This is a genomic window from Rothia sp. HMSC066G02 (assembly GCF_001813145.1).
Classification (GTDB): domain Bacteria; phylum Actinomycetota; class Actinomycetes; order Actinomycetales; family Micrococcaceae; genus Rothia.
This window is the reverse complement of record NZ_KV811572.1, coordinates 57,672-115,342: the sequence shown is the minus strand read 5'-3', so window position 1 is coordinate 115,342 and position 57,671 is coordinate 57,672. Positions and strand designations below refer to the sequence as shown.

Below are 57,671 nucleotides of genomic sequence, written 5' to 3'. Positions count from 1 at the left end.
GCCGAGGGCAAGTGGCGCGTGACCAGCCGCGAGTACTTTGTGTCGGAGTACAGCGACCGATTCCGCAAGGTCTTTGAGGGCCCCTCCTCATCGGCTTCGGCAAGCAAGTCCAGCGGTGGCGGCTCCGGCAGCTCCGGTGGCTCTAGCTCCGGTAGCAGCAACGATTTCAAGATCTAGGCACTGAGATTCTAAGCTCCAAGATTAGGATTTGAGCGCAGCGCCCCTGATGAAAGCGGGGCGGGTATCAACTGATACCCGCCCCGCTTTCGTATGTTTTTGTGCCACGGTGTTCCGGCGCGGCAATATAACCCGGCACAGCAACAGCCCCGCTCCTTGGCAACTAGGAAAACCAAGGATGCGGGGCTGCGCAATACTATCTGGCGCACCGCCTCTAGGAGGTGGAACGCTCACGCAGACGCTCGTGAACCTCGCTCACAAAGCGGTTCTGATTATCGCGAGCATAATGCACGACCTCACCGATGACGGTAATAGCCGGCGCCTTAACCGATGCGCAATCTACCTGAGCGTTCTCAAGGGTCGTGACAGTCACGCGCTCCTTCTCAGAGAAACCGTTCTCAATGGTTGCCAGCGGCGTGTCAGCCTCAATCCCACGAGAGAGCAGAGACGCCACCGTATCGGGCAGGGTACGAACGCCCATCAGCAGCACCACGGTGCCCTGGGCACGCAGGGTCGCCTCAACCGCCGACACTTCGGTCTCCGACAGGCCGGAGTGACCAGAAATGACGGTGAAAATCGAGGATACCTTACGCAGGGTCACCGGAATCGCAGCACGCGCAGGAACCGCAATGGCGCTGGTAATGCCGGGGATAACCTCAGCCTCCAGGCCGGCGGCGATGCACGCATCCAGCTCTTCAGCGCCGCGACCGTACACGTACGGGTCGCCGCCCTTCAAACGCACCACGGTCTTACCCGAGAGCGCGTAATCAATCATGAGCTGCTGAATGCGGGACTGCGGAACAGCGTGCTTACCGGGAACCTTGCCCACATCAACGATGAGGGCGTTCGGTGCGTACTCGCCGTACTCCTGCGGGGCGAGGTGATCCAGAAGGACCACGTCCGCCTCGCTCAGGGCACGTGCCGCACGCAGGGTCAGCAGGTCAGCGGCACCGGGGCCGCCACCCACAATGTAGACCTTGCCGGGGTTCTCAGCAGGCTCGCCGGGCAGAAGAATGCCGCGTTCCGTCACGCTATCGTCCAGGCTGTGCCCGGGCGCCCCGCCCGCGAGTACTTCGTCGATAGTGGCGAACTCGCGGGGCGGGAACGGAGGAATCTTCGGGCACATACTATGCTGCCGGGACCGGGTTGAGGTCACTGGGCTTACCCACGGGAATCTTGGTACCGGTCAGCAGGACGGTGTCGGACTCGCCAGCTTCTGCCGCCGCAATTTCCTCGGGGGTTGCGGGGCGAATCTGCTCGCGCTCCAGCACGTACAGGTGCGAACCCTCGTCGCTGCCGTTGGGCTCGTTGATGAAGGCACGGAAGCGGCGCAGGCGGCGCTCGTCACGCAGGGTTGCTGCCCACTCGTCCTCGTAAGAGTCAACGTGACGCTGCATGTCGCGCTCCAGGTCCTCGCACACGCCCAGGGAGTCCTCAATGAGGACGGACTGCAGGTGTGCCAGACCGTCGCCGTGCTCCTCATCCAGGTCCTCAAGCCAGCGAGCGGTACGCTGCAGCTTGTCTGCGGTACGGATGTAGTACATCAGGTAGCGGTCGATGTAGCGGATGATGTCCTCGCTGGAGGCGTCCTTGACGAAGAGGCGACCGTGAGCGGGGTTTGCACCACCGTTACCGCCCAGGTACAGGTTCCAGCCGTTGGTGGTTGCGATCAGACCAACGTCCTTGCCCTGTGCCTCAGCACATTCACGGTTACAACCGGAAACGCCGAACTTGAACTTGTGCGGGGAACGCAGACCGCGGTAACGGTTCTCCAGCTGGATTGCCATGCCGGTAGAGTCCTGAACACCGAAGCGGCACCAGGTCGAACCCATGCAGGACTTCACGTTACGCAGGGACTTACCGTATGCCTGACCGGACTCGAAGCCGGCATCCACCAGGCGCTCCCAAATGTAGGGCAGCTGCTCCAGGCGAGCACCGAACATACCGATACGCTGCGCACCGGTGATCTTCACGTACAGACCGAACTCTTCAGCGACCTCTGCGATGACGCCCAGCTTCTTAGCGGGAATCTCACCTGCGGGAATACGCGGAACGACGGAGTAGGTACCGTTCTTCTGCATGTTTGCCAGCGCACGGTCGTTGGTCTCCTGAATACCACCGCGGCCAGCGTCCAGGACGTAGGAGTTGCGGAAGGAGGAGAGAATCGACGCAACGGTCGGCTTACAGATTGCACAGCCGTCGCCACCGCGGCCGAAGCGTGCCAGCACGGAGTCGAAGTCGTCCAGGTTGGTCAGACGCACAGCCTCAGCCAGCTCTGCACGGGAGAAGTCGAAGTGCTCACACAGTGCCTTGGAGACGGTCAGACCCATCTTCTTCATCTGCTGTTCCAGAGTCTTCTGTAGCATCGGAACACAGGAACCGCACTGGGTACCCGCGGTGGTGCAGGACTTCAGGGATGCAACATCGTGGTTGCCGTCAACGATTGCCTCGCGGACAGCACCGAAGCTGATGTTGTTGCAGGAACACAGGATTGCGTCGTCGGGCAGTTCGGTGTCGGGGATGCCGTCGCCGCCGCCAGCTGCGGTCAGGTAAACGTTCGGTTCAGCGGGCAGTTCGCGGCCGAGCAGGGGCTTGAGGGAGTCGAAGGGAGCGGTGTCACCGACGAACACGCCACCGAGCAGGGTCTTTGCGTCGCCGCTGGTCACGATCTTCTGGTACATACCGCGTGCGGGGTCTGCGAACAGAACCTCGAGGCAGCCCTCGGTGGTGCCGCGGCGGTCACCGAAGCCAGCCACCTGAACGCCGGAGAACTTCAGCTTGGTTGCGATGTCGAACTCTTCAACCTGAGCTTCTTCGTTGTCGTTGAGCAGGTTAGCTGCCACAGCATCAGCCATAGCGTTAGCCGGTGCGACCAGACCCCAGGTGCGGCCCAGCACGCAGGCGACCTCACCGATAGCCCAAATGTGCTCGTCGGAGGAGTGGCATGCGTCGTTGACGAGAATACCGCCGCGCTCGCCCAGTGCCAGGTCGGCGTCGCGTGCCAGCTCGTCGTTGGGGCGAATACCGGCACCGAAGACCACCATGTCGGCGGGCAGGGTGCGGATTTCTGCATCCTCAGAGGGAGAATCTGCGATGGAGACGGAGACGACGTTGCCGTCAGCATCCTTGTTGATGCCGGAGATGTACACGCCGGTCTCAATGTCAATGCCGGTTGCCTTGATCTGGGCGTTCACGGCGTAACCGCCGCCCTGGTCAACCTCAACGGAGAGCAGCCAGGGTGCCACGTCCAGGATGGTGGGCTCTGCGCCCAGGTCCTTCAGACCCTCAGCTGCTTCGAGGCCGAGCAGACCGCCACCGACGACGACACCGCGGGGTGCGCGGCCCAGGGTGGACTGCAGACGGTTGACCTCGGAGACCATGTTCTTCACGTCGTCAATGGTGCGGAAGACGTGTGCGGCGTCCGAGTTAAGAATGGGGATACGAACCGCGCGGGAACCGGTTGCGAAGACCAGTACGTCGTAGGGGTACTCGTTGCCCTCGGTGTCGGTGACGACGCGGCGGGTGCGGTCAAGCTTCTCTGCGTGGCAGTTGTTGACCAGGTTGATGTTCTCTGCATTCCACAGTTCGGGGTCACCGAGGGTCAGGTCCTTCTCGGTGTCCTTGAAAATCTTCTCGATAGCAACGCGGTCGTAGGGGATGTAGGGCTCATCGTTGAGGACGGTGATGGTGTCCGCTGCGCGACCGGCAGCTTCAGCGCCTTCGTGGTACGCGCGTACAAAACGCCACGCAGCGGGGCCTGCGCCGACAACGAGAATGTTGCGGGGGGTGTGCGACATGGATTTTCCTTCCTAGTTGTAATGCAGGTAGTTCATGGCACTTGTCTACTCTCAGTACGCGGCTGTGGCGTGCCTGGCGTTGGAACTCCTAGTTTCCGTACCGTTGGGCTCGTACCTGATGCGTACCGAGTAGTTGGAGCGCCCGCTTCTTTAGAATGCATCTGAAAATTACGAAACATTTTTGTGTGGGATTATGTTGTTTTCTTCAGGCAGTCAAAAGGCGTTTTAAACTACGACTTTTATCGTACACTCTAGCGCGGGGTCGAAGTATCGAAAATCCGTATTTTTTGGGAAAATTTTCCAAAAAATCCGCGGAATACCGGGCTGAAATAGGGTATTCTTACCTTACCTAAACTTAATTTAGGTAAGGCTAATCTATGAAATTTGAGATTGTCTTTTTAGGGTAAAAATAACCTTTAGCACCCTCCGCGTGCCCCATTTCCAAATGTGGGTTTCATAAGGTAAACTCCAAACAAAGAACACACGAACCGTTATTGTGTCCTGCACCCGCGCGGCGCAGACCACCGCTTCGAAAGGAAACCCCCATGGCTGAGAACTGGGTACGCATCTGCGCCGAATCTGACCTCGAAGAAAACTGGGGTGAAGTCGCCCTGGTCGACGGCTACCAGTACGCGATCTACAAGACCAAGCACGGCATCTTCGCCAGCGACCACCTCGACCCGCACAGCCAGGCACTGGTCCTCGCACGCGGCATCGTCGGCGAGAAGAACGGCAACCCCACCATCACCTCCCCCCTCTATAAGGAGGTCTACGACCTGACCACCGGCGAGTGCGTCTCTGACCCCTCCTACTCCATCAAGGTCTACCCCGTAGAGGTCCGCGACGGCGACGTCTACCTCAAGACCGCCTAAACGCTCAACACTTCTCTCTCAAAGACAGCAACACAAAAACCTCGGGACGTAACAGTCCCGAGGTTTTTTGTATAAACATTTTCAGCCTTGCGAGCGCCTCTACACGCACCGCAAACCTGATTCGCTAGGCGGCATCCAGCTGCGCAATAGCCGCATCCATGCGGTCAATAAAGCACTCCGCCACCACGGCAGCAGAAGCGCCGCCCTGCGCGTTCACCAGCGGTGCGGCAACCTTCACCGGCACACCGGTCGACTCAGCGTCACGGCGCATCTTACCGGAGAAGAAACCCTCCGCCAGCAGGTAGGTCGCAGCAAACTTAGGCTGATGCTCGGCAACCACCTCGTGGAACTTCGGATCAATCGCGGCAACGAAACCGTGATGCACCGGAACGTGCAGCTCCTCAGCCAGCATCTCAGCCGCACGGCTCATATCCGCGCGACCATCAGCACGAGAAGAACCCGCAGCACCCTGAACGACAGGGCCATCGCCGGGAGTCCAACCAGCCTCTTCCAGGCGGGCGCGGGTCAGTGCGGCAAGGCGCGCATCCGGGCCCAGAGACTCGCCAATACTAATACGCTCAATACCGCTATTGCGTGCGGCACGACGCAAATCCACCTGAGTGTGGAAACCGGTCGACAGCAGAATCGGCACGATCACGCAGGGCTCATCATTGGGCAGGGAGGCTGCGGCATCATCAACGCTGGGAGATTCCACATCCACATATGCGGCGTGGATACGGTACTCCACGCCGTCGTTACGCTGCGCGAGCAGGAACTTGATCTGCTCACGAATCAGCGTAATAGCCTCGCGACCGGCGACCGAGTCGGTGCCGTGCGAGGTTGCGATTACATTCAGAATAGTCATATTTCCATTGTATGAAAGGAACACCCCGCTTCCCCACTCATGAACACGAGTGACGAAACGGGGTGTTGCACGAAGGCTAAATTTTAGCTCTTGCGGCGGCGTGCCACGACCAGTGCGGTACCTGCAGCCAGGGTGATAGCACCAGCTGCTGCTGCGAACATAGCGCCGGATGCGCCGGTCTGTGCCAGCTTCGAGGAGGAGCTACCGGAGGTCGAGGAACCACCTGCGGAAGAACCACCGTTAGAGGAACCGCCGTTGGAGCCGCTCACACCCAAGTTGTCGGAGGCGCCGGAACCTGCGTCAGAACCGCCGTTGGAGCCACCCTTGTGGCCGGCTGCGTTCTGGTCAGCGGTGCTGCTCTCAGAAGCAGAAGCGCTCGCGGATGCAGACTCACTTGCGGAAGCGCTCGCGGACGCGGATGCACTCGCAGATGCAGACTCGCTAGCCGATGCGGTCACCGATGCGCTGCTGGAGCTGCTTGCGGAGCTCGATGCGCTCGCAGAAGCGCTCGAAGAAGCAGACGCGCTAGCGGATGCAGACGCGCTCACCGAGGGGGTCACAGCGGGAACGCTCGGAACCGCGGTCGGGGAAGCGCTCACCGATGCGCTCGGAGTTGCAGAAGCACTCGGGGCTACAGAAGGAGCCACGGATGCGGTCGGCAGAGACGGCGAGGTGGGCTCTTCCGAAGGTGCTGCGGTGGGTTCTGCGGTCACGCTGGGCTCAGCGGTTGCAGAGGGTTCCACGGTCGGCTCAGCAGTCGGTTCTGCGGTGACAGAAGGTTCTGCAGTAGCAGAAGGCTCCGCAGTCGGCTCAGCGGTGGGAGCAACGGTCGGCTCAGCAGAGGGTGCCTCGGTGGGCGCAACAGTCGGCTCAGCAGACTTAGTGGGCTCTGCGGTCGGCGCCTCGGTCGGAGCAACAGTCGGCTCCGCAGTCACGGTAGGCTCAGCAGAAGGCTCAGCAGAAGGCGCGACGGTCGGCTCAGCAGTCGGTGCCACGGTAGGCTCAGCAGACTTAGTCGGCTCAGGTGCCTTAGTCGGCTCAGGTGCCTTAGTCGGTTCAGGTGCCTTGGTCGGCTCGGGTGCCGGGGTCGGTGCCGAGTTCGCTGCCAGGCGGTTCAGCCACAGCTGATCCTCATAGGTGTTCGGGTTCTCGAAGCTGGTTGGGTAGATAATATCGCCGTTGGGCAGCTCGAGAGCGTTGTAGCCGCCGCTCTTGTCGGTCTTGCGCATCGAGGAGAGCACCACCTCGTTCACCTTGTTCAGGTTGTCATCCATGAACACCAGGCGGGAGCCGGAAGCATCCACCACAACCACGTTGCCCGCGCGGGTCAGGAACATGGTGGCAACCTCGGTCTTCTCGAAGCCCTCAAGAGTTGCGGACTCGCGGACCACGCTGAAAGTGCCGTTCTCGTACTTGAGGATCTGCACCTTACCGCCGTACCAGTTGTTCCAACGGTAAATGTAGCCCTTGGGGCTGACCAGGGTCGAGGGCAGGGCGGTGTCGTAGCCTGCGGGTGAAGAGTTCGGAACCAGGGACACGCCGTTGCTGCTCATGTGCAGCAGGTGACCCTTCTGAACCGCCTTTTCGCCGGCCGCATCGTAGATGGAAGTCGACGGCGCGTACACGAAGCTGCCGTCGGGCAGCGGTGCGAGGGTCACGGTGTTGTTGGAGAACGAGTCGCCGTAGTACTCGTCGAGCGAGTATGCGTTCACAACCTGCGGGTCGATAGAGTCGGGCTTCGGCAGAGCCTGCGAGGTTGCCTTGCCGGATGCGTCAATGATGGTGAGCTTGCCGCCGCCCTGGCCGTCAATGCTGACGATACCCCAGGTGTTGTTGGCGGGGTTGTAGCCGATTGCCTTGACGGTGGTGGTGCCGAGGTCTGCGTTGGAGTAGGTGCCGGAGGAGACGAGCTTACCTTCAGCGGTTACGGTGTACAGCTCGGGCTTGTTGGTCTCGCTGTTGATGACGAGCATGCGGTTGCCGTCAGCATCCACGGCGAAAACGCCCTTGTTGGCCTTCAGTACGCCGGTGTCGGTCATCTTCAGGTTGGAGCTGGTCAGCACGGTGTAGGTGGTGTCGCCGCCGAAGCTCGGGGGTGCCACGTGCACGATGTGGTTCTGGCCCAGACGTGCGGTGTTCTGGGGCAGGTTCACGCCCGCACCGGTGTTGTAGGACTCAGCGACGCTGTAGGCGCTCTTGGGGGTGTTAGCTGCGCTACCGTTGTAGGAGATGCTCAGCGGGTCGAGGCTGGCGCCTTCGTTGTAGAAGTCGGAGAAGGCGTGGTTACCGTCGGCGGTCAGGTTCGCGGAGATGCCGCTGATGCTGACCACACCGTCCTTCTCGCTCTGCTTGGCGGTGCCGGTGCTCAGGGTCGCCATCTTGACTTCCATGGGGCCCTCGAACTTGCCGGAGGCGTAGTTTTTGGTGCGCACGGTCATGTAGAGGGAGCCGGTGCCGTCAGCAAGGTTCAGTTCCACGCGGGGGTTGGAGAAGGTGAGGTTCAGGGCGCAACCAGTTTCGGGGTCTTGACCTTCGGCGCAGTGGCCGGTGAACCAGAGGCGGCCGGCAGCCTGCAGGGTGACCTGCTTGCCGTCTTCAGAGACGGTGGTGGAGGTCGGGGTGAAGGTGAACTGCTTTGCGGTTGCGTCCCAGGCTGCGCCGTCGGTCATTTCGCGGGGCATACCGTTGTAGGACAGGAAGGAGGCGCGCACGCCCCAGCCGAAGGACGCGCCTGCAGTTGCCTGGTCGCCTGCAGCGACGTTCTGTGCGGCAACGTTCTGGGCAGCGATATTAATGTTCTCGGCGAGAACGGGTGCCAGGGGCAGGGCGACAGCGCCAGCGACAGCGAGGGCGCAGGCTCCCTTGGAGAGGCGGGTGCCAGATGTGAAAATCTTCATTGGTGTGTATCCATACTATCGACACTGTTAGGACAGGCTTACTATATCGATAGCGTGAGTATTTCTCAACATCAGGTTCCAAGAAACCGTTTTGTGACAAACCACCCCACAGCACACCGACAGGGCAATACCCCCTCAACAGGCAACAGGGGCCGCTACTCCCCCACCCCCTACGCGACTAATCCTTCTTCGAGGTATGCATGCGTGACATGCCCAGAGCACCAAGAATCAGGCCACCGCCCAGGGTCACCAAAATCGGCAGAAGAGGCGAACTCTTATCCATGTTGCGGGTAATCTGCGCCTCCATTGCCTTCACGCCATCCGGCGACCCGTGCTCAGTACGAACCTGAGAGGAAGAACCATTCAGAATCGCGGCACGGCGAGACTGCGCCGCCGAGTCAATACCCGAAGGCAGATTAGAGTCGGGGGTCGGCACCTGAACAGGCTGCGTCTCCTCAGTGCGGTACCCCAGAGCCGAGGAAGACTCGGTAACAGAACCACCCGAGGGGCGCGGAACAGAAATCGTGGCGTCCTTAGTGCCCGGAGCCATGGCGGTATCAGCCTGAATACCGCGGGTCTTAGACCTAGATCCTGCGGCGGGTGTGCTCGCGCCAGATGCACCTGCAGAATCAGTGGTAATCGTAGGATTCGCAGAAGGTTCCGCAGTCGATTCGCTCTCGTTCTTAGAGGAAGAATCAGACGACGAGCCACTATTCTCAACAGAAGCCTGAGTCACCGTAAAACGAACCGTATTCAGCTGAAGGTTGCCGTCATTGGCGGCGTCAAATGCTGCCACCAGGTACGTCTTGCCGACCTGCAAGGACGCGCCGGGCACGCCAATCACCGCCTCGAAAGCACCCGCAGAAATAGATTCTGGACCAACGTGTACAATGGCGAGCGCATCACCCACAGTGTTGCCGTTGGAGTCGATTTCCATGACGATCAGGTCGTAACCCTTCTCGTTCTGAGGGAAGTTCGTGGCACGGACCGTGACGGGCTTTGTGTCATCCTGAGAGTTACCCTGCGAGTCCTGAATGGACATGTGCGCCTTACCCTCGCGCTGATTCATCGGGTCATGCATACTGGTGTCTTCGGAGATACCATACTGACCAGAATCTTTGTTCTGCGGGTTGTCTACGGTACGGCGAACCGCGTCACCGTTCGCATCGGTGGATGACGTAGCGGTCGGCGAAGGCAGGTTTACCGCCTCGGGACTTGGGGTAACAGTTGCGTCAGCGGTTTCTGCTTCTTCACGCTCAATATCGACCGGAGGTTCGGTGGGCTTTGCTTTGCCGTTGCGCGGGTCAGCAGCCTCTACCAGGCGGTTCCCCCGCTCGGTCACAAAAAATTCGTAGGAGACACCGTGCGCGGTATCCTCCAGAACGATTACGTACACGACATTAGAGTCCGTCGCCGGGCTCATCAGGAGGCGAAACTCCCCCTCCTTGGTCCCCTCAGTTAGGGCGGGGCTTTCCAGGACGGAGCCGCCGTACTCACCGGAAGGGGTGTAGAAGTTCACGTCAACCAGAACGCTGGAGGCCTCCAGATCTTTAGGGAAGCCCGTCCAACGTAGAAGATAGCCGCCATCCTTGAGCTGCGCCTTCATGGTGATGGTGGAGGCGGCGCCCTGTGCCTCCTGATTATCTTCAGCCTGGTTCGCGTTCAAGGTCGCGGTTTTTTGCACGGCAGAGTGCGTCGTGACGGGTGCTTCCGTTGCGACAGAGGGTACAACAAGCCCGCACTGAAGCCCCGCAACCAAAACGGTTGCGGTGACAATACGGTGCTTCGCTGAATAAATACTCATGCAATGCGTCTTTTCATGGTGGAAATGTGCGTGCTACTGCCCGTTCCTCATGTGCCGCGCGGACCCCCGAGTGCGCCATACACCCGGATTCGTCGTACCATACTCCGCTTCATATTTCAGGTGAAGAAGACCTGACAATAGCTCGCATCTATTTATCGGTTATTTCAACCCTATCACGAACCTTAAGGTTTATTCACGCGAGGGTAGAGTTTTTTTGAACACCCTGAACGCACGACTCACCCCCGCGATCTGCGCCAACAGATAGCGGGGGCGAGCATTCCTCATGAAACAACGAACATACTATGCGATGCCGTCAAAAAGCACGGATTAGGGGCGTTAGCCGCCGAGGACTCCCCTGCGGTGAGCCATCCACGCGGCACCAACCACCAGCGCCAAACCGGCGCCTCCAAGAGCCCAGAAAGCTACACCGTGCTGCGCAACCTCTTCACTAGCAGGAGACGCCGCCGAAGCTACAGCTTTCACGCCATCCTGACGATCAGCATTCGCGGTGGAGTGCACCTGAGTGGTATTCGAGTTCACCGTAGCTGAACGATTATTAGACTCCGAATGAACCACGGGGGTGAAACCCTTATTTCCGTTACCAGAAGCTACCGACGCTGCCTTTTCTTCATCCGTCAAAGCATCCAGCTTCGCGGTAGCAGCGATAGATGCCGGATCAGAACCCGAACTGTACGCCGAAATCTGATTGGTGCGGGTCGGTTCAAAAGCCGAACGCGGAGCGATCGTACGTGCCTGAGCCAAAGCCTGCAGAGCCTGACGCTGACGCTCAGCCTTCGCTTCCTTTGCCTTGGACATGGCGCTCACCGCATCCAGAGTGGAGCGGGGTGCGCTCGCGGCAGACTGACCCGAGCCCGACTGGGTGTCATCAGAACGAGTCGAGACGGCGTTAGTAGCAGCGGAGGGGCTACCCTGAGTGGCGCCGGTCGCCTCGGCTGTATTGGCGCTGGGCGTAAGCGATGCGTTTGCATCCTGGCGGGGCGACTCATCCTTCGTCAAGGAGGTTGAGTTGCCGGTCGCCTCGCCACTGACCTTGAATCGCACCGAGACAACTTCTTCCGCATACTCAGTATCGTCCGCACGCACCAGGTAGGCGGTGTACACCGAGCCGGTCTTCAGCAGAGAGCCGGGCATGCCAACCTCTTCCTTGAACGCGCCATTCACGATGCGATCAGAGCTGATGTGTGTAATGGACAGCGCATCACCCTTATGGTTGCCACTCATATCGGTTTCAACCACGATTAGGTCGTAGCCAGCCGCATTCGCGGGCAGACGCGCTGCACTGATAGTCACCGGCTTGGTTTCCTTATCAGAGCGAACCTCAGCATAGGCGACCTTCAGTTCCGCAACACTCAGGGTCTGAGTATCGCGAGAAGAGGTCGATCCGCCGGGGACCTGCTCTAGCTTCTGCGTGTGGGTTTCGAGGTTCAGGTTTTCAGCAGATTCGGAAGGCACCTCAGTCTTAACCTTATCCTTGCTACCCTTCTGATCTGCATCCTGCTGGTTCTTCTGCTCCTCTTCACGGAGCTTTTCCATCGTCTTCAGCTCGTCAATGGTCGGCACCTGGTGGGCGTTTTCCTTCTTGTCCACCATCACCTCGTCAGAGTCATCCCCAATCGGGATAGCGTGCGGAACGAGGGAACCCTCAGAAATCATGAATTCGCCATAGCCCTCGTCAGAGGTCGTCAGGTCCATGACGCTCATGGAGTAGTAGCCCTCCTGGGGCATCTGCGGCATCTCAAAGGTGACAAGCATCGAGCCGTCGTCCGCACGCTCAACCTGCATTGCGGAGGGCTCGTAGGTGTCAGACCCAAGCAACGTGCCAGTGGCGTCGTAGTACTGCATTACCAGGTACACCCTAGAGGCATCGCCCACGTAGCCGCCCTCATAGAGGGGCGCGAGCTTAATGGTTGCCTGACCGTCCTTGATGGACTGAATCTGAATCTCAATGGTATCGACCTCAATTTCGAGGTCTTCGTAGGGGCAGCTTGAATTAAATTCGCTATTAACCAGAGCCGCCAGGCAATCATTCACGTTAATTGCTTCAGCCTCTACTGCGGAGGCGCCAGGAAGCACAAAAGCGCTTGCACCTAAAGCGGTTGCAAGCGAAAGAGCATGAATGCGTTTCGGAAGTCGAGTGATAGTCATGTGTGCCATTTCGATCGATGTAGGCGCAAAGCGTGGACTAGGGGCGGCTCACCACAAGCCCGGTTTTTCTATCCAAGTATTTGCGCACCAGTACGTCGGTTACACCCTAGCCTAACACGGATATTGCACTAAATGTTGCATTGCATTCATGTGCTAAAACTTTATGTCGCAATAATTGCCGAAATAAAAGGGAATTAAATACTTTACTGAGATATAAATAACGTAAAATTCGAATGTCATAAAATATTCCCAGCAGTGCACTAAAAAGAAATTTTTACACCGCCCCAAGGCGCGACAGAACCACTGTATAACAGGGCCACTGTATAACAGGGCCACTATAGAACTGAGCCGCTGTATAACAGAGCCAACACTCGGGCACACAGAAGGCGCCCCACCAAACACGCACCCACACGGCACGCACTCGGCAGAGCGCCTCCCTCTCAACAGCTCCCCTACAGAGAGCCACGCTTCACAGCGCGAAGAAATGGATGCACTGATTTACTCAGCACCCAGCTCCTCAGCACCCTCAAGGCGACGACGATACACATTCACCGCCACAGCAGTACCCACAAAGGCAACCGAACCCAGCAGAGCAATACTCAGCGGCAAGGTGCCCTCCGGCAGTGGGCCGTTATCCTGAGCACTCGCCTCCAGCTTCGAACCGGAAGAATCACCTCGCGACTTCGAGCTACGCGTATAGAAACTACCCGAACCGGCAGCACCCACATTCTCCTGCGGCGAAGCAACAGTCACCGTCTCCCCCTCAGGAGACTGGTAACCCAGCAGGTTCACCACGGTACGCCCCGGCAACATCACCGCATAACCAGACATCACCATCGTCGAAGGAACCACCGCAGTCTCAGCCACAGAACTACGAGCCTGCGCGGTAATCGCACGCGCAGACTGCTGCGCCTGCACAATGTAGCCCAGAGCGCTATCCACCGACGGGATCTTAGCAACAGAATCAATCACCAAACCCTGAGCGTCCGCAAAGGTATCTGAAGAGCCCACGCGACCCGAAGGGGCCGAAGGGCTCACACGCTGATTCGCATCAGAAATCATCGGGACCTGCGGGTGAACAACAGTATTCGTAGGCTTCGGAGCCCGATCAACAGAAACCGCACGCTGAATCACGCTCACACCAAAAGCACTGGTCGCCATGAGCTGCAGCTCCTCAGTGGAGTTACCACCCACCACAACCACACGGTAGCGCTTACCCGCATTCAAAGAGGTACCGGGAACCTTCAAATCAGCAGAGAAAGAAGCATCAGTCACTTGCTGAGGGCTCACATGCGTGGTCGCCAGCGGCGAACCCACGGCACCGCCGTCAGCAGGCATTTCAAAGACCATCACGTCATAGCCCAGGCCACTCTCCGCAACGTTCCTAGCGCGCACGCTAATCGGCTGCAGCTCATCCGATCCGCGCAGCTCTGCGGTAGAAATCTCCAGGGTCGCCTCGCGAGTCTCCGCGGGAGCCTGATCGGAACGGGAATGCACCAGCAGACGATCCTCGGTCACCTCAGCGGGCGCCGCATCAGCAGCAGACGCGCTCGCCGAGGCATTCGCCGACGCACTAGCGGATGCGCTCGCGGATGCGCTCGCGGAAGGACGCGCCGAAACGCTCTGCGATGCAGACGGTGCCACAGAGGGCGCCGGGGCGACCGTCGGGCGCGGGCTATCCTTCGCGGCGCTCGGGGATGCGCTGGGGCTCAACGACACCTCGGGAGTGGGGTTCGCCTCCGCACGGTTAGTACGGGGAACACCGGGGGTGTCGGGGAAGAAAATGTTCTGACGGCTCGCCAGGATCTCGTCAACGGTCACACCATGCTCAGGCATGAACTCCACCGAAACGGTGTCATTAGTGCGCAGGTTCAGCACCTCAACCATGTACGGCTGCTCAACGTTGAGGCGCTGGTGGATGCTCAGCTCAATATTGCCTTCTTCATTCTTTGAGGCAGTCATCTGGGCTGCGGGTACGGTCATGGTCGCCACAACGCCATCTTCAACGGAGATGGCGGACAGGCGAACCTTCACCTGGTCCAGGGAATTTACACCGCCGATTTGCAGAAGAGTGTAGTCGCCAGTCTGAGCCAGTAAAACCAAGGAGATACTGTGCTGAACCACATCAGTGGCAACGGCGATGGGAAGTTCAGGCTTTTCAGGCTGCTGAGTCTGAGCGTAGGCAACAGGCGCGAAAGTTGCGGGAGCAAGAGTTGCAGGCGCGAGAGCACCCCCCAAACCGAGGGTTGCGGACGCTACTAGCGCCGCGCCGCGAGCAGTTCGCTGCGTGGAAAACATGGTCACCTATTTTCGTGAGTGAGTGTGATGAATCGTCGTGTGACTCCTGCGCCCAAAGGTCGGAAGTAGGCGCAGAATAACGGTTCTCTGATATCGGTGACCGGAGGCGCTTCACAGCGACTCCTCACCTCGGGTGAACGAGGTGGTAAAGAGTGATAGTACCGTCTATGACAGCACTCTAAATTATAGGTATAACCTTAGAAAAAGTTAAAGATGTAGGGACGCCCGAATCTTGCATTTCGGACATCCCTACATCTATATGCGTATTTTGCCTAGTGGGGCAATAATTGCTCCGTTTTAGCGGCGAGAACTGAGCCGCATCTCACTACGGCGACGGCGGCTCAAACGCATACCGGCAAGCAGTGACAGCGATCCAGCTGCGCTAATGACCAACATATTGGAGGCGCCGGTAGCCGCCAACTGCTCGCGCTTCTGCTGGGCACCGGAGGCAACCTTCTGGGAGCCAGATGCCTGTGCTTCGGCCTTCTGCGCGTTGCCCTTCTGCGCTTCAACCTTCTGTGCAGAGGCGTTCTGTGCAGGGACATTCTGCGCGGGAGCACCCTGATCGCTAGCCGGAGCGTCATTCTTCTGCTCAGCGCCGCTCTCCCCCGCTTTCTGCTCGGTAGCAGAAGCCTGATCAGCCGCAGGCTCAGTAGGCACCGAAGCATCGACCGCGGGAGTCTCGACCGCGGGAGTGTCGGCTGCGGGAGCCTCGACAGTGGGCGCATCCTGCTCAGGGGTAGTGGGCAGGGGGGCTGCGGGCTGGCTATCCACGCCATCGCGTTCGACAGTAAAGCCGCCATTGACCATGCGCACAGTACCCTGCTCATCCTCCGCCACAGCACTCACACGGTAGGTAGTGCCGGGCTTGAGTGCCGAGCCAGGAATCTGCACCTGGGCAGTGAAAGCACCGGAGGCATCAATCTCAGAGACATCAGCCGAAGCAATCACGCCGCCGATTGCCACACCGTATTCGTCGACAGCACTAACCATCAGGTGTACCGAGCTGACACCGGTGAAGCCCTCGCCACGCAGGGTCAGGGTCTTAGCTGAGTCGTTTTCAGGAACTACGGTTTCTTCTACGTGCAGGCGGGCGGTCATCACGGGGTTAGAGGTGTTGTTCTGTTCTTTAGTGGTGTCGTGGACGCGGTCAAAGACGGTATTGCGCGGCAGGCTGTAGTGGCGGCGCAGGTCATCCTCGGGCAATACGTGGTCGAACTTCTCGGCGAGGCTCACGGCAACTACCTGCTCAGAATCAGCCTGGGCGTTCTGCGCGGGCTGCGCTTCCTCTGCAGGCTGCTTCTTCTCGAACTGTGCCTGCTCCGCCATTGCACGCTCAGCGGTAGCAACCGGAGCGGAGCCATTCTGTGCATTCCAACCATTCATGAAGGGAACCTCAACTTCCTGGGCGGTGTAACCATTAGCGGCAGAGGGCGCAACCTCAATGCTCAGCACGTAGCGCAGGTCTTCGTGAACAGCCTGCACTTCTTCCAGCCTGGATCCGGGCACTTCAATGCCGTCCAGGAGGGTGCCGTTCATAACGTCGGCACGCGCGGGAGAGGCAGCGAGCAGGATGCGGTTACCCTGGCTATCCAGGGCGTAGGTGTAGGTCATGACTTCAAAAGCCTGCGCCTCACCCAGACCGGTGACCTTGTAGACGACAAGGTTCTTATCCTGCGGGATTTCCAGCTGCCCCGAAAGAATCTGAGCATTGAGCGGCTCATCCTGAGTATTTGCGGGCAGCAGCTCCAGCGGTGCGGAGGAGTTGTAGGAGGGGTCCTCGGTTGCATAACCCTTACCGGGGTCGACCACGGCAGTTGCGACGACGTACTGCTGGTTGGGGTCGAGGGTACCTGCGGGCAGGGTCACCTGGGTACTGAAGCGGCCACCGTCCACATCGAGTTCGGGCACGAGGGTCATCGTCACTGCGGAGCCGCGACCCAGTGCGTAGAGGGGGTACTGGCGGTATTCGCTCACGTACACCGCCACACCGTAACGTTCAACGGCACCGCCGGTGAAGCCTTCACCGGTGACGGTGATGCTCTGGGAACGTGCCGGGTTAATGACGACACCCTGCTCGACGTACACCTGCGGGGAGGTTTGGGTGGCAACGTTTTCGATGGGGGTTGCGTTTGTTGCGGAGGGGGGATTGTCGGGTTCTACCGCAGTCGATGAAGCAATTCCGCCATTATTTTGCACCTGCACATCTGCGTGCGCAGCACCAACACCGGTAACGGACAGGACGGATGCAGCAATAGCGGCTGTTGCACGGGTTTTTGAGTGAGCGGGTTCGGGCATGGAACACACCTTTTCTGTGAGTGTGAACGATACCCTCCGGAGGGTGCCACGGAGTGAAGATGGTTGGATACCTCTTCAGGAATGAACACTATAACGCACGGACTAGTCATAACGTTCATGTAATAGTGGAAGTTACCACGAAGGGAATCGCTCTATTTATCGGTAATTCCACACTAACAATACTTTTTAGATTATTGCTGTAAATACGCTTTACGTCCTGACTATTTTCTTGTGCAATAACCCACATGGAATATTTTTTACTCTCCAGAACAGCATCAAGAGCACTCAAATTGCATGGACTAGGCGAAATTTTTCAACTCTCCATTGAGGCTCAAGGTTTTATTGCATGTATATGCATTTTTAATGGATTTGAGATAAAAATATTCTGCACATTCATGCATTTAATTTATTTCTTTTGAGTGAAAAAATTGCAGGTCACAGCGCTTTTCCCCGCACATTGATTAAAAGCGTGCGTACCAATAACCACGCACAAAATAAGTCGACAAAATCATTCCGTTACGCCAGCCTGCACCCCCAATACGGAAGAGCTACCCCTCTCACCCCGCTTGCCACACACAACTACCCCCCCCAGATCCAAAGAACAGCTCAACAAAAACTGCTGGCACGCAAAAAACTGCTGGCATGCAAAAGTGCCGCCAATACCCTTTCAGAGTATTGGCGGCACTTGAATCACTCACCTTACGGCGAGTATCAGATATTCAGAGCCTAGCCTATAGAGGCTGAGCTATTAGAGGCTGCGGCGGCGCAGGAGCATCAGTGCGGCACCAGCAATCAGAGCTGCGGCGCCAACGCCTGCGATACCTGCAACACCCTCAGCACCGGTGTGTGCCAGCTGCTGCTTCGAGGAGGAGGAAGCCTGAGCCGAGCCCTTGGTGCCGGAGACGCCTACAGTGTGGCCCTTGGAGCTAGAGGAGGTAGCAGCGGATGCGTTACCAACCTTAGCCTTGGGTGCCTGAGAAGAGGGCATGCGGGTCTCGGTTACGACAACCGAACCGTCTTCGCGCATTTCAGCGGTGAAGACGCTGGTGGTGCCGTCGCCGTTATCGCGAACGGTGGTGCTCTCGTCCTCGGTAGCTGCCGGCAGGGTCGGTGCGGGGTTGTTCGCATCGCTCACGGTGGCGGTGGTGACTGCAACCTGGTGTACCGGGCCGTTGGGGTCGCTGGTTGCCACCATTGCGTAGGCGTAACCGGGCTGCAGCAGTTCAGCAAGAACGCTGACCTTGACGCGGAAGGTGCCGTTCACGATTTCAGAAGCGGGTACGTCGTGGGTTGCCAGAGCGTCGCCGGTGATGTTGCCGTTTGCATCCAGGCGGAAGATAGCGATCTGCACACCGTTAGCGACGGACTCGTGGGTGAAGCCGGAGCCGTTGAAGGTCAGGACGTTGTACTGATCGTTCGGGTTCAGGGAAGCGTCCTCGGTGGTGAGGGTTGCGTTCTCGGGTGCTGCGGGAGCCTCCGGAGCGGGGGTCTCGTCAGCCTTGGGGGTCTCAGTCTTAGGTGCTTCCGGAGCAGGAGTTTCTTCCTTGGGGACCTCAGTCTTGGGAGCCTCGGGTGCCGGGGTTACGGGAGCGGGAGTCTCGTCAGCCTTGGGATTCTCAGGCTTGGGAGCTTCAGGGGCGGGGGTCTCTTCGGTCTTCGGAGCTTCGGGAGAAGCGGAATCGGTGACCTTGAAGGAGGAGAGAGCTACGAGCTTCTGATCGGGCTGACCCTGCGGGTTGCTGACAGCAACCAGAGCGTAGGATGCGCCTGCGGGCAGCTTGCTTGCCTCAACGGTGAACGCGGTCTTGAAGGAGCCGTCCTGAATCTGGTCTGCAGACACGGAAACGGTAGCGATAGCATCGCCGGTGACCTGCTTGTTCGCATCCAGTGCGTAGATGCTGACCTGAACGCCGGGACCAACCTTCTCACCGTAGAAGCCGGTGCCAACAACGTTCACGGTGTTGAACTGTGCATCACCGGGGAAGTGAGCATTCTCAATAACGACGGAGGGATCAGCCTGCTTTGCCTCGGGAGCCGGGGTGGAGGGGGTGGTCGGCTCAGGGGTTGCAGGAGCAGTGGGGGCAGGAGTCTCTGCCTTGGGGGTTTCAGCCTTGGGAGCCTCGGTTGCCTCAGCCTTGGGGGTCTCAGCCTTGGGGGTCTCGGTTGCGTCAGCCTTAGGAGCCTCGGTTGCCTCAGCCTTAGGAGCTTCGGTCTTGAGTGCTTCAGCCTTAGGTGCCTCGGTTGCAGGAGCGGTGGGGGCAGGGGTCTCAGCCTTGGGTGCTTCGGTCTTCGGAGCCTCAGCCTTGGGAGCTTCGGTTGCCGGAGCAGTGGGGGTAGGAGTCTCTGCCTTAGGTGCCTGGGTTGCCTCAGCCTTAGGAGCCTCAGCCTTGGGGGTCTCGGTTGCGTTGCCACCAGGCAGGGAAGAAGTCTGAGCAGTTGCCTTCTGGTCGACAACCTGCTGCTGCTGGTCAGCGGGTGCTTCTGCCGCAAAAGTTGCCGGGATTGCTGCCACGGAACCGGCAGTAAAGGCTGCCGCTGCTGCGATCTTGTAAACGCGACGGGTAGTCTTCGACATTTTTCCTCGATCTCTGATTATCGGTGTTGAGCCTACCGTGGTTCGCCCCCGTCTTTGAAGGTGCAGTAGACCCATACATGGGTGTGACTGCTAAAAGGCTAGCATTTGCCCCTGGATGTTTAGCATGCTTACCGTCATCTTTGCCCAACTGTAACGAAATCGTTATAAAACCACCCCTAAAGTTGAGAGTTAATACAGACCAATTATGGTGTTTTGTGGTCATGTACTGACATATGAACGCCGGCAACCCTACATTTTGATTGCATTTGAAGAAAATATAATACTTTCCATAGATGATTTCACCCCAACTATTTCACCATGGTGAACCTTAAAGTCTCACGTACCACTTTATAGTTCCATCAAGTACTCCTTGATACCTCTCCCCCACCTATTCCCGCCCCGCTTGGCACCCGGATCAAAGCTCCACACAAGCCACAGACCTCCCCGCGTACAAACAAAAAGCCTCGCCCGCATCCTAAGAATCAGGAATGCAGGCGAGGCAAGTTACCCCCGCATCAGCGGACGCAAGAGCACAAAGCTTAGCTCTCCTTGCGAATCACCTTGAACTGGCTCGGCTGCGCCACCGGGCGAATCGTAATGCGGTCAAGGTTCACGTGGTGCGGAACGTTCAACGCAAAGGTCACGGTCTGCGCCACGTCCTCTGCGGTCAGCGGCTTCTCAACACCCGCATAGACGCGCTCGGCGGCTTCCTTGGAACCCAGACGATTTAGGGAGAACTCCTCGGTGTGCACCATGCCCGGGCAAATCTCAATCACGCGAACGTTATGTTCCGCTTCTTCCAGGCGGAGCGCCTCGGTCAGGCCGCGAGCGCCGAACTTCGCCGCGTTGTATCCGGCGCCGCCCTCGTAGCCGTGCTCGGCAGCGGTGGAGGTCAGGTTCAGGATCGTGCCGTGACCGTTCAGGCGCAACGCCTCCGCGAAGGCACGCACCATGTGCAGAATACCGAGCACATTCATCTGGTACATCTTCAAATAATCGGTAGGCTTGCCGTCGGCAACCTTATCCACGCCAATAGCACCACCGGCAATATTGACCAGGGCGTCAATGGTGCCCTGCTCCTCCAGGATCTGCTCGGCAATAAAGCGGACGGAATGCTCATCGGTCACGTCGCAGGTCACCGGGTGAGCGCCGGTTTCCGCGTAGAGAGTGTAGAGGCGGTCGGTGCGACGAGCCAGAGCATAAACGGTCCAGCCGCTTGCTACCAGCTGCTGTACGGTGGCTCGACCAATACCGCTGGATGCGCCGGTCACCACGGCAACTTTGCCGTCGCCGGTATGGGGCAGGAAAGGAGATGCAGGAATGTGGGTGTTCTCAGTCATACTTTAATCCTAGTAGAGTGATGCCCGCGGGTGCTCTGTTCGAGCAGACTCGCGGGCATATATTTTGAAATTTTCGATAGTGAGATAGATGCCGACAATGCCACCATTCAGGACGAACGGTACAGGCGCTGTCACACCTACTACTTGCGGCGACGAGGCAAACCCCAACGACTCCTGCCGCCGTCACGGAACCCGAGGCGGTGCTCAAAATACACGGGCGAGCTACTACCGGTCTTGATGGTGTCCGGAGGGACCGTGCCTTCACGCGCCGACATCAGATAAAGAATCGCGGCACCGGGCATGAACGCAATCAGAGGCAGTACGAAACGCATACGCGCCTCACCGTAACCGCTACGCACCGTCAAATGCCAGACGCACAACGCAACCAGCACCAGGTGCAGTATCAGCAGAACGGTTTCAGACGTGCCCAAACCAAAAATACTCAGAGAACTCATTGGCAACTCCTCAAAGGTCGTGTATCTTCAGTCTACGCCGCGCCCGCTCTGCTGAGAAGGATTCGTGGGCATTGATACTGCAGATTTTCGCGCATACACTGCAGGTAATCAGGGGCAGCAATATTAGGGGGTCTCTCCCCCATTACCGTTTCCACCGAGTTTGTCACTGAATCGCCAATTACTCCTCATATAGGGAGCCTCCACATGACAGCAACACCGCACCAGCACATCACCGACCTTAAAGAGCAGCGCCGCACCCTCCAGCAGCGGGCGCGCAGCATCCGTGCCACCACCGGACTCCCCTACAGTTCCGAAGTTCACCTACTGCTCGGGCAGAGCTACCTCGACCCCGCCAGCTGGCAGGATCTCACCGCCTCCGGCGGGGTACGCGCCGCAGTGCGCAGGGCACAATTTGTGAGCCGGTACCGGCACCTCCTGGCGCGCCTAGAAGCCGCCATCGAGCGGTACGAACAGCACGGTGCGGCGCAGAATTCCCCTGGAGCTGAGAGAATGCCGTGAATATGAGAAAATAGCCGTTATGGCTGAAAACATTTTGGGCTCAGACTCGCCCGTACAGATTAACGTTCCCGACCGCCCCGCCCTCGAAGGCCTCGAAGAGAAGCTCTCGCAGCGCTGGGCCGACGAGAAGACCTACGCATTCGACGAGAACACCACTCGCGAACAGGTCTACTCCATTGACACCCCGCCGCCGACCGCATCCGGCTCCCTGCACGTGGGTCACATGTTCTCCTACACCCAGACCGACGTCATTGCACGCTACCAGCGCATGACCGGCAAGAACGTGTTCTACCCCCTCGGCTGGGATGACAACGGCCTGCCCACCGAACGCCGCGTTCAGAACTACTACGGCGTTCTCTGCGACCCCTCCGTGGCAGACAACGACTCCTTCCGTGACCTGATCACCTGGAAGGCAGACGGCACCCCCAAGCCCGACCGCAGCCAGGCAAAGTGGCCGCGTATCTCCCGCAACAACTTCATTGAACTCTGTGAAGAGCTCGCGGTTGAAGACGAGAAGGTCTTCGAAAACCTCTTCACCACCCTGGGTCTGTCCGTTGACTGGTCGCGCACCTACCGCACCATCGACGCGCACTCCCGCAAGGTCTCCCAGCTCGCCTTCCTGAAGGACCTGGAAGCAGGCAACGCCTACATGGCTGAAGCACCGACCATGTGGGACGTCACTTTCCGCACCGCAGTGGCACAGGCTGAGCTGGAAGACAAGGAACGCCCCGGCGCGTACCACCGCATCAGCTTCCACCGCCCCAACGGCGAGAAGGTCTGGATTGAGACCACCCGCCCCGAGCTGTTGCCCTCCTGTGTGGCTCTCGTGGCGCACCCGGACGACGAGCGTTACAAGCCGCTGTTCGGCACCACCGTCACCTCCCCGCTGTTCGGCGTTGAGGTCGAAATTAAGGCGCACCCGCTGGCACAGCCCGACAAGGGTGCCGGTATCGCCATGATCTGTACCTTCGGTGACACCACCGACGTCACCTGGTGGCGTGAACTGCAGCTGGACACCCGCGCCCTCATCGGTCGCGACGGCCGTTTCTCCCGCGAAACCCCCGAGTGGATCACCTCCGCTGAGGGCCGCGAGCGCTACGAGCGTATGGCTGGCACCACCGTCTTCACCGCACAGAAGACCGTCGTGGAAATGCTGGTTGAGGCTGGCGAAATGGACGGCGACCCCAAGCCGATTACCCACCCCGTGAAGTTCTACGAGAAGGGTGACAAGCCCCTCGAAATCGTTGCTTCCCGTCAGTGGTACATCCGCAACGGTGGCCGTGACGCTGCACGCCGCGAGAAGCTCATCGAGCGCGGCCGTGAGATGAACTGGTACCCCTCCTTCATGCGTAGCCGCTACGAGAACTGGGTTGAGGGTCTGAATGGCGACTGGCTGATTTCTCGCCAGCGCTTCTTCGGCGTTCCCTTCCCCGTCTGGTACCCGCTGGACGCTGAGGGCGAGCCGGACTACGAGAACCCGATTCTGCCCACCGAAGAGATGCTGCCGGTTGACCCCGCATCTCAGGCTGCTCCCGGTTACACCGAGGATCAGCGCGGCGTAGCGGGCGGCTTCATCGCTGACCCGGACGTTCTGGACACCTGGGCTACCTCCTCTCTGACCCCGCAGATTGCGACCGGCTGGGGTGTGAACCCGGACCTGCACGCGAAGACCTTCCCCATGGATCTGCGCCCGCAGGGTCACGACATTATCCGTACCTGGCTGTTCTCCACCGCTGTTCGCGCGGAGACCCTGGCGTCCTCCGTGCCGTGGTACAACACCGCGCTCTCCGGCTGGATTCTCGACCCGGACCGCAAGAAGATGTCCAAGTCCAAGGGCAATGTTGTGGTCCCGAACGAGGTTCTGGAGAAGTACGGTTCGGACGCTGTGCGCTACTGGGCTGCTTCCGCTCGCCTGGGTGCTGACACCGCCTACGACGAAGGCCAGATGAAGATTGGCCGCCGCCTTGCCATCAAGCTGCTGAACGCATCCAAGTTCGTGCTGAACCTGGGCGCTACCGAGAAGTCTGTCATTACTTCTCAGGCTCAGGGCCGCGTGCTCATCAACGCCCTGGACCGCTCCCTGCTGGCTCGCCTGGCGTACCTGATTGAAGAGGCAACCGCAGCGTTTGAGAAGTACGAGTACGCTCGGGCCCTGCAGATTTGCGAGAGCTTCTTCTGGTCCTTCACCGACGACTTCGTTGAGCTGATTAAGGACCGTGCGTACGGTGCTCGCGGCGAAGAGGAGCAGGCTTCTGTTCTTGCCGCACTGGCAACCACCCTGGATGCTCTGCTGCGTCTGTTCGCTCCCTTCCTGCCGTTCGTGACCGAAGAGATTTGGTCCTGGTGGCGTGCAGGTAGCGTACACCGCGCCGAGTGGCCGCAGGCACTGCCCATCCTGGAGGGCACCCTGCTGGCTGAGTACTCCGCACAGAACCCGACTGCTGGCATTTCTGCTCAGTGGGTCCTGGCGGACGCTGACCCGGCTCAGATTGAGTCGCTCAAGCAGATCCTGCCGGATGTTGCTGAGGCTCTGGGTGGTCTGCGTAAGGCTAAGAGCGACGCGAAGGTCAAGCAGCGCACCGAGGTTGAGTCCGCTACTATTGCGGCTCCTCAGGCTCAGCTGGATTGCATTGCCGCTGGCTTGGCTGACCTGAAGGCTGCCGGTAACGCTCGTGAGCTGTCCCTGGTGGCAGCTGAGGGCGAGCTGGAGGTTCGCGACGTTGTACTCGTTGTGGAAGAAGCAGCTGAGTAATCGAATCTAACGTTCATTGCTTAGTGACATAACACCGAGTTGGTGTTGAGGACGGGGCGGTACCGATTGACGGTACCGCCCCGTTTTCTGTGTCTGCGGTTCGTTGGTTTCTGCCGGCAAGATATTCGGAAAGCATGATGCTCGGCTGCGGGCGGTGCTTTGCAGGGTGCCTTTACGACTCTGACTAGAGGCTTTACACATTCGGTACCCGCGGGTGCCCGTACCCATCCCTAGCACCTTCACAACCTCCTCCCCCAATAATGTGGGTTTTAGTCTGCTGTTCTGTAGGGATTATGTGGGATTTTCAATCCCTTTTTCTGTTCATCAATGTGCAAAGAGCATAATCAACCTTATGAGATTGACTGTCACTTATGTATGATTGTTGATGCGAGGGTTTTACCATTAGGAACAACCCTCTATTCAACTTCAGCAACAGACAAATCACCGGTACGAGCAAGACATACCCCGACCAACCGCACGACAATAAACCACCCGTCAGGCGCAGCGATGCGTCCTGACTCTGACCCGCGCCAAAGTAGGCGCACCCCATATCCTCATGAATTCATACTCATCCTCTTCCGGATTACCGAACAAACCCCAGGCGAGGCAGAGCTCAACCCCGAGCTCACCGCCAGGAGCGCAAGCAAACATTTCCCCCGATCAGCTTCAGCACTACCACGCAAGCCTGAACGAATACATCAGCCAGGCACGCGAACACGCCCGGGCACTACGTGACAGCTACACCAACGAAGTGTACGACCTGTGGCATCAGCACATTTCCACCAGCGCCGCCACCGATGAGGCGAGCATCGCCTCCGGTTCGTTGACCGCTCAGCAACTTGAGGAACTGACCCGCAAGTGGGTGCGCCTCATGCGTGAAAGCCGCGACATGCTGCACCACGAAAGCTCCATTGCCGCCGCACGCGCCGCTGTGGAGGCTAAGCCCCTCCCCGAGTAGGGTCACCCTTTATTTCTTTCGCGCGGCAACGCCAGCACTCCGCGTTGTACCGCGTTTTTCTGCGGCGGGGCTATCGAGCCAAGCGATTAAGCCCTGCCCGGAATGCGTACTTCACATAACCTGCCCCTTGCTATAGTTATGGATATTCAAAGACCCTAACTATGTTGCAGAAAGGGCGGGAATGTCCCACCAAAAACGCGTCCTGCGGCCTATACGTAGCGATGTTGCTCCCCCAGTTACCTCGCCACCGGTTTACCGTGGCGATATTGACACGCGCGGTGCGGCGCAAGACCTCGTGCCGCGTAGCTTGTGGGTTGATTTCTGGGACACTCTCTTCTTTATCTTCGCCGGCGTCGCCGCCCTCGTGCTGACCTTCATGATTCTGGCGAATACGGTCGGCCACTCTTTTTGGGGCGTGCCCATCGCCTTTATCTTCTGGGCGGTCACCGCGTACCTGACGCTACCGCGTTTTCACGCCATCATGACCCGCATCTACGTGCCCGATTACTTCATTGGGCGCACCCGCACCCCGGACGGCCTGCTCGGCGACCCGGTCAATATCGGCCTGATTGGTACCGAGGAGCAGATTCACCAGGTCATGCAGGATGCAGGCTGGACCCGTGCTGACGACGTCACCCTCGTCTCCTCGTGGAAGATTATTATCTCCACCATCACCCGCCGTTCCTACGCGGAGGCGCCCGTCTCCCCGCTGAAAATTTTTGGTAAGACGCAGGCTTTCGCCTACCAGAAGGAAGTGGACGGCAACCCCGAGAAGCGCCACCACGTGCGCTTCTGGAAAACCCCGGACGGCTGGCTTCTGCCGGGCGGTCACCAGGTGGATTGGTTGGCGGCGGGCACGTACGACTCCGGTGTGGGTTTCAGTTTCTTCACTCTGCAGGTCACGCACCGCATTGACGCTGAAACCGACTTTGAACGCGACTACATTGTGGAGTCCATTCAGTACGCCCACCCGGAAACTCACGTTGAGATTCTGCACGATTTTTCCTCCGGCTACCATGCCCGTAACGGCGGCGGTGACGCGATCCGCACGGACGGCGCGCTCCCGGTCATCGTGCTGAACAATGAGGGCCTGGAGCCGCAGGAGCAGGAAGAAATTCACCTCTCCAGCGCGCACGACCTGGCGTACCGCATGCCGCTGAGTCTGCTGGTTGGTTCGGGTATGCTCATCGCCGTGACCCTCGCCGATATTGTCAACAGCGTCATTCTGGCGCTCAGCCGCCCGGCTCTGCGAGCCAAGCTGCTGGAGGAAGGATCCGGCGACGATCTTGATTTGCTGAGCCTATTCGATCAGGTGGATAGCGACGTGCTGCTGACCATCACCAGCGCGGTGTTGGTGGGCTTCGTAGCCGTCTATTCTGCGGCCCACCTCTTCCTGCTGTGGAGCACGCTGCGCGGCTCCTCCAAGGCTCGCCGTCTGGCCCTGCTACTGACGGCGCTAAACTTCATGGCGATTACCGGCGGCGTGCTGTGGGGACACCACTCCCTGCCGCTGTCCACGATTTTCTTCCAGCTGGGCGTTGCGGTGTTCGCAATGTTGGCGTTCACCTCGGACGAGGCGGTCCAGTACACCGCGACCCGCACCTTCCACATGCGCGACACGAAGATTGTGCAGCGCGCGACGCACCCGAAGGTTCTGGAGCGCAGGGCTCAGCGCAAGGCGCAGAAAGCACGAAAGACGGTTTCTGAAAACCGAAGCCGCCAAGTCTGACCCGCATCCGGCAATTCGGCACCGTTAGACAGAAATTACCGCCCGGTCAGTGTGACCGGGCGGTACTTTTATGCTCTGTTGAGGCTCTATCGCCGAGGGGCTCTGCCGAGCTCGGGGTTTTCGAGTCTTGGGGCTTCAGTCCCCGGCGTTTCGAGCCTCAGTTCCCGCTGTGTTTAGGCTTCGCCGTCCTCGCCGTGGAAAATCGGGCCCACGGTGCGGGGGCGCTTGAGCTCAAAGAAGCCGGGGTAGGAAGCCAGCGCCAGGGCGCCGTCGAAGAGCTTACCGGCCTCTTCACCGGCAGGGCTCGGGGAGATGACCGGGCCGAAGAAGGCGGTGCCGTTAATGGAAATCAGCGGAACACCCACATCGGTGCCGCCCACGGTCTTCAGGGCGAGGTCCAGAGAAGCGCGCATCTGCTCGTCGTACTTGTCGGTGAAGGCCACATCCGCCAGCTCTGCGGGCAGGTTGACCTCTTCCAGCGCCTTGACGATTGCGTCGCGGTAGGAATCTGCCTTGTTGTCGTTGTGGTGAATCTGCTCGCCCAGAGCGTCGTAGAGGGGCTTGATGACCTCGTTGCCGTGCAGCTCGCGCACAGCGGTAATGAGGCGGGTCGGCGCCCAGGACCGGTCCATCGCTGCCTGGTAGTCGGCGGGCAGGTCGCGGCCCTGGTTGTGCATGGACAGGGAGAAGGGACGCCAGGTCACCTCAATATTGCGGACCTTCTGCACCTCGCCAATCCAGCGGGAGGTAATCCAGCACCAGGGGCAAATCGGATCGAACCAGAAATCAACCTGTGCGGGGGCGTTCTCAGCCATGGGTGTTCCTCTCTTGTACGGATGCGCGTACCGCCCGTGCAGCCCGGCACCCTGTGTTCACCTTTAATATCTGCACCAGCCAAGCCCGCGGTTTCTGAGCGCGGCACCTGCTAGTGAGCCGTCACCCCGTATAACCGGGGCGACGGCTTCTTTATTCCCTGGCCTCTTCGGCCGGAAGTATTCGATTAGGCCACCTTGCGCCCGGCCTTCGCGGCCTTCAGGGAGGCGGTCTTCGCCTCCCCCTTCACGGTGCGGGTGGTCTCGGGGTCCGGTGCCTGCAGCACGTAGCGGGGTTCTGCCCCGTTGAGCACGGTGTCCTCACCGATGACGATAGACACCACGTCGGTGCGGTCCGGGATGTCGAACATAATCGGCTGCAGAATCTGCTCCATCATGGAGCGCAGGCCGCGGGCACCGGTACCACGTTCGGCGGCGAGGCGCGCAATAGCCGCGACTGCTGCGTCGTCGATGATGAGTTCCACGCCGTCCAGGGCGAAGAGGTGACGGTACTGCTTGAGCAGCGCGTTCTTCGGTTCGGTCAGCACGCGAGCCAGCTCTTCTTCGTTGAGCTCGCTCAGGGTCGAGATGACCGGCAGGCGACCAATCAGCTCGGGGATAATGCCGTAATGCGCCAGGTCCTCGGGCATGATCTGATCCAGCGGGTTCTTTACGGAACCGCCCAGCTCGGCACCGAAACCGATGCCACCGGCACCCACGCGGGCTGCAATGCGGTCGTCAATATTGTCGAAGGCACCAGCCACGATGAAGAGAATGTTCGAGGTATCAATCTCAATGTTCGCGTGCGCCGGGTGCTTGCGGCCGCCCTCCGGGGGTACGGTCGCCACGGTGCCCTCGATAATCTTCAGCAGCGCCTGCTGCACGCCCTCACCGGACACGTCACGGGTGATGGAGAGGTTCTCGCCACCCTTGCGGGCAATCTTGTCGATTTCGTCAATGTAGATGATGCCGCGCTGAGCCTTGGCAATATCGCCGTCAGCGGCGTTAATGAGGCGCAACAGAATGTTCTCCACGTCGTCACCCACGTAACCCGCCTCGGTGAGGGTGGTTGCGTCAACCAGGGCGAAAGGCACATCCAGCTTCTTCGCCAGGGTTGCCGCCAGGTAGGTTTTACCGCAGCCGGTCGGGCCGAGCATCAGAATATTCGACTTGCCCAGCTCCACTTGCTCCCCCGCGGTCGCCGAAAGAATGCGGGAGGTCAACACCGGGTTATCAATATCGTGGATGCGCTTGTAGTGGTTGTACACCGCCACCGCCAGGGTGCGCTTCGCCGCGTCCTGACCGATGACGTAGTCGTTGAGGTAGCTGTAAATTTCGCGCGGAGTAGCCAGCTGAGGCGCGGGCGCAGCGGCGGGGGCCTTCACCTTCAGACGCTCTTCAGCGAGGATCTCTTCGCACAGCTCCACGCATTCGTCGCAGATAGAAACATTCGGGCCGAGCACAATCTTAAAAACCTGCGCGCGAGTCTTCTTGCAGAAGGAGCATCGCATGCTGGCGTTGGGCTGTTCGGGAGGCACAATGACGTCTGTGGCCACGAAAATTCCCTTTCGATCGGCGTGGTGAAATCGGCGCAGAAGGGTCAGTGACCTGATGTCTGCGGTGATTTCTCAGGAGGAGCACCGGCGGGTGGTGGGCGCCCTAGTTTGAGTGAGAAAACGGTATGAAATACTCGAATTTTCTCCTTTTCTAAGGCTACCGGAGTTCACCCCGGAACCAAGAATTACGCACCGCAAATGAACGGACTTACCGGGCATATGACAAAGCGCGTCTTTTATGACGGCGGCAGGAACTTCCACACCCCGATATGACGGTGATTCACAAGGGTAAAGTGCAGGTCAGAGTCACCTACTGAAGCACCACACGGAGACCCACCAAATACACCCACGGTGCACAAAAAGAAGCGGCACCGCACCGCGCACCAGCCCGAAGGCTCGCACACGGGGCAATGCCGCCCCTCCCCCGAAAAATACTCGGGGATATTCCTCAAAACTAAAGTTTAGGTGTGGGAAATAGCGGTGTTGGTCGCAGGCTTACGCAACTTACGAGACTCCAGCACCTTATCGACCAGGCCGTACTCCAGAGCAGCAGCCGCAGTCAGAATGTTGTCACGCTCAATGGAGCGGTCAACTTCCTCGTAGGTCTTGCCCGAGTGCAGCGCCAGGGTCTGTGCAGTCCACTCACGCATACGCATAACCTCGTTCGCGTGAATCTCAATGTCAGATGCCTGACCGCCCTGCTGGCCGCTCAGAGCGGGCTGGTGAATCAGCACGCGAGCGTTCGGCAGTGCCAGACGCTTGCCGGGGGTACCGGCAGCCAGCAGAACCGCCGCAGCGGATGCCGCCTGACCCAGGCACACGGTCTGGATCTCGGGGCGGATGAACTGCATGGTGTCGTAGATAGCGGTCATTGCGGTGAAGGAGCCGCCGGGCGAGTTGATGTACAGGGTGATGTCACGCTCGGGGTCCTGTGCCTCCAGCACCAGCAGCTGAGCCATGATGTCGTCAGCGGATGCGTCGTCCACCTGGGTGCCCAGGAAGATGATGCGGTCCTCGAACAGCTTTGCGTACGGGTCCTGACGCTTGTAACCGTAGGGGGTGCGCTCCTCGAAGCTGGGGAGCACGTAGCGGTTGCTCGGCATAGCCGGCGCCGAGGTGGTGATATCGTTCGGCAGGTAGTTCATGTGCATCTCCCTTATGCGTTCTTCGATTCGGGCAGCTTACCGGCGGTGGTGGCAATGTGGTCGAAGAAGCCGTATTCCAGGCCTTCTTCCGCGTTGAACCAGTTGTCGCGGTCGTTATCCTTCAGGATGGTCTCGAGGCTCTTGCCGGTGCGCTCAGCGGTAATCTCTGCCAGGCGCTTCTTCATGTCCAGAATCAGCTCAGCCTGAGTGCGGATATCCGATGCGGTACCGCCAATACCGCCGAGGGGCTGGTGCATGAGGATGCGGGCGTTCGGGGTTGCGTAGCGCTTGCCGATGGTGCCTGCGGTGAGCAGGAACTGACCCATGGATGCTGCCATACCGGTCACCACGGTCACCACGTCGTTCGGGATGAGCTGCATGGTGTCGTAGATAGCCATGCCGGCGGTGACGGAGCCGCCGGGAGAGTTGATGTACAGGTAGATGTCTGCCTCGGGGTCTTCAGCCGAGAGCAGCAGCATCTGGGAGCAGATGAGGTTGGCGTTGGAGTCGCGCACCTCGGAACCGAGCCAGATAATGCGCTCCTTCAGGAGGCTGTTGTAGACGTAATCTTCCTGGGCACCAACGATGGGGGTTGCCATAGACGGCGCGGGCGCCACGCCGGCTGCCTGGGAGGCGCCGATGGGCAGAGGCATGTAGCTGGACATTCTTCCTCTTCTTCTCTAATGGGTCTTCGCTGCATCTTTGCGCGATTTACGCGCCGGAGCGCACGCGAAAAGTTTCGTTGCTACTACCTTACCGATAGTTGCTCTCCCCCGCTTCCCTTCGGGTTGTTCGTTCGCCAGGGGGTGAAGCAGAGGCGAAAACCTCGGTACGGAATAACTTGAGGGCGGAATAGTTTGGGGTGAAAAGAGCCTCAGCGGGCACCCAACCGGTAATTCGGTGGATGCCCGCTGAGGCTACACGTTTCAAGCAATCAGCTCACGCCCTCTAGCGGGGTGGCTTTTTGCAGACCGTGGCGGGGATTTAGGCAGCTGCCTCTTCGCCCTCGCCCAGGTACTTGGACAGGTCAACAACGTTGCCCTTGGTGTCCTTGACCACTGCGGTCTTCAGCACTGCTGCCAGAGCCTTGGAGCGGCGAACCTCGCCGACCAGTGCGCCAGCCTGGCCGGAGCCGTCCAGCATCTGTGCGAACTGGTTGGGGTCCATGCCGTACTGGGAGCTCATGGTGATGATGTAGTTGATCATCTCAGCCTGGTCAACGGTCACTTCTTCCTTGTCCGCAACAGCGTCGAGAACCATCTCGTTCTTGAACGCGGTCTCGGTGTTCTCGCGAACCTCGGCGCGGTGCTCCTCGGTATCGTGGCCTGCTTCAGCGTTGGGGTTGTTGAAGTGCTGCTCGAGCTGGTCCTCGATAACCTTCTCGGGGACGGGAATCTCGACGAGCTCAACGAGCTTTGCGAGGACCTTGTCGCGTGCCTGGGTACCCTGCTCGGCAACCTTAGCTTCTGCAACCTGCTTCTTGATGTCTTCCTTCAGCTCGTCGATGGTGTCGAACTCGGAAGCCAGCTGTGCGAACTCGTCGTCAGCTGCGGGCAGCTCACGCTCCTTAACTGCGGAAAGCTTGACCTTGATGACTGCCTGCTCGCCTGCGTGCTCGCCGCCGGAGAGCTTGGTCTCGAAGGTTGCGTCCTCGCCAGCAGACAGGCCGGTCAGAGCCTCGTCAATGCCGTCGAGCATGGTGCCGGAACCGATCTGGTAGGACAGGTCGTTTGCTGCGTCTACCTGCTCGCCGTCGATTTCTGCGGCGATGTCGATGGTCACGAAGTCCTTGTCAGCTGCGGGGCGCTCAACGGTCTTCAGGGTGCCGAAGCGCTCACGCAGAGCGTCCAGTGCCTGAACCTCGTCCTCAGCGGTGACCTCTACCTCGTCAACCTCAACCTCGAGACCCTCGTAGTTGGGCAGCTCGATTTCGGGGCGGACGGTGACGGTGATGGTCAGCTTGACGTCTGCCTCACGGTTCTCGGTGGAGGGCTGGGACTGAACGTCCAGCTCGGGCTGTGCCAGGGGGGAGAGTTCGTTCTCGCCCAGTGCCTGTGCGTAGTAGTCGTTCAGAGCGTCGTTCAGGGATGCCTCGACGATGTAGTCGAAGCCCGCACGCTGCTCGATGAGCTGCTTGGGCAGCTTACCCTTGCGGAAGCCGGGAACGCTGATCTGACCCGAGAGGTTCTTGTAGGTGCGGTCCAGGTAGGGCTTGAATTCTGCGAAGGGAACCTCGACCTCAATCTTTGCGAGGGTCGGGTTGAGCTTCTCGACGGCGGTCTTCACGTCCGTGATCTCCTCATATAGTTTCGGTGCGGCACGAATCGTGTGTGCCGCGGTTGCTTAGTGGAAAGAGCGCCACGACCCTGTAGCGTCGCGGCAACCGTTTCACGTCGGGGCGACAGGATTCGAACCTGCGATCTCCTGCTCCCAAAGCAGGCGCGTTAGCCAAGCTACGCCACGCCCCGTGAAACCGACCGTGTTGCGCACTTGCGTGTTTAACACAGTCAGTGCCCTAGTTTACCTGTTTTCCCGCTAAATGCCCAACACAGCGGCTCGTGCGCGGTTTATTTCCACTGAGCGCGTACTCCCCTATCTCCCTTGGTTTTGTAGGGTGTTTTGTGTGGATGCGAGGTGGAGGGGATGACGAGCTGGAGCATGCGGATTCCGAGCGCGCGAGGAAACAAATCCGCATGCGGAAGGGATTCCCGTCATCCCCTCGAGGGAAAAAGAAAGGGCCTCGACGCGAAAGCGTCGAGACCCTAAATCTCGAGGGGATGACGGGAATCGAACCCGCGTAATCAGTTTGGAAGACTGAGGCTTTACCATTAAGCTACATCCCCGGAATGGAACTTGACTATAGTAGCGAGGTTCCATCTGGGCTGTCAAATATTTGAGTAGTTTTTAGACCTGTTTTCAGACCTGGCAGCCGGGGCACCAGTAGAGTTTACGGCCGGCAATTTCTTCCATGCGGATGGTGGTTCCGCAGCGGCGGCAGGGCTCGCCGTGGTGCATGTACACGTAGTTGGCATGGTCGGGCCACGCTTCGGTTTCGGGTACGCCGGGGCGGTCTTCGGGTTCGGTGGTGATAATGCGCCCCACGCGCACGCCAATGACCAGCAGGTGTTTATTGTCTTCCCAGAGTCGCTCCAGTTCCTCGTCACTGAGGCTCTTGCCGGGGCGTAGCGGGTCAATTTCCTGGCGGTACAGCGACTCGGCGCGGAAGATATTGCCCACGCCGGAGATTGCCGCCTGGTCCATCAAAATCACACCAATCGGGCGGGAGCTCTTGCGTGCCGCGCGGTAGAACTGTTCGGGGTCGGCGTCCGGGTTGAGCGGGTCGGGGCCGAGCTTGGAGCGGACGGTGCGCACCTCCTCCGGGGTGAGGGTGCGGCAGATAGTCGGGCCCACCAGATCCGCCCAGCCGTGCTCCGAAACAATACGGCAACGCACCGTACTCTTCGGTTCGGGAGGACCGGCGTAGGGCTGCTCCTCCCCCGCCGCATATTCCTTCTCACCAATCTTGCGGGGCGCGCCAATGCTCGAAGCACCCGTGAACGTCTCGTCCCCGCCGAAGCTCCAGTTACCGTAAATACCCAGGTGCACGTTCAGGGTCAGGTCGTTTTCGAAGGTCACGAACAGGTGCTTACCGTGCGCGTATGCCCCGGTGATGGTGTGACCGTCCAGCAGGGCGGCACCCTCAGTGTAGCGGCCCTGCGGGGAGGAAACCTGCACGCGCTCGCCGGTGAAGACGTCGCTGATTTGGCGGGCGATACGGTGGATGGAGTGGCCTTCGGGCACGGGTTCTCCTCGAAAACTTGTGGGCTGGAAATAGCGCGGCTAGAAATAGTGCGGATTATATGGGGCGCAGAGACGACTGAGGCGCATAGCCTGCACTATGCGCCTCAGATTTTAGAGCTTAGGCAGCGTCAATCTGCTTGCCGGCAATGTCGCCGGTCTGCTCGTACTCAGCCAGCTGGCCGATACGGCGTGCGTGACGCTCCTCGTTGGTCCAGGGGGTAGCCAGGAAGACCTTGATGATTTCCAGTGCTTCTTCCTTGCTGTGCTGGCGGCCGCCCACAGCTACAACCTGTGCGTTGTTGTGCTCGCGAGCCAGTGCCGCGGTGTCGTGGTTCCATGCCAGAGCTGCGCGGATACCATCAACCTTGTTCGCCGCCATCTGCTCGCCGTTACCGCTACCGCCCAGCACAATACCCAGGGAGTCCAGGCCAGCCTCGCGGTCACGCTTCACACCAAGGGCTGCATTAATGCAGAACGAGGGGTAGTCGTCCAGCGGGTCGTAGTCGGCGGGGCCGTGGTCAATCATTTCGTAGCCCGCAGCGGTGAGGGACTCAATCAGGTAGTGGCTCAGCTCGAGGCCAGCGTGGTCGGTTGCGATGTGTACGCGCAAGGTACTCTCCTGGTGATTTGGTGTGACGTGCGTTTGTGCGTTCGTGGGAGGCGCCGGGTCTCAGTTCTGAGCGCCGTTGCTAGAGTGCGCCGCGCATCCATCAGGTGGGATACGCTTCCCCGTTTGGGTTTTTTCTGTCTTAACTGTATCGAATTCGCGCGGGTTCGGGTAATGCGAAGCCTTCTATACCCCCACCTATACGGTAGACTGTGGGATATGGCACTTTTTGGTGTCCCGATTCGCCGCGCCCAAGCTTGAAGGCCTCCAGCGCTACGTATGCAGCGTCGCAGGAGCCGCGCACCTCGGGAACCAGCGCACCATGACAGGGCGTGTCAACACGGCACGCTATTCACATCTAAGGAGAGGGAGCTGTATGCCCGGCCTGAACCTAACCCGCAATGAGGCAATCGAACGCGCATCCATTATTAAGCGCGTGCACTCGTACCGTATTGAACTCGACCTTCCGAAGGACAAAGACGTCTTCTCCTCGAAGGTTGAAATTCGCTTCGACGCTCAGGAAGGTGCCTCCACCTTCATTGACGCCATCACCTCCTCGGTCAAGTCCATTAACCTCAACGGCGAAGAGCTGAGCACCGACCTGGCGGACGGCGAGCGCATCCAGCTGCCGAACCTTGCTGCTGAGAACACCCTGGTCATTGACGCAGAGATGTTCTACACCAACACCGGTGAGGGTCTGCACCGTTTCGTGGACCCCGCCGACGGCGAAGTGTACCTGTACTCCCAGTTTGAAGTGCCGGACTCCCGCCGCGTGTTCCCCGTCTTTGAGCAGCCCGACCTGAAGGCTGAATTCGAGTTTATTGTGCGCGTTCCCTCGCACTGGGTGGTTGTGTCTAACCAGCCCGAGGTGAAGGTTGAGGAGAAGGAGTGCGGTTGCGGCCGTGCGAAGACCTGGTTCTTCAAGCCGACCCCGCGCATGTCTTCGTACATTACCGCGATTGTGGCTGGCCCCTACGAGAAGGTCACCAGCGAGCTGACTAACTCTGAAGGTCGAGTGATTCCGCTGGGCGTGTACGCTCGTAAGTCCCTCATGCCGTTTGTGGATGCTGAGGACATGTTTGAGCTGACCCGTCAGGGCTTCGAGTTCTACGAGGAGCAGTTCAAGACCCCGTACCCGTTCGAGAAGTACGATCAGCTGTTCGTGCCCGAGTTCAACGCCGGTGCGATGGAGAACGCTGGCTGCGTAACCTACCTGGAGACTTACGTCTTCCGCTCCAAGGTTGCGGAGGCTCTGCGTGAGCGCCGCGCTATCACCGTTCTGCACGAGCTGGCTCACATGTGGTTCGGTGACCTGGTCACCATGAAGTGGTGGAACGACCTGTGGCTGAACGAGTCCTTCGCTGAGTTCATGTCGACCCTGGCTGCTGCGGAGAACACCCGCTACGCGAAGGAGGCGTGGGCCACCTTCGCCGCGTCGGAGAAGACCTGGGCGTACCGTCAGGATCAGCTGTCTTCGACTCACCCGATTGTGGCTGAGATCCGTGACCTTGCCGATGTTCAGGTGAACTTCGACGGCATTACGTACGCGAAGGGCGCTTCGGTGCTGCGTCAGATGGTGGCGTGGGTTGGCCAGGAGAACTTCATGGCTGCTCTGAAGGTGTACTTCGATAAGCACAGCTGGGGCAACACCGTTCTTGACGACCTGCTGGTTGAGCTGGAGCGCACCTCCGGCCGTGACGTGCGTGCGTGGAGCGCTAAGTGGCTTGAGACCGCTGGTGTGAACACTCTCGCCGTTGAGATTGAGAACGACGAGGCTGGCAACATTTCGAACCTGGGTATCCGCCAGTCCTACGCTGAGGGCTTCGAGACTCTGCGCCCGCACCGTGCGGTAATTGGTTTCTACAACCTGGTGGACGGTAAGCTGACCCGCACCGACCGCATCGAGCTGGACATTGACGGCGAGCTGACCGTGGTTGAGGAGGCTATCGGCAAGAAGCGCCCCGACCTGCTGCTGCTGAACGATGAGGACCTGGCGTACGCTAAGATTCGCCTGGATGAGCGTTCCATCGAGACCGCTATCAAGCACCTGGGCGACATTGATTCGTCCGTGGCTCGCGGCGTGGTCTGGGGTTCGCTCTGGGATACTGTGCGTGACGCTCAGATGCCGGCACGTAAGTACGTTGACCTGGTGCTGAACAACATCGGTAAGGAGACCAACTCCACCGCTCTGCGCACCCAGATCAACAACCTGTCCGCTACTCTGCACTCCTTCGTAGCTCCTGAAGCTCGCGAGGAGACCCGCCACCGTGCCGCTGACCGTCTGTGGGAGCTGGCATGCGTTGCAGAGCCCGACTCGGATGCTCAGCTGCAGCTGCTGCAGGCGTTCATCAACCAGACCCGCACCGAGGAGCAGTACGACAACGTGCAGCGCCTCTTCGAGGGTGAGCTGACCCTTGAGGGACTGGACATTGACGCTGACCTGCGTTGGAACCTGGTGTGCCGCCTGGCTACCGGTGGCCGTTTCTCCGCCGAGCAGATTGCTGCGGAGCTGGAGAACGACAACACCGCAAACGGTCAGCAGTACGCCGCTCAGGCATACGCGTCGATTCCGACCGCGGAGGCTAAGGCTGAGTACTGGAACAAGATCATGGTGACCGGCGAGCTGTCGAACATGATTCAGCGTTACGCTATTTCCGGTTTCAAGTCCGGCAAGCCCGAGCTGATTGCCCAGTACGATGAGCCGTACTTCGAGCAGATTGAGGGTATTTGGCGTTCGCGTTCGCACGAGATTTCCATGCAGATTATTGGTGGCATGTACCCGAGCGAGCCGACCGCTGAGCTGCTGGAGCGTACCGAGGCGTACCTGGCATCTCTGCCTGAGGATGCTGCGGCTCTGTACCGTCAGATTGCGGAGGCACGCGACGGCGTGGCTCGTGCGCTGAAGGTTCAGGCGGCTGACATTTAACAATGCTTGTGAGCTGAGGCGGGTTCGCCACCTGCTCTCATGGGTTTTTGCTCATAGGTTTTTATTCGTCCCCTTCTACCCCGATTCGGGGTGGGAGGGGACGTTTCTATATGGGGGTTTATGCCGGTTCTATTTTGAGTTGTGCCCCAAGTTGCACACCGGTTTGCGCACCGAGTCTAATTCTTGTCACTGCGGTGCATATTTTTTGTTATTTTCATTTGAATATCCCTCAAAAGCTCTCTACTTGGGGTTGCGCCTATCGTATACTGTTGTGCATGCCTTCTATCAAGTCTCCTATCGCGAAAGTTTCTCTGACCGGCACAATCCTTGCTGTGGTTGCCGCCGGTTCCTTTGGCATGTACTCCGCAGGAGGCTTCACCGCACCCGGTAGCACCGCCGCTACCGCTGCTACGGGCGCCGAGCCTACCCAGTCGGCCCAGGAAAGCCCCAGCGAGTCCCCCTCCCCCGAGCCGACTCCGGAACCGACCACCCCGGCTCAGAAGATGGAACGCACCGCGCAGAACGCCTTCGGCAAGGAGGGCGCACAGGCAACCGGTGAGATTCAGGCGCCGTTCTCCACCTCCGCTGATGCCGCCGACATGCTGGTTCAGCAGTTCAAGGGTGGCGTGGTCATGTACACCCCCAAGTACGGTCCGGTTGCGGTGGAATCCGGCGTCTACGAGCACTGGTGGAAGCAGCGCGGGTACAGCGACTTTGCCGGTTGGGAGGGTCTGCCGGTGAGCTGGCGATCCAAGAAGGGCGTTCTGTACACCAAGTTTGAGAAGGCTGAACTCTACTGGGATAAGGCGAACGGTCTGCCGCGTAACACCAATGTTCTTGGCCCTAAGGACGCCCTAGTGATTGGTGACTCGCAGGTGACCGCAACCTCCTGGGTTGGTTTGGGTCTGAAGCAGGCAGGTTTCGTCCCGTACCTGTTCCGTTGCGGCGGCATCGGTTTTGTGACCGCCCGCGAGGGTGTGTGCCCCTCCTACTATCAGGGTGTGATGGGTGGCCGTTGGGCTCTGCCGAGCGGTAACCCCGGCGTGATTTACCTGGACGCCTCCGGCAATGACATTTACATTCACGAGGATGAGACGAAGGCGCGCGAGCACGTGAACGCTCACCAGACTCAGGTCATTGAGCAGCTGCGACGTATGTACCCGTCGTCGAAGATTGTGTTCGGTGGTGTGGTGTCTATGGATGAGGCGTCTGCACCGGATAAGCAGGTGGCGCATAAGCGTCACGTGGCAAACGAGGTGGCAAGGCAGGGTGCCCGCGAGACCGGCGTGCTGTTCATGGACACCTCGGGCTGGCAGAGCCTCTACCTGGCTGAGGGTGACATGGCTGATGGCGTGCATCTGAAGGAGAAGGCGCACCATAAGCTGGCGGGCCCCTTTGCGACTCGTCTGCGTGAACTGCTCGGCACCGCGTAAACTAACTGTGTAATCAGCCGAGTACATCAGCTTCGATCAACGCATATAGCATTAGAATGAGGCGCCGGGAGGATTGAATCCTTCCGGCGCCTCATTCGTTTGAGTGGGTTACCCACCGCAGCTCTCAAGTTGGTGTGCGGGTTTTATGCCGCGACGTTTGCCTGGCGTTCCTTCGCCTCGGCCTTCTGGTGTGCGAGCACGCCCTCCGCAAGGCGACGCTTCTGACGCTCACGAGCGGCTTCCTTCTCACGCTGCTCGGCAGCCCAGGCGACCGGGTCAATGTCGATCGACTCGTAGTGCCATTCGCCAATGTAGTCGCGAATCGGGGCGACCCAGGTGACGGGAATGCCGCGGCGCAGGTACACCTCGTGGTCGGTGTCTTCAAAAGCGTGGATAATGCGGTTGCCGTCAGCAATCAGGGACTCAATGACGGAGTCCTTCCATGCGGGGCTGTTGGAGCCGTCGTTGCCGGGCTTAGCGAACACGTGCTTGGGTTCCAGACCTGCGCGGGCGATGAACTGGTTCAATTCCTTCATGTAGGTGCCATCGCGGCCGGTAATTACTACGACCTCTGCGCCGGTGTCTGCCGCGATTTCGCGAACACGGTCGGCAATTTCAACATTGACCGTGGCGTTGCGGATGGCCTTGAAGAATCGGCGGTTGCTTGCGAAGAAACCGGTCAGGTACTTGTCCATCTGATCTCGGTTGCTGGCAAGGGTACCGTCAATGTCGACTGCAATCAGATCCATATAGGTCTCACTTTCGATCCGTACGGGAAGAATGCGCCTGGTGAGGGCGCGGCGGAAGAGTTCCCGTGCGGTGTGGCTGGTAATCGGTGTGTCAAAGACGCCCCGGTGAAAGGGCGTAGTCTCTCTAGAATACCCTATTTTCGTAAAGTAATGCCCTATCGAATGTCATTATTACAACTACCCCGTTGATGTCATACGGCATAGAAAAACCGCTGGTGGCGCAGGCAAAGAGCCCACACCACCAACGTAAAAAGTCTAGAAATGTCTCGAGGAAAGTTAGAGTAGCGAACCGGAACCGCGGCGCACCAGCACCATACCGGCGGGCGCCACAATGCGCAGCCACTCCTCCGAACCTACATGCGCAGCGAAGAGCGGCAGATCGCCCGTGAAGCCTTCCGGGATGAAACCGAACACGCGCAGGGCGAATGCCGCGCCGGTCGGTACAAGCACGGTATCGAACTCAGGTAGGTATTCCAGCACCATATCGGAGGACCAAATACGCGAGCGCACCGTGGAAAGCACAGCAGCGCCGGGGTTCTCGGACAAGGCGCGTTCTACCGCCTCCAGGCCTTCTGCGGTGGCGCGGTGGAACTCTTCAACCGGGACGGTACCAACCTCGTACCAGCCGCTGAGCGGGGCTGACTTGCCAGCCCAGCTGGCGTTGACGGTCACCGGCGGCATGAACAGCACCAGCTGCGGGTTCTCTTCGTTGACCTGTTCTTCTGCCTGCTTCTGCAGACGCGCCAGGCGGTCCAGCAGCGCCTGCGCCTGTACGGTCATGTCCAGGGTGGAGTCAGCCAACAGGTGCAGGGCGCGCAGACCCATGATGACCGGGGTGTCTGAGGAGGCGTCCTCCGGCTCCAGGGAGCAGGCGAATACCGCCACCACGCGGCCGCGTGCTGTCAGGCGGATGGCGGCGTCCGGGTTCACCGCCAGGGCGCGAGAAATGTAGGTGGCAAGGTCCTTGACCACTGCGGCACCCTGGGCGCCGCCGGGCAGAATCAGGTAGGGCTCCTCCACACCTTCGTGGGGGTTGTACTTGAGCTCAATAGATGCAGCCGCGTTCGGTGCGCTGTTCTGGTCGGGAGCGTTGTCCTGTGCGGTGTCAGGGGTGGTGTCAGACGGCGTAGTCATTTCTGCTCCTTTTCGGCGGTAGCCTGCTCGGTGGCAAGTTGGTGGGTGATATCGTGCGATGGTGTGTTAGGGGAACGTTCCGGATTGTTCATCCAGATCGATAATCCGGGCCGTTGTTCCTAGTCAATGTTCCGAATCAACCTGTCGTGGTTGTCTCAGAGTATGCTCTCCCACTCTACGCCAGAAACCGGTTCATTGAAAACGTGCGAGAATAAAACCATGACCAAGCCCACTGTGACCCAAAACCTCATGCGGATGCTGGACCTCTCCCCCGTGGAGGCGGCGCCCGCTTCCTTCGGTAGTGATGAAGTGTCTACCGGCGTGACGCTCACCCGCGAGCAGCCGCGTACTTTCGGTGGTCAGGTTCTTGCCCAGTCGATTATTGCCGCCGACCGCACGGTGGAGGGCAAGTACATCCACTCGATTCACGCCTATTTTCTGCGTCCCGGCGATATTGAGCGTGAACTGTTCTTTGCCGCTCAGCGTCTGAATGATAGCCGTTCCTTCTCGACCCGCCGCGTGCAGGTGTTCCAGGATGAGGCGCCCATGTTCTCTGCAATTATGTCTTTCCAGGCGGATAGCCGCGGCCCGGAGCACACCGCGGTCACCATGCCGGAGGTTCCGGACCCCGAGTCCCTTCCGAAGGTCAGCGATTATCTGGGCCAGCTCCCCCACCCCATTGCACAGGCGGTAGCGTGGGAACGTCCGATTGATATGCGCCACGTGGATGCGCCCCTGTACACTCAGCCGGATGCCTCCTCGACACAGCCGCGTGCCTGCGTGTGGTTCAAGACCTTTGACCGCCTGGTGCATGCTGATGGTTCTGAGGCGTCGGAGGCGGAGCACCGCGCCGCTATCGCCTACGCTTCGGATTACCTGCCGCTGGAGCCTGCTCTGCGTCGTCACGGCAAGTTCTGGCTGGAACCGGGCCTCAAGAGCGCCTCGCTGGATCACGCGATGTGGTTCCACCGCCCGGCGCGCGCCGACGAGTGGCTGCTGTACGTGCTGGATTCCCCGAGCGCGCAGGGCGGCAGGATGCTCGCGCAGGGTTCGATTTTCAATCGTTCCGGTGAGCTGGTGGCGACCGTGGCGCAGGAAATGATGTTCCGCCTGCCGGAATATCGATAAAGCAGAGCACCGCTAGGACTACCGGAAGGCGTCAGGCGAACCTGGCAGAGCATACAGAAAGACCGTGTGAGGTGGTTGTCTCACACGGTCTTTCTTATGTTCTAGTGTACGGTCTAGAAGCCGTTTGGAAGCTCTTATTTAGCTTCGCCGTCAATCACACCGTCCGGGGAAATGTGCACGGTGCTCTTGGTGCGGCGGGAAACAAAGAAGTCACCCACGAATACCAGACCGGTCACCAGAAGACCCAGTGCTGCCATCCATACTGCCGCCACGCCGTAGATTATCGGGAACAGCACCACGAGCAAGCCCAGAATAAGGGTACCAATAGCAGAGAGCTGCAGGTGGCGTCCGGCGGCGTAGCTCAGGTATTTCACGCCCTGGGCAGTCATCAGACGAATCAGCGCCCACATAATCATCCACGTACCCACAATGGTCGGGATGAAGGTTGCCTGTGCACCCACCGAGGCAGTCAGCAGAATCAGGCCAGCCACCACGGTCAAGATGCCGTCAACCAGGTCCCAGCCGGTACGTGCCTGCTTTGGCGTGCCGAAGTAACGTACCAGTTCAAACACGCCACCAAGCCACACCGAAATGGAGAACACATAACCCAGAACTACCAGCGGAATAGCGGGATTGGCGAACATGTAGATTGCCGCTGCAATCAGCAACAGACCGGTAACCAAGGACATCCAGTTATATTTTGAAAGCATAATGCTCTTCTCTTCGTAATCACATGTGTCAGTTGCACTTACGTGCATACCCATTATAAACCGTGAATATGAAATCCGCCACGATATATCGGTCGCCACTGAGCGAACTATTTCTACCGACGAATAACCCACCACGTAGCGGAACAACACGTGAGATAGCAGGACTATACCCCTTCCCCAGCAGACACAGCGAAGCCCCGCCTCCTGCGTCATAACAGCATCAGGAGGCGGGGCTTACCACCAAACCCTATCGGGTCAGCTTGCGGTGCACCACGCGGTGCGGCTTAGCAGCCTCAGGGCCGAGGCGCTCAATCTTGTTCTTCTCGTAGGACTCGAAGTTACCCTCGAACCAGTACCACTGATCCGGGTTCTCGTCGGTGCCCTCCCACGCCAGGATATGGGTTGCCACGCGGTCCAGGAACCAACGGTCGTGAGAGACGACCACGGCGCAGCCGGGGAATTCCAGCAGCGCATTTTCCAGGGATGCGAGGGTCTCAACGTCCAGGTCGTTAGTGGGCTCATCGAGCAGCAGCAGGTTACCACCCTGCTTGAGGGTCAGCGCCAGGTTCAGGCGGTTGCGCTCACCACCGGAGAGCACACCCGCCTTCTTCTGCTGGTCCGGGCCCTTGAAGCCGAACGCGGAAACGTACGCACGCGAAGGCATTTCAACGTTGCCGACCTGGATGTAGTCCAGACCGTCAGAGACGACCTCCCAGAGGCTCTTCTCCGGGTCGATGTTCGCGCGGTTCTGGTCAACGTACGAGATCTTCACGGTCTCGCCGACCTTCAGCTCGCCGCCGTCGAGGGGCTCCAGGCCAACGATGGTCTTGAACAGGGTGGACTTACCCACACCGTTCGGACCAATCACACCCACAATGCCGTTACGGGGCAGGGAGAAGGACAGACCGTTAATCAGGGAACGGCCGTCGAAGCCCTTCTGCAGGTTCTCAGCCTCAATAACGACGTTACCCAGGCGGGGTCCCGGAGGAATCTGAATCTCTTCGAAGTCAAGCTTGCGGGTCTTCTCAGCCTCCGCAGCCATCTCCTCGTAGCGTGCCAGACGAGCCTTCGACTTAGCCTGGCGGCCCTTAGCGTTGGAGCGGACCCAGTCCAGTTCCTCGCTCAGGCGCTTAGCGAGCTTAGCGTCCTTCTTGCCCTGAACTTCGAGGCGGGCGCGCTTCTTCTCCAGGTAGGTGGAGTAGTTACCCTCGTAGGGGTACAGGTTACCGCGGTCAACCTCGGCGATCCATTCTGCCACGTGGTCGAGGAAGTAACGGTCGTGGGTAATCGCGATGACGGCACCCTCGTAGGACTGCAGGTGCTGCTCCAGCCAGAGCACGGACTCTGCGTCCAGGTGGTTGGTGGGCTCGTCGAGCAGCAGCAGGTCGGGCTTCTGCAGCAGCAGCTTGCACAGTGCCACGCGGCGGCGCTCACCACCGGAGAGGTGGGTAACGGGCATGTCAGCGGGCGGGCAGCGCAGCGCCTCCATAGCCTGCTCCAGCTGGGAGTCCAGGTCCCATGCGTTAGCGGCGTCGATAGCCTCCTGCAGCTGACCCATTTCCTCCATGAGGGCGTCGAAGTCAGCGTCAGGCTCAGCCATGAGTGCGGAGATTTCGTTGAAGCGGTCCAGCTTGGACTTGATTTCGCCCACGCCCTCTTCAACGTTGCCCAGAACGGTCTTCTCTTCATTCAGCGGCGGCTCCTGCATGAGGATGCCCACACTGTAGCCTGCGGTCAGGCGCGCCTCACCGTTGGAGGGCTGGTCGAGGCCAGCCATGATCTTCAGGATGGTCGACTTACCCGCGCCGTTCGGACCAACCATACCGATCTTGGCGCCGGGGAAGAACGACATCGTCACGTCGTTAAGGATGACCTTGTCGCCCACAGTCTTGCGGGCCTTGATCATCTGATAAATAAATTCAGCCATAGTTACCTATTTTAGCGTGGATTTGCCGGGCAGTACGAGAGTTTTAGGTTGCGTGCTAGGCGGGGTACCGTGCGGGGCACTAGACTCGAAGCTATGAGCACAAACCCCTCCCCCAAACTTCTGGCACCCGAAGACCTCGAGCATGCCGTTGACCGCCTCGCGCTCGCCATGCCTCTGGCAACCTCCGACCAGCCGTTCGGGCCCGAGCACACGGTGTACCGCATCGGCGGCAAGATGTTCGCCATGTACACGGAGGGTATCGGCTACCCCATCGTGAACCTCAAAACCGACCCGGAAGAATCCGAGGTGCTGCGGCGCATCTACCCGAGTATCATCCCGGCATGGCACATGAATAAGAGGCACTGGATTTCCGTGGGTGCCGGTGAGGGTGTCACCGAGCGGGTGCTAGAAGAGCTGGTCGAGGATGCGTACCTGCGCGTCATGTACTCGTTACCCAAGGCGAAGCGACCCATCGAGTTCCGCGAGCGCCCGGTACCCGAAAAGCACTAGGCTAAAACCACCAGGTGGGAATAATCCGCCAGAATTTTCGTCATTAAATAGCGGAGCGGGTGAGCCTCGGTCCGGACCACCGAATCGCTCACCCGCTAAGCAAAGCACTTTTCTATCCGCGACTGGGAGGGTCATCAACCACGATGAACGCTCGAACCACCAAGCTCCCATCCCATATATTGCGGGGTCCAGTACCATGCACCACTTGTGTGAATACGTGATAGTTGAGTCGGCTCCCCTGCCAGACCTTCCTATGCAGAGGAGGTACTCACACGGGTGCGCTGAATATTCCCTTGAGTGACTCGGCTGTCTCATGCGATGTAGCCGAGAGGGGATCGCTGTCCTCGCCCGAACTACCGGCACGGACGAAGTGTGCTCTCGGGAACAATAATAACCTTTTTGCATTAAAGTGTCACTTTCGGATTGAAGGATATAGAGGGCATTTATTGACCATAATTCAGGTGTTTTATAGCGCCGAACCCACATATCCAATAACCACGAAATACCTGCAGATTTTATGCCCCGAAAAATCAAGGAGGGGCCACGCTGACCCTTCCTTATACCGCCTCCACATGGGCTAATACCCACTTAAAGCAATATTCAGAAAAGTCAGTGCGACCCCTCACTATATGAGATAAATTCTTTATCTCACATGGGCTTCAGCCATAAATCCGGTCAGACGCAGACAAACACAGATGTTAGTCGTCGAACTCCACCTTCTCGAAGCTCATGGTGCCATCAGCGTGAGAGACAACAGTATTCGGGTCACGCTCACGACGAGCCGCCGCGTACGCATCGTGGCTTGCCTCATCAACCCAGCGGGTCACCACAAAGTAGTCGCCGCCCTCATCCAGGGGGCGCCACAGCTCAAAACCCTCAAAGCCGGGGAAAGAGTCAGCGATGTGGCGGGCAGCTGCGAAGCGCTTCTCCAGCTCAGCCTGGTTGTCGCCAACGACAGCAAGACGGTGAACCTTAACAACGGACATGTGTCCTCCTTCTGTTGAGTACGTGCTTTCAACGATGAAAGCGTATTACCACCTCGCATCAGCTATAGATGAGCTATGTTCTTAGCGAGGTTAACCTCAGAATAACGGTTCACGGGCACAAAAAATAGAGGTTAGCGCAAACTAACAGATATATGACGCTAACCCCCATTCAGAGAATCATGAGGCACCCACAAGCACCCGTTCGAAGCTTAGGAATCCGGCTGGGTCTGCACGGTATTAGGCTGCACGGTATTAGACTGTGCAGTATCAGACTGTGCCGCCTGAGCCGCACTATCAGCCTGCGTTGCGGGGTTCTTCTTCGCCTTCTTCTGAGCCGCCTTCGCCGGGTTCGCAAAATGCACCCCGCGCTCAGCCAAGAAACGGCGGTCCTTCTTATCCCACTGCTCCACCGGGTACGCCTCCAACAGGTCCGGGCGGCGCTCAAGGGTGCGCTCAATCTGACGGTCACGACGCCAACGCGCAATCGCACCGTGATTACCCGACAGCAGCACCTCCGGCACCTCACGCTCACGCCACACCGCGGGCTTCGTGTACACCGGATACTCCAGCAGACCGCCCGTATGCGACTCCTCCTCCAGGGAGGCGGGGTTACCCATCGCGCCCGGAATCAGGCGGGTGATAGCCTCAATCATCGCCATGACCGCAACCTCGCCACCGTAGAGCACGTAATCGCCCAGGGATACGGGCATCACGCGGAAGCTCTCCTGCGCCCAGTCCAGCACACGCTCATCAATGCCCTCGTAGCGCGCCGGAGCGAAGACAATATGCTTCTCCTCCGCCAGCTTGTACGCCATCGCCTGATCGAAAACGGCACCCGCCGGGGACGGGACAATCAGCAGCGGGCGGGTATCAGCGGCGGGTTCGGCGGGCCCAGTGCCCTCAGACTCGGCACCCTCAGACGCATCTTCGGTAGCGGCGTTTAGCGGGGAGGCGGCAAGCACCTCATCCAGCGCCAAACCCCACGGCTCCGCCTTCATCACCATGCCCGCGCCACCGCCGTACGGAGTGTCATCCACCGTGCGGTGACGGTCAAACGTGTACTCACGCAAATCATGCAGGTGCAGATCCACCAGACCCTTCTCGCGTGCCTTACCCAGCAGGGACAGCTTCAGCGGCTCCAGATACTCGGGGAAAATCGTGACCACATCGTAGCGCACGGACTACTCCCCCGCCTGCTCGGTCGCCTGCGCAGAATCCTGCTCAGCGTCCTCGACCAGGTCAATCAAACCCGCCGGAGGGGTCAGCAGCACAAAGCCGGGCTCATCCTCGGTCGAGGGAACCACCTCGGGCACAATCTCCTCAACAAAAGGAATCATGATCTCTTCACCCGCGCCGGAGGCAAGACGCGGCGAACGAGCCAGCTTAATCAGCAACAAATCCTGAACCGGCATGGTCTGCAGACCGGTCACCTTACCCAGCGGCTTACCCACAGCCGGGTTATCCACGGGGCTCTCACCCTCGGGAACGTCCGCCAGCAGGTACACGGGCAGGTTCACCAGCTCCTGCTCGTAGAAGCCCTCTTCATCGCCCTCATCCTCGGGAACCTCGTAAACCAGGCGGCTACCGCGCAGCTCCTCAGCCTGATTGCGGGTAGTCACCTCATCAAAACGGACCACCAGAATCTTCTTGTTCCAGCGGGCACCGGCAACCGTCAGCTCACCGGTAGGCGCCACCGAAGCGGCAGCAGAGCCGGGCTTAAAATTCTCGATACCGAGCACCTCGCCGCGGGCAAAACGCTCCTGCGGGGCATCAGTAAAGAGCTGAACCGTCACCTCACCACGAATACCGTGAGGCTTACCGATACGAGCCACCACAACCTGCATAATTTTCCTCCGCTGGATACAAGCTAAAAACCTACGCCGTGCACGTGCACGGCTCCCACTATTCTACCGGGCACTTAGGACGGGCGCATTCTGCCGTCTCTCTGCTGCCTCTCCCCCGCCTCCACGGCGGCCGGAGCGAGCGCTCGCACGGATAACTCATGCTGATAACTCGCACTGATAACTCACGCAGATAACTCAGACCGAGAAATCGGGTACGCGAAAGCCCCCGCCTTCCGGAAAAATTCCGGGAGCGGGGGCTTCAAGCGTTTACGAGCTAGCGTCGCTTTTTGTCGGTGTCGATAATGTCGATACGCATCGGCTCACCATCAGAAATAGCGTCCATCACCAGACGGATGCTCTTGGCGGTACGACCAGACCTGCCGATAACTCGGCCCAGGTCATCCGGATGCACGCGAACCTCAAGGGTTTCACGGTGACGCTGAGTGCGCAGGCGCACCTTCACGTCCTCCGGACGATCGACAATCCCTCGAACCAGGTGTTCGAGTGCGTCAGCCAACATAATTACTCAGCTGCTTCCTCAGCCTCAGCCTCGGGTGCTGCTTCCTCAGCAACCTCTTCAGCCTTCTCAGCCTTGGGGGTGATAGCCTCGGGCAGGATCACGGAACCCTTTTCGGGAACAACGAACTCAGCCTTAGCCTCGACGGGCAGAACCTTGGACTCTGCCTTCTCGCCCTTGAATGCAGCCCAGTCGCCCGAGAGCTTCAGCAGAGCCAGAACCTGCTCGGTCGGCTGTGCGCCGACGGAGAGCCAGTACTGAGCACGCTCAGAGTTGATCTCGATACGCGAGGGGTGCTCGGTCGGGTGGTAAATACCGATCTCTTCGATGGTCTTACCGTCGCGCTTGACGCGCGAATCAGCGATCACGACGCGGTAACGAGGATCGCGGATCTTACCCATACGCTTGAGACGAATCTTAACAGCCACTTTAGTGGTTACTCCTGTTTCATAATTTGGTGCGAGGCACACGGTTCAGCACCCGTGGGGCGGGCCATTCACGGCGCCTCTATGGACACAACGGCGCGCGAAGAGAGGGGTCGCGCGTCGCCGGGTACTCAGCTAGGGTATCAGAGCCCAAGATTTTAAGCTAGCGACACGGAAAAATAATTGCTCAAGGCACCGAACATCACTTTTAAACAGCGTTCTGTGCCCAGTAGCCCCCTGCGCAACCGCCCTGTAGCCGCCACTAATCGAGGTTGCTCATCTCCAGAGTCTCCCCCGTCTCCAGGGCGCGGTAGCACTCACGCAGACGCTCCACCATCGACGGACGCACGTAGCCCTCCAGGTTCTCCGGAGCAACCCACTCATAGGTCACCAGCTCAGCATCCTGCAGGGTAATCTTCGTATCCGCCGCAATCACGCCGCCGTCATACATGTAGTAGGTCGAATCGCCCCACACACCCAGCGACAAGCCGTGGAAAATCAGCAACACACGACCCAGCTTCACATCCAGGCCCAACTCCTCCACAATCTCACGCTCACAACCGGGCTTGGGCGCCTCGCCAGCCTCCACGGTGCCGCCGGGAAGAATCCAGCCGTCCTTATAGTTCGGCTTCACCAGCAGCATCTCGCCGCGCTCATTACGAATCAGCGCGCCCGCCGCCAAACGGCGCGTAGGCAGGGTGGCGATAAAAGCCTTCAGCTCTTCATCGCTCAGATAGGAATCCTTCATGGCTTCTTTCCTTTAGCGGTCGGTTTTCTTCGCAGCGCGCTGCCTGATGCTACGCACTATACCCAGGGCACGCTCACGCAGTCCAGAGGGTGCCTGCTCCGTGGACGGGGCGGCATCCTCCACCGTGCGGTAGTTGCCCTCACGTAGGTCATCAATGAGAGTGCGCTTGGTCGAGGGCTGCTCACCGGTGGTATCCCCCGGATGCACCAGCTCAGCATCCGCAACCGGGCGGGCATGCTTCTTCAACTGGGTCTGCTCGAAAGAACGCAGAACCGTCGGAATCAGAGCCGACTCGACCGTAGCGTTCAGCGCAAAGAGCGCGGCAGCCACCGAGAACTTACGGCTCGCCTTACCCTGCGCGCGGCGGCGGCGCGCCACATTCGCCAAGGTCAGGGCAATAGCGCTCTGAGCCGTCACATCCGCGCCCAGGACAAGACCCACGCGGCGGGTCTTCGCACGAATCTGCTCCGGGGTCAGGCGCTTGCGGCGCGAACGAGGCGCGGGACTCTGAGCGGAGGTGGTCTGCGGTGCGGGAGCCTGGGGTGCAGGACTCTGATCTGCAGAGCTTGAGGAAGCATCGAGCACGGTCTCAACGCTCGGGGCGGCTTCGTTCTGAGGTGCGAGCGCGACAGAAGGCTCGGGAGCCTGCTGGCTTACCTTTGCCTCGTGCGATGCCTGCTCCTCGGTAGGCGAAGAGTCAGCCTCGTGCAGGGCGCTGTCAAGAGACAGGTAGCCCTCTTCGGTCTCCACGAAGGAATCCGGCGCAGAGTCCTCCGGCGAACCCATGTGCGTGTACTCGTAGGGGATGTGCGCGTTGTTGAGAGCGTCCATCCACTCGGAGAGGGTCACGCGGCGGCCGGTCGCAACCAGTCGGTAGCTACGCTCCATGGGCGAGGGGAAGTTACCCGGGTAGGGCTCAATCTCCTCGTCATCTTCGAAGGAATCGTCCTCTACGGGGGTGCTCTCGGAGAAAGTAGCCTCGGCAGCGGAGTCATCCAGCGGGAAGGTAACGTCCAGAGCTTCAGAAGTCTGCGCCTCATCAGCAGCTTCAGCTGCGTCGGCAGAGTCAGTCTCAGCAGAACCGGCGGGCTGTGCGAGCTCCTCATCCTCGTTGCCAAAGACGCGAGCCGTGCTAATCGACGCCACGTCAAAACCGGTGGTCGGAACCAGCGCCAGCTCCGTGGGAACGTCCAGCAGCTGCAGCACCGACTCCAACGCCAGGGTATTGCTCGTATCGCGCAGGTACGCATTCAGGCGGCGGCCGGTAATGGAGTCAGCCTCCACACCAAACATCGCCATGACATTAGCGATGCCCTGCTCGATTTCTTCCTCATCGGAACCGAAAATCTTCGAACCCGAAAGCTCCGGGGCGCTACCGGGAAGCTCCGAGAGCAGGTCCTCCAACATGCCGCCAAAACGTGCGACTTCCTCACGGCTGAGGGCCCGGTTCAGGCGCTTAGGCACACGCTGCCAGGTGAACTCCTCCACGATGTTCTCGTAGGGTTCGCCGAACGCCTCCAGGTACCACTCCTCATCCGAGTAGGGGTCGCGGGCGGGCTCTTCATAGACCACCAGGTGCTGCTGGTTCGAGTTGCCCTCAGCAATCAGGGCGTTGCAGTTCAGCAGGCCCAGCAGCGCCATCAGATCCACCGGGTCGGCAGAAATGAGGGTCCACTCCCCCGCCGGCGCGGCAACAACCTGGCGGGTACCGGCAGGAAGGTACGCCAAAAGAAGTCCGGTAATCATGTCAATGGGCAGGTCGACGAGCATGGCGGCGTCGCCGTCCACCAGGAACTCCAGCTCACCCTGCCCACCGGGCAGCTCCTCCCACACGGTCGCCTCACCCTCAAGGGCGGCACCAGTAACCGGCAGCTGATCCACCAGCTGCGCCACGTAATCCTCAACGGGGGTACCCACGTGCAGGTGGCCGTCAGCGACCTCCAGCACGTTCATGTAGCCCTCATCATCCACGGCGCACAGCACGTAGAGCTGCACCTGATGCTCCCCCATCTCGTAGGCAATCAGCTCCGGGGAGGCGGCGGTCGCCTCAATAAGGGCGGCAATCAGCTCCTCATCGGTGGTGGAACGAGCCATGATGCGGCGGCGCTGAATCTTCTCCTCCAGCTCCATGGTCTGCTCGATGCGCTCATTGCGCTGCTTCTCGGCGGTGCGCTCCTCATCCTGGGCGCGCAGGTACTCGGGGCTATCCGATTCGCCGGTTCCGGCGGGTGCGGGGGCCTCATCCCACATGCCGGTGAGCTTATCGACGGTCCACTCTTCGCTCTCCAGGGCGGCGGCGAGGCGGTCAACCTTCGTGCGGTCGTTCCAGGCGCGCTGCGTATCGGGATCTTCCGCCTTCACCTCATCGTGCATGCTGCGGGCTTCACGAATGAGGTTCAGAATGGTTGCGGCAACGTCGTCAACGGCGGGGTCGTCGCTCTCACTGGAGTAGACGAGGTCACCCGCCAGCTCAGCGGAGTGTTCACCGTATTCGAGGGCGATGCGCGCCCAGACAGGGGTGTACCCGGGAAGGATGCTCGAATCATCGTCGAAGTCGCCCATAAGGTCGCCTGCGAAGTCATCCGAAAAGTCATCATCAAGATCCTCTGCGGAAGCTTCGGAGAAGCCCAACGAGCCCTCCTCAGCTACAGGCTCGCCTGCAGACTCCTCTACAGACTCGGCGGCAGATTCAGTAGCAGGTTCCTCTACAGAATCATCAGCGAAGGCGCGCTGAGACCACGGCGCAACCTGCTCATTCAGCTGATTATCCGCGTTCTCTCGATCCCAATTCTGCTCGTTCTGAGCCATTGATACCTTCCCTTCACACCCATTCATGCACCCAAACCGGGCACCATACCGGTACGGGTGCGCCCCGTCACCACGTGCGCACCCGTACCACCCCTTACCGGGGCTCATATTTGCTCTTACTGCAGGAACTTCTCAAAGCCCTTCGGCAGGTTCATGCTGGACAGATCCATCTCCTGGTTCTGAGCCTGCTGACCGAATGCAGCACCGGCGCGAGCCTGCTGCGCCTTAGCTGCTGCCGCCTCCTGCGCCGCACGCTTCTGCGGGTTGCCGGAGCGAGCCTTCTTCTTCTTGTTGCTCTTCGCGTTCTTACGAGCGCCACCCGCCGCAGCCGCCATACCGGGCATCTGCATACCACCGGGCATGCCGGGCATCTTGCCCGAAGCGAGCTTCTTCATCATCTTCTGAGCCTGAGCGAAACGCTCCATCAGCTGGTTCACCTCAGACACGGTCACACCCGCACCCTTAGCGATACGGGCACGGCGAGAACCATTAATGATGCGCGGAGCCACACGCTCATGCGGGGTCATGGAGCGAACAATCGCCTCCACGCGGTCAATCTCGCGCTCGTCAAAAGCCTCAAGCTGCTGACGCATCTGAGCCGCACCGGGCATCATCATGAGCAGCTTCTTCATGGAACCAAGCTTACGAATCTGCTGCATCTGAGCCAGGAAGTCCTCAAAAGTGAAGTCTTCCTGATCGATGAACTTCTTCGCCATGCGGTCGGCTTCAGCCTTATCCCACTGAGCTTCAGCCTGCTCAATCAGAGTCAGGATGTCACCCATATCCAGGATGCGGCTTGCCATACGGTCCGGGTGGAACTGCTCAAAGTCAGTGACGTTCTCACCAGTGGACGCGAACATAATCGGCTTGCCGGTCACCGAAGCCACCGACAGCGCTGCACCACCGCGGGCGTCACCATCAAGCTTAGACAGGACCACACCGGTGAAGTCCACGCCCTCGTTGAATGCGTTAGCGGTGTTCACAGCGTCCTGACCGATCATCGCATCGATAACGAACAGAACTTCGTGCGGCTCAATAGCGTCACGAATGTTACGTGCCTGCTGCATGAGCTCAGCGTCAACACCCAGACGACCCGCGGTATCGACAATCACCACGTCGTGCAGCTTAGCGCGAGCCTCAGCCACACCGTCACGTGCCACCTGCACGGGATCGCCGGTGGGTACGTCAAACTCGCTGGTCACACCGGGGTGCGGCGCGTACACGGGCACGCCCGCACGCTCACCAACAACCTTCAGCTGGGTCACCGCGTTAGGGCGCTGCAGGTCGGATGCAATCAGCATCGGGGTGTGACCTTGGCCCTTCAACCAGTGAGCCAGCTTGCCCGCCAGGGTGGTCTTACCGGCACCCTGCAGACCCGCCAGCATAATGATGGTCGGGCCGCTCTTCGCCATGTTGATGCGGCGGGTCGAACCGCCGAGGATGCTCACCAGCTCCTCGTTCACGATCTTCACGATCTGCTGGGAGGGGTTCAGCGCCTCGGAAACCTCCGCACCAAGAGCGCGTTCCTTCACGTGGGCGGTAAATTCGCGGACCACGGGGACGGCGACGTCAGCGTCGAGCAGGGCGCGGCGGATTTCGCGGACGGTTGCATCAATGTCTGCCTCGGAGAGGCGGCCCTTGCCGCGCAGGTTCTTAAAAGTTGCCGTCAAGCGGTCGGAGAGAGAATTGAACACGAGCCGTGATCACTTTCTTAACGTTGAGGTGGCCCCCAGCCGCGAAGGCGAACGGGGATGGTTAGTCAGTCTTTAAGGATACAGGATGCGCGCTTTCTCCCCCGCCTCCACCTGTGGATAAGTGGCGCCGGTTCACCCTGAGCTCAGGATTTACGCCCAGGATTTATACTCAACGTCCCCTCCCGCGCCCCTCAGCAAATGCGCGGCAGGTTCCAGACTTACCCCCTCATAGAGGCACAGCAGAAACCCTCAGTAGATGTTCCGCGCCCCGCCTCAGCCTGCTCAACACGTCAGATAGATTAGATTTTCTAGACAGCCTGGGTTAGAATTCTAAAGGTGTTACGCACGAATGCGTGATACGCCCGAGTGGCGGAATTGGCAGACGCGCCTGACTCAAAATCAGGTTCTTCGGAGTGTGGGTTCGAGTCCCACCTCGGGCACCAACGCAAAAGCGGCGGGAAAGTTTGAAGCTTTCCCGCCGCTTTTCTGTATCCGCTTCTATACCCTTTGTACCCCACCCGCGCATCAGATGGGGCAACTACACCAACACACAAAACCGCCGCCCGGCCGTGAGAGTTCACGACCGGGCGGCGGTTCTATATACCGAGCGTACAGGCTGAGGATTATCCCCCGCTACGCATCGAAAAAGATTGGTGAGCGGCTTAGCGCTTGACCTCGTTCTCCTCGTAAGGACGCAGAGCCTCACGCTCGCCCTCAGCACCGTAGACGCGGTGTACCTGAACCATGTTGGTGGTACCTGCCCGGCCTGCGGGAGCGCCGGCAGCAACGACGACCAGGTCGCCAGCTTCTGCCAGGCCGTTCTTGAGCAGGTACTCGTCCACGAAGTGGAACAGACCTTCCTGATTGGTGATCATCTCAACCTGCTCAGCGTCAACGCCCCACAGCATGGACAGGAAGGAGCGAACCTTCGAGCTGGTGGTGAACGCGACAATCGGGGTCTCGGGACGCAGACGTGCCAGACGACGTGCGGAGTCACCGGACTGGGTGAAGGTTACGATGAGCTTTGCGTCCAGCTGGTCAGCGATGTTCACTGCTGCGCGGGTGATTGCGCCACCGCGGGTGCGGGGCTTGCGGTCCAGCTCGGGCACGCGGTACAGGCCGCCCTTTTCGGTATCCTGAACGATTGCAGCCATAGCCTGCAGGGTCAGGATCGGGTACTTACCGACCGAGGTCTCACCGGAGAGCATCACAGCGTCTGCGCCGTCGAGGATTGCGTTAGCGCAGTCAGAAACCTCTGCACGGGTGGGGACGGGGTTGTCGGTCATGGACTCGAGCACCTGGGTTGCCACGATGACAGGCTTTGCCCAGCGGCGTGCCATGTCGATAGCCTTCTTCTGGACGAGGGGAACCTCGGAGAAGGGCAGCTCAACACCGAGGTCACCACGAGCGACCATGATGCCGTCGAACTTGTCGATGATGTCCTGCAGGTTCTCAACTGCCTGGGGCTTCTCGATCTTGGCGATGACGGGTACGCGGATACCCTCTTCGTCCATGATCTTGTGGACGGGGTCAACGTCTGCGCCGGTACGGACGAAGGAGAGTGCAATGATGTCTGCACCCATCTTCAGTGCGAAGCGCAGGTCGTTTGCGTCCTTCTCGGTCAGCGCGGGCAGGGAGACTGCTGCGCCGGGCAGGTTGATGCCCTTGTTGTTGGAGATGGGACCGCCGACGACCACGCGGGTGCGAACGCGGGTGGGGGTAACCTCAATTGCTTCGAGGCGGATCTTGCCATCGTCGAGCAGGAGCTTGTCGCCGAGCTTGACGTCGCCGGGCAGGCCCTTGTAGGTGGTGCCACAGATTTCTGCGGTACCTTCAACGTCTTCGGAGGTGATGGTGAAGTCTGCGCCGGGCTCAAGGTATTCCTTGCCGTTTGCGAAACGCTCGAGGCGAATCTTGGGGCCCTGCAGGTCGGCGAGGATAGCAACGTCCTTACCGAGCTTTGCAGACTGGTCACGGATGGTGTCGTAGCGTGCCTGGTGCTCGGCGTGGTCACCGTGGCTCATGTTCAGACGGGCGACGTTCAGGCCAGCCTTGATTGCCTCGGAGATCTTCTCGGGGGACTCGATTGCCGGACCGATGGTTGCAACGATTTTTGCGCGCCTCATGTACCTAACCTTTGTGTGTTGTTTCATGTGGCCCCTGAGGGCTCACACTGATTTTCCGGGGAAGAACTAATGTCAAATTCCCAATTATTCCCACGTGTTCTAACAGGTAACCACATGCCGGATGCGTGGGACTCTTTCTCAATTATAGGGGTTTTGCGCCCTCTTGGGTATGCTTCTCCCAACTCTTTCCACCGAAGAAATTGTGTTTCACGTCGCATTTTGAACGCCACCCCTCTTCCATCGAACACGCCACAGAAAGTCGATTTTCACCCCCACCACCCCCGCCTCGCCCGGAAAGTAGATTAGGGTGCTTTTTACCTATAGAAAATGGGCACTACGCAATATTTAGTCACACTCGAGAACCTTCGATTGTATTTCAAAAACATAGAGACACTCAGAGTGGGCTATGAGAAGATAGATGGGGCATCCAAAAGCTGGGCGATTTCACATTTTCGCGCGCCTAGCCTATATTGGAACCCATAATTAGTATTTGAAATGCGAAATATATCTGGAAGGTTCACAGATGACTACTCGCGTGCTGATTATCTTCGGCTCCACCTACGGCTACACCGAACAGTACGCC

Annotated in this window: 42 protein-coding genes and 3 tRNA genes (2 of these 45 cut by a window edge); 12 read left to right on the top strand and 33 right to left on the bottom strand. The window is 59.4% G+C overall.

What is annotated here, in order from left to right; translation table 11 throughout:
- Positions 1 to 177, top strand: partial view of a DUF6318 family protein gene (locus tag HMPREF2894_RS00430; protein ID WP_070593389.1) — the final stretch only. Its footprint begins 789 nt before the window's first position; only the last 177 of its 966 coding nucleotides appear in the window; its start codon lies beyond the left edge, outside the window; the stop codon is at positions 175 to 177.
- Positions 178 to 391: 214 nt separating this feature from the next.
- Here HMPREF2894_RS00430 and cobA read toward each other — a convergent pair whose 3' ends face one another.
- Positions 392 to 1,303: a uroporphyrinogen-III C-methyltransferase gene (cobA, locus tag HMPREF2894_RS00425; RefSeq protein WP_049352392.1), complete on the bottom strand. Its 912-nt coding sequence runs from the start codon at positions 1,301 to 1,303 to the stop codon at positions 392 to 394.
- Between the two features lies 1 nt (position 1,304).
- Positions 1,305 to 3,974 (bottom strand): nitrite reductase large subunit NirB, encoded by a 2,670-nt coding sequence (gene nirB, locus HMPREF2894_RS00420; protein WP_049345594.1) that lies wholly within the window; start codon positions 3,972 to 3,974, stop codon positions 1,305 to 1,307.
- Between the two features lie 545 nt (positions 3,975 to 4,519).
- On the opposite strand from nirB, the gene nirD reads away from it, so the two are divergent.
- Positions 4,520 to 4,846, top strand: a complete 327-nt coding sequence (gene nirD, locus HMPREF2894_RS00415; protein ID WP_049350096.1) for a nitrite reductase small subunit NirD — start codon at positions 4,520 to 4,522, stop codon at positions 4,844 to 4,846.
- A gap of 124 nt (positions 4,847 to 4,970) precedes the next feature.
- On the opposite strand, the gene HMPREF2894_RS00410 is transcribed toward nirD, so the two are convergent.
- From HMPREF2894_RS00410 to HMPREF2894_RS00370, 9 genes are all read right to left on the bottom strand, one after another.
- Positions 4,971 to 5,711, bottom strand: coding sequence for a sirohydrochlorin chelatase (locus HMPREF2894_RS00410; RefSeq protein WP_246826990.1), 741 nt, complete (start codon positions 5,709 to 5,711; stop codon positions 4,971 to 4,973).
- An 83-nt stretch (positions 5,712 to 5,794) separates the two neighbouring features.
- Positions 5,795 to 8,608, bottom strand: coding sequence for an HtaA domain-containing protein (locus HMPREF2894_RS00405; protein ID WP_070593392.1), 2,814 nt, complete (start codon positions 8,606 to 8,608; stop codon positions 5,795 to 5,797).
- A gap of 178 nt (positions 8,609 to 8,786) precedes the next feature.
- Entirely contained in the window at positions 8,787 to 10,274 is a 1,488-nt protein-coding gene (locus tag HMPREF2894_RS00400; protein ID WP_246826989.1) for an enoyl-CoA hydratase, read from the bottom strand.
- Between the two features lie 474 nt (positions 10,275 to 10,748).
- Positions 10,749 to 12,578 (bottom strand): hypothetical protein, encoded by a 1,830-nt coding sequence (locus HMPREF2894_RS00395; RefSeq protein WP_246826988.1) that lies wholly within the window; start codon positions 12,576 to 12,578, stop codon positions 10,749 to 10,751.
- Positions 12,579 to 13,076: 498 nt separating this feature from the next.
- The gene (locus HMPREF2894_RS00390) at positions 13,077 to 14,876 is read right to left on the bottom strand and encodes a propanediol dehydratase (protein ID WP_070677310.1); all 1,800 of its coding nucleotides are present in this window, start codon (positions 14,874 to 14,876) and stop codon (positions 13,077 to 13,079) included.
- A gap of 297 nt (positions 14,877 to 15,173) precedes the next feature.
- Positions 15,174 to 17,174 (bottom strand): adhesin, encoded by a 2,001-nt coding sequence (locus HMPREF2894_RS00385; RefSeq protein ID WP_070677307.1) that lies wholly within the window; start codon positions 17,172 to 17,174, stop codon positions 15,174 to 15,176.
- 748 nt (positions 17,175 to 17,922) lie between these two features.
- A complete protein-coding gene (locus tag HMPREF2894_RS00380) occupies positions 17,923 to 19,749 on the bottom strand; it encodes an LPXTG cell wall anchor domain-containing protein (RefSeq protein ID WP_070677304.1) in 1,827 nt (608 codons plus the stop codon).
- 539 nt (positions 19,750 to 20,288) lie between these two features.
- Positions 20,289 to 21,089: an SDR family oxidoreductase gene (locus HMPREF2894_RS00375; RefSeq protein ID WP_049342076.1), complete on the bottom strand. Its 801-nt coding sequence runs from the start codon at positions 21,087 to 21,089 to the stop codon at positions 20,289 to 20,291.
- Positions 21,090 to 21,229: 140 nt separating this feature from the next.
- Positions 21,230 to 21,544, bottom strand: a complete 315-nt coding sequence (locus HMPREF2894_RS00370) for a hypothetical protein (RefSeq protein ID WP_044150362.1) — start codon at positions 21,542 to 21,544, stop codon at positions 21,230 to 21,232.
- Between the two features lie 204 nt (positions 21,545 to 21,748).
- Between HMPREF2894_RS00370 and HMPREF2894_RS00365 the strand changes: the two genes are divergently transcribed.
- The 4 genes from HMPREF2894_RS00365 to HMPREF2894_RS00350 all read left to right on the top strand — a co-directional run bounded on the left by HMPREF2894_RS00365 (position 21,749) and on the right by HMPREF2894_RS00350 (position 27,502).
- Positions 21,749 to 22,063 (top strand): hypothetical protein, encoded by a 315-nt coding sequence (locus tag HMPREF2894_RS00365; protein WP_070506110.1) that lies wholly within the window; start codon positions 21,749 to 21,751, stop codon positions 22,061 to 22,063.
- Positions 22,064 to 22,082: 19 nt separating this feature from the next.
- A complete protein-coding gene (valS, locus tag HMPREF2894_RS00360; RefSeq protein ID WP_070677301.1) occupies positions 22,083 to 24,815 on the top strand; it encodes a valine--tRNA ligase in 2,733 nt (910 codons plus the stop codon).
- A gap of 556 nt (positions 24,816 to 25,371) precedes the next feature.
- On the top strand, positions 25,372 to 25,773 hold the full coding sequence (locus HMPREF2894_RS08980) for a hypothetical protein (protein ID WP_141754513.1): 402 nt from the start codon (positions 25,372 to 25,374) through the stop codon (positions 25,771 to 25,773).
- Positions 25,774 to 25,954: 181 nt separating this feature from the next.
- Positions 25,955 to 27,502 carry an LssY C-terminal domain-containing protein gene (locus HMPREF2894_RS00350; RefSeq protein ID WP_070677298.1) on the top strand — a complete coding sequence of 516 codons (1,548 nt, stop codon included), beginning with the start codon at positions 25,955 to 25,957 and terminating at the stop codon, positions 27,500 to 27,502.
- Between the two features lie 173 nt (positions 27,503 to 27,675).
- Here HMPREF2894_RS00350 and HMPREF2894_RS00345 read toward each other — a convergent pair whose 3' ends face one another.
- From HMPREF2894_RS00345 to HMPREF2894_RS00305, 9 genes are all read right to left on the bottom strand, one after another.
- The gene (locus tag HMPREF2894_RS00345; RefSeq protein WP_049345615.1) at positions 27,676 to 28,317 is read right to left on the bottom strand and encodes a DsbA family oxidoreductase; all 642 of its coding nucleotides are present in this window, start codon (positions 28,315 to 28,317) and stop codon (positions 27,676 to 27,678) included.
- Positions 28,318 to 28,502: 185 nt separating this feature from the next.
- Positions 28,503 to 29,870 (bottom strand): ATP-dependent Clp protease ATP-binding subunit ClpX, encoded by a 1,368-nt coding sequence (gene clpX, locus HMPREF2894_RS00340; protein WP_065425265.1) that lies wholly within the window; start codon positions 29,868 to 29,870, stop codon positions 28,503 to 28,505.
- A gap of 461 nt (positions 29,871 to 30,331) precedes the next feature.
- A complete protein-coding gene (locus tag HMPREF2894_RS00335; protein WP_012903382.1) occupies positions 30,332 to 31,021 on the bottom strand; it encodes an ATP-dependent Clp protease proteolytic subunit in 690 nt (229 codons plus the stop codon).
- 5 nt (positions 31,022 to 31,026) lie between these two features.
- Complete coding sequence (locus HMPREF2894_RS00330) at positions 31,027 to 31,680, bottom strand: ATP-dependent Clp protease proteolytic subunit (RefSeq protein WP_005505718.1); 654 nt, start codon at positions 31,678 to 31,680, stop codon at positions 31,027 to 31,029.
- Positions 31,681 to 31,999: 319 nt separating this feature from the next.
- Entirely contained in the window at positions 32,000 to 33,301 is a 1,302-nt protein-coding gene (gene tig, locus HMPREF2894_RS00325) for a trigger factor (RefSeq protein ID WP_070677295.1), read from the bottom strand.
- A 107-nt stretch (positions 33,302 to 33,408) separates the two neighbouring features.
- Positions 33,409 to 33,483 (bottom strand) — tRNA-Pro (locus HMPREF2894_RS00320).
- Positions 33,484 to 33,787: 304 nt separating this feature from the next.
- A tRNA-Gly gene (locus HMPREF2894_RS00315) sits at positions 33,788 to 33,858 on the bottom strand.
- Between the two features lie 73 nt (positions 33,859 to 33,931).
- Complete coding sequence (locus HMPREF2894_RS00310) at positions 33,932 to 34,816, bottom strand: Fpg/Nei family DNA glycosylase (RefSeq protein ID WP_012903379.1); 885 nt, start codon at positions 34,814 to 34,816, stop codon at positions 33,932 to 33,934.
- A gap of 118 nt (positions 34,817 to 34,934) precedes the next feature.
- Positions 34,935 to 35,426, bottom strand: coding sequence for a ribose-5-phosphate isomerase (locus HMPREF2894_RS00305; RefSeq protein ID WP_005505713.1), 492 nt, complete (start codon positions 35,424 to 35,426; stop codon positions 34,935 to 34,937).
- Between the two features lie 373 nt (positions 35,427 to 35,799).
- On the opposite strand from HMPREF2894_RS00305, the gene pepN reads away from it, so the two are divergent.
- Positions 35,800 to 38,349: an aminopeptidase N gene (gene pepN / locus HMPREF2894_RS00300; RefSeq protein ID WP_049352419.1), complete on the top strand. Its 2,550-nt coding sequence runs from the start codon at positions 35,800 to 35,802 to the stop codon at positions 38,347 to 38,349.
- A 275-nt stretch (positions 38,350 to 38,624) separates the two neighbouring features.
- A complete protein-coding gene (locus HMPREF2894_RS00295) occupies positions 38,625 to 39,782 on the top strand; it encodes an SGNH/GDSL hydrolase family protein (protein WP_049358465.1) in 1,158 nt (385 codons plus the stop codon).
- A 143-nt stretch (positions 39,783 to 39,925) separates the two neighbouring features.
- On the opposite strand, the gene HMPREF2894_RS00290 is transcribed toward HMPREF2894_RS00295, so the two are convergent.
- Positions 39,926 to 40,531, bottom strand: a complete 606-nt coding sequence (locus tag HMPREF2894_RS00290; RefSeq protein ID WP_005508133.1) for a phosphatase domain-containing protein — start codon at positions 40,529 to 40,531, stop codon at positions 39,926 to 39,928.
- A gap of 276 nt (positions 40,532 to 40,807) precedes the next feature.
- A complete protein-coding gene (locus HMPREF2894_RS00285) occupies positions 40,808 to 41,665 on the bottom strand; it encodes a DUF8185 domain-containing protein (RefSeq protein WP_070677292.1) in 858 nt (285 codons plus the stop codon).
- A 219-nt stretch (positions 41,666 to 41,884) separates the two neighbouring features.
- Here HMPREF2894_RS00285 and HMPREF2894_RS00280 point away from each other — a divergent pair, with 219 nt between their 5' ends.
- Positions 41,885 to 42,793: an acyl-CoA thioesterase gene (locus HMPREF2894_RS00280; RefSeq protein WP_049352423.1), complete on the top strand. Its 909-nt coding sequence runs from the start codon at positions 41,885 to 41,887 to the stop codon at positions 42,791 to 42,793.
- Between the two features lie 134 nt (positions 42,794 to 42,927).
- On the opposite strand, the gene HMPREF2894_RS00275 is transcribed toward HMPREF2894_RS00280, so the two are convergent.
- Together HMPREF2894_RS00275 and ettA are read right to left on the bottom strand one after the other, a co-directional pair.
- Positions 42,928 to 43,503 carry an HdeD family acid-resistance protein gene (locus HMPREF2894_RS00275; RefSeq protein WP_135007788.1) on the bottom strand — a complete coding sequence of 192 codons (576 nt, stop codon included), beginning with the start codon at positions 43,501 to 43,503 and terminating at the stop codon, positions 42,928 to 42,930.
- A gap of 247 nt (positions 43,504 to 43,750) precedes the next feature.
- The gene (gene ettA, locus HMPREF2894_RS00270; RefSeq protein WP_005505699.1) at positions 43,751 to 45,430 is read right to left on the bottom strand and encodes an energy-dependent translational throttle protein EttA; all 1,680 of its coding nucleotides are present in this window, start codon (positions 45,428 to 45,430) and stop codon (positions 43,751 to 43,753) included.
- A 93-nt stretch (positions 45,431 to 45,523) separates the two neighbouring features.
- On the opposite strand from ettA, the gene HMPREF2894_RS00265 reads away from it, so the two are divergent.
- Positions 45,524 to 45,940: an MmcQ/YjbR family DNA-binding protein gene (locus HMPREF2894_RS00265; RefSeq protein WP_070677289.1), complete on the top strand. Its 417-nt coding sequence runs from the start codon at positions 45,524 to 45,526 to the stop codon at positions 45,938 to 45,940.
- 698 nt (positions 45,941 to 46,638) lie between these two features.
- Here the strand turns inward: HMPREF2894_RS00265 and HMPREF2894_RS00260 are convergent.
- The 8 genes from HMPREF2894_RS00260 to ffh form a co-directional block, all read right to left on the bottom strand.
- On the bottom strand, positions 46,639 to 46,926 hold the full coding sequence (locus tag HMPREF2894_RS00260; RefSeq protein WP_012903365.1) for an antibiotic biosynthesis monooxygenase family protein: 288 nt from the start codon (positions 46,924 to 46,926) through the stop codon (positions 46,639 to 46,641).
- 209 nt (positions 46,927 to 47,135) lie between these two features.
- Entirely contained in the window at positions 47,136 to 48,104 is a 969-nt protein-coding gene (trmD, locus tag HMPREF2894_RS00255; protein ID WP_005505694.1) for a tRNA (guanosine(37)-N1)-methyltransferase TrmD, read from the bottom strand.
- A 3-nt stretch (positions 48,105 to 48,107) separates the two neighbouring features.
- Positions 48,108 to 48,770: a ribosome maturation factor RimM gene (rimM, locus tag HMPREF2894_RS00250; protein WP_005505693.1), complete on the bottom strand. Its 663-nt coding sequence runs from the start codon at positions 48,768 to 48,770 to the stop codon at positions 48,108 to 48,110.
- A gap of 274 nt (positions 48,771 to 49,044) precedes the next feature.
- Complete coding sequence (locus HMPREF2894_RS00245) at positions 49,045 to 49,290, bottom strand: RNA-binding protein (protein WP_005505691.1); 246 nt, start codon at positions 49,288 to 49,290, stop codon at positions 49,045 to 49,047.
- Between the two features lie 2 nt (positions 49,291 to 49,292).
- Positions 49,293 to 49,715, bottom strand: coding sequence for a 30S ribosomal protein S16 (rpsP, locus tag HMPREF2894_RS00240; RefSeq protein ID WP_049342092.1), 423 nt, complete (start codon positions 49,713 to 49,715; stop codon positions 49,293 to 49,295).
- A gap of 259 nt (positions 49,716 to 49,974) precedes the next feature.
- On the bottom strand, positions 49,975 to 50,460 hold the full coding sequence (locus tag HMPREF2894_RS00235; protein ID WP_012903358.1) for an NUDIX domain-containing protein: 486 nt from the start codon (positions 50,458 to 50,460) through the stop codon (positions 49,975 to 49,977).
- Positions 50,461 to 50,472: 12 nt separating this feature from the next.
- Positions 50,473 to 53,268, bottom strand: coding sequence for a hypothetical protein (locus HMPREF2894_RS00230; protein WP_070677286.1), 2,796 nt, complete (start codon positions 53,266 to 53,268; stop codon positions 50,473 to 50,475).
- 116 nt (positions 53,269 to 53,384) lie between these two features.
- A complete protein-coding gene (gene ffh, locus HMPREF2894_RS00225; RefSeq protein ID WP_070634727.1) occupies positions 53,385 to 54,962 on the bottom strand; it encodes a signal recognition particle protein in 1,578 nt (525 codons plus the stop codon).
- A gap of 360 nt (positions 54,963 to 55,322) precedes the next feature.
- On the opposite strand from ffh, the gene HMPREF2894_RS00220 reads away from it, so the two are divergent.
- Positions 55,323 to 55,405: transfer RNA gene (locus HMPREF2894_RS00220), tRNA-Leu, on the top strand.
- 219 nt (positions 55,406 to 55,624) lie between these two features.
- On the opposite strand, the gene pyk is transcribed toward HMPREF2894_RS00220, so the two are convergent.
- Positions 55,625 to 57,088, bottom strand: coding sequence for a pyruvate kinase (gene pyk / locus HMPREF2894_RS00215; protein WP_070677283.1), 1,464 nt, complete (start codon positions 57,086 to 57,088; stop codon positions 55,625 to 55,627).
- A gap of 523 nt (positions 57,089 to 57,611) precedes the next feature.
- Between pyk and HMPREF2894_RS00210 the strand changes: the two genes are divergently transcribed.
- Positions 57,612 to 57,671, top strand: partial view of a flavodoxin domain-containing protein gene (locus tag HMPREF2894_RS00210; protein ID WP_049327782.1) — the 5' portion only. 513 nt of this gene lie beyond the right edge of the window; only the first 60 of its 573 coding nucleotides appear in the window; the start codon lies at positions 57,612 to 57,614; its stop codon lies beyond the right edge, outside the window.

Excerpts from the sequence above, each read along its gene's own strand:
- cobA (WP_049352392.1), bottom strand. The coding sequence starts at position 1,303 with ATGTGCCCGAAGATTCCTCCGTTCCCGCCCCGCGAGTTCGCCACTATC.
- nirB (WP_049345594.1), bottom strand. The coding sequence starts at position 3,974 with ATGTCGCACACCCCCCGCAACATTCTCGTTGTCGGCGCAGGCCCCGCT.
- nirD (WP_049350096.1), top strand. The coding sequence starts at position 4,520 with ATGGCTGAGAACTGGGTACGCATCTGCGCCGAATCTGACCTCGAAGAA.
- HMPREF2894_RS00410 (WP_246826990.1), bottom strand. The coding sequence starts at position 5,711 with ATGACTATTCTGAATGTAATCGCAACCTCGCACGGCACCGACTCGGTC.
- HMPREF2894_RS00405 (WP_070593392.1), bottom strand. The coding sequence starts at position 8,608 with ATGAAGATTTTCACATCTGGCACCCGCCTCTCCAAGGGAGCCTGCGCC.
- HMPREF2894_RS00395 (WP_246826988.1), bottom strand. The coding sequence starts at position 12,578 with ATGACTATCACTCGACTTCCGAAACGCATTCATGCTCTTTCGCTTGCA.
- HMPREF2894_RS00390 (WP_070677310.1), bottom strand. The coding sequence starts at position 14,876 with ATGTTTTCCACGCAGCGAACTGCTCGCGGCGCGGCGCTAGTAGCGTCC.
- HMPREF2894_RS00385 (WP_070677307.1), bottom strand. The coding sequence starts at position 17,174 with ATGCCCGAACCCGCTCACTCAAAAACCCGTGCAACAGCCGCTATTGCT.
- HMPREF2894_RS00380 (WP_070677304.1), bottom strand. The coding sequence starts at position 19,749 with ATGTCGAAGACTACCCGTCGCGTTTACAAGATCGCAGCAGCGGCAGCC.
- HMPREF2894_RS00375 (WP_049342076.1), bottom strand. The coding sequence starts at position 21,089 with ATGACTGAGAACACCCACATTCCTGCATCTCCTTTCCTGCCCCATACC.
- HMPREF2894_RS00370 (WP_044150362.1), bottom strand. The coding sequence starts at position 21,544 with ATGAGTTCTCTGAGTATTTTTGGTTTGGGCACGTCTGAAACCGTTCTG.
- HMPREF2894_RS00365 (WP_070506110.1), top strand. The coding sequence starts at position 21,749 with ATGACAGCAACACCGCACCAGCACATCACCGACCTTAAAGAGCAGCGC.
- valS (WP_070677301.1), top strand. The coding sequence starts at position 22,083 with ATGGCTGAAAACATTTTGGGCTCAGACTCGCCCGTACAGATTAACGTT.
- HMPREF2894_RS08980 (WP_141754513.1), top strand. The coding sequence starts at position 25,372 with ATGAATTCATACTCATCCTCTTCCGGATTACCGAACAAACCCCAGGCG.
- HMPREF2894_RS00350 (WP_070677298.1), top strand. The coding sequence starts at position 25,955 with ATGTCCCACCAAAAACGCGTCCTGCGGCCTATACGTAGCGATGTTGCT.
- HMPREF2894_RS00345 (WP_049345615.1), bottom strand. The coding sequence starts at position 28,317 with ATGGCTGAGAACGCCCCCGCACAGGTTGATTTCTGGTTCGATCCGATT.
- HMPREF2894_RS00335 (WP_012903382.1), bottom strand. The coding sequence starts at position 31,021 with ATGCACATGAACTACCTGCCGAACGATATCACCACCTCGGCGCCGGCT.
- HMPREF2894_RS00330 (WP_005505718.1), bottom strand. The coding sequence starts at position 31,680 with ATGTCCAGCTACATGCCTCTGCCCATCGGCGCCTCCCAGGCAGCCGGC.
- pepN (WP_049352419.1), top strand. The coding sequence starts at position 35,800 with ATGCCCGGCCTGAACCTAACCCGCAATGAGGCAATCGAACGCGCATCC.
- HMPREF2894_RS00295 (WP_049358465.1), top strand. The coding sequence starts at position 38,625 with ATGCCTTCTATCAAGTCTCCTATCGCGAAAGTTTCTCTGACCGGCACA.
- HMPREF2894_RS00290 (WP_005508133.1), bottom strand. The coding sequence starts at position 40,531 with ATGGATCTGATTGCAGTCGACATTGACGGTACCCTTGCCAGCAACCGA.
- HMPREF2894_RS00285 (WP_070677292.1), bottom strand. The coding sequence starts at position 41,665 with ATGACTACGCCGTCTGACACCACCCCTGACACCGCACAGGACAACGCT.
- HMPREF2894_RS00280 (WP_049352423.1), top strand. The coding sequence starts at position 41,885 with ATGACCAAGCCCACTGTGACCCAAAACCTCATGCGGATGCTGGACCTC.
- HMPREF2894_RS00275 (WP_135007788.1), bottom strand. The coding sequence starts at position 43,503 with ATGCTTTCAAAATATAACTGGATGTCCTTGGTTACCGGTCTGTTGCTG.
- ettA (WP_005505699.1), bottom strand. The coding sequence starts at position 45,430 with ATGGCTGAATTTATTTATCAGATGATCAAGGCCCGCAAGACTGTGGGC.
- HMPREF2894_RS00265 (WP_070677289.1), top strand. The coding sequence starts at position 45,524 with ATGAGCACAAACCCCTCCCCCAAACTTCTGGCACCCGAAGACCTCGAG.
- HMPREF2894_RS00260 (WP_012903365.1), bottom strand. The coding sequence starts at position 46,926 with ATGTCCGTTGTTAAGGTTCACCGTCTTGCTGTCGTTGGCGACAACCAG.
- rimM (WP_005505693.1), bottom strand. The coding sequence starts at position 48,770 with ATGCAGGTTGTGGTGGCTCGTATCGGTAAGCCTCACGGTATTCGTGGT.
- HMPREF2894_RS00245 (WP_005505691.1), bottom strand. The coding sequence starts at position 49,290 with ATGTTGGCTGACGCACTCGAACACCTGGTTCGAGGGATTGTCGATCGT.
- HMPREF2894_RS00235 (WP_012903358.1), bottom strand. The coding sequence starts at position 50,460 with ATGAAGGATTCCTATCTGAGCGATGAAGAGCTGAAGGCTTTTATCGCC.
- HMPREF2894_RS00230 (WP_070677286.1), bottom strand. The coding sequence starts at position 53,268 with ATGGCTCAGAACGAGCAGAATTGGGATCGAGAGAACGCGGATAATCAG.
- pyk (WP_070677283.1), bottom strand. The coding sequence starts at position 57,088 with ATGAGGCGCGCAAAAATCGTTGCAACCATCGGTCCGGCAATCGAGTCC.